General features: G+C 71.9%; 52 protein-coding genes (2 of these 52 running past the window's edge). 19 read left to right on the top strand and 33 right to left on the bottom strand.

All coding sequences use genetic code 11. The features are described from left to right. Nucleotides 1–2861 carry the 3' portion of an AfsR/SARP family transcriptional regulator gene (locus ACFFR3_RS42435; protein WP_364381780.1) on the top strand. It extends 49 nt beyond the left edge of the window, so the window shows 2861 of its 2910 coding nt (coding positions 50–2910); its start codon lies off the left edge, out of view; the stop codon is at nucleotides 2859–2861. Between the two features lie 26 nt (nucleotides 2862–2887). On the opposite strand, the gene ACFFR3_RS42430 is transcribed toward ACFFR3_RS42435, so the two are convergent. After that, entirely contained in the window at nucleotides 2888–3160 is a 273-nt protein-coding gene (locus ACFFR3_RS42430) for a hypothetical protein (RefSeq protein WP_379484980.1), read from the bottom strand. Nucleotides 3161–3188: 28 nt separating this feature from the next. Continuing rightward, on the bottom strand, nucleotides 3189–6557 hold the full coding sequence (locus ACFFR3_RS42425; protein WP_379484979.1) for a LamG-like jellyroll fold domain-containing protein: 3369 nt from the start codon (nucleotides 6555–6557) through the stop codon (nucleotides 3189–3191). Nucleotides 6558–6682: 125 nt separating this feature from the next. Between ACFFR3_RS42425 and ACFFR3_RS42420 the strand changes: the two genes are divergently transcribed. After that, nucleotides 6683–7834: a M20 family metallopeptidase gene (locus ACFFR3_RS42420; RefSeq protein WP_364381771.1), complete on the top strand. Its 1152-nt coding sequence runs from the start codon at nucleotides 6683–6685 to the stop codon at nucleotides 7832–7834. Here ACFFR3_RS42420 and ACFFR3_RS42415 read toward each other — a convergent pair. The 7 genes from ACFFR3_RS42415 to ACFFR3_RS42385 are packed head-to-tail and all read right to left on the bottom strand — an operon-like array spanning nucleotide 7821 to nucleotide 14888. Further along, nucleotides 7821–8825: an ABC transporter ATP-binding protein gene (locus ACFFR3_RS42415; protein WP_364381768.1), complete on the bottom strand. Its 1005-nt coding sequence runs from the start codon at nucleotides 8823–8825 to the stop codon at nucleotides 7821–7823. The genes ACFFR3_RS42420 and ACFFR3_RS42415 overlap by 14 nt on opposite strands. After that, nucleotides 8822–9805 (bottom strand): ABC transporter ATP-binding protein, encoded by a 984-nt coding sequence (locus tag ACFFR3_RS42410; protein WP_345404915.1) that lies wholly within the window; start codon nucleotides 9803–9805, stop codon nucleotides 8822–8824. Before ACFFR3_RS42410 ends, ACFFR3_RS42415 begins: the two co-directional genes overlap by 4 nt. Further along, on the bottom strand, nucleotides 9802–10632 hold the full coding sequence (locus ACFFR3_RS42405; RefSeq protein ID WP_345404912.1) for an ABC transporter permease: 831 nt from the start codon (nucleotides 10630–10632) through the stop codon (nucleotides 9802–9804). The genes ACFFR3_RS42410 and ACFFR3_RS42405 overlap by 4 nt, the downstream gene beginning before the upstream one ends. Beyond that, nucleotides 10629–11609 (bottom strand): ABC transporter permease, encoded by a 981-nt coding sequence (locus tag ACFFR3_RS42400; RefSeq protein WP_345404909.1) that lies wholly within the window; start codon nucleotides 11607–11609, stop codon nucleotides 10629–10631. Before ACFFR3_RS42400 ends, ACFFR3_RS42405 begins: the two co-directional genes overlap by 4 nt. Further along, entirely contained in the window at nucleotides 11606–13225 is a 1620-nt protein-coding gene (locus ACFFR3_RS42395; protein WP_364381763.1) for an ABC transporter substrate-binding protein, read from the bottom strand. Before ACFFR3_RS42395 ends, ACFFR3_RS42400 begins: the two co-directional genes overlap by 4 nt. A gap of 26 nt (nucleotides 13226–13251) precedes the next feature. Beyond that, a complete protein-coding gene (locus tag ACFFR3_RS42390) occupies nucleotides 13252–13956 on the bottom strand; it encodes a PIG-L deacetylase family protein (protein ID WP_364381760.1) in 705 nt (234 codons plus the stop codon). Then, the gene (locus tag ACFFR3_RS42385; protein ID WP_364381757.1) at nucleotides 13953–14888 is read right to left on the bottom strand and encodes a GNAT family N-acetyltransferase; all 936 of its coding nucleotides are present in this window, start codon (nucleotides 14886–14888) and stop codon (nucleotides 13953–13955) included. The genes ACFFR3_RS42390 and ACFFR3_RS42385 overlap by 4 nt, the downstream gene beginning before the upstream one ends. 297 nt (nucleotides 14889–15185) lie before the next feature. On the opposite strand from ACFFR3_RS42385, the gene ACFFR3_RS42380 reads away from it, so the two are divergent. Then, a complete protein-coding gene (locus tag ACFFR3_RS42380) occupies nucleotides 15186–17693 on the top strand; it encodes an ATP-dependent Clp protease ATP-binding subunit (RefSeq protein ID WP_379484978.1) in 2508 nt (835 codons plus the stop codon). Between the two features lie 69 nt (nucleotides 17694–17762). Here the strand turns inward: ACFFR3_RS42380 and ACFFR3_RS42375 are convergent, their stop codons facing one another. The 5 genes from ACFFR3_RS42375 to ACFFR3_RS42355 form a co-directional block, all read right to left on the bottom strand. Next, entirely contained in the window at nucleotides 17763–18377 is a 615-nt protein-coding gene (locus ACFFR3_RS42375; protein ID WP_379484977.1) for a hypothetical protein, read from the bottom strand. A 69-nt stretch (nucleotides 18378–18446) separates the two neighbouring features. Then, nucleotides 18447–19673: a NucA/NucB deoxyribonuclease domain-containing protein gene (locus ACFFR3_RS42370; protein ID WP_379484976.1), complete on the bottom strand. Its 1227-nt coding sequence runs from the start codon at nucleotides 19671–19673 to the stop codon at nucleotides 18447–18449. Between the two features lie 298 nt (nucleotides 19674–19971). Next, the gene (locus ACFFR3_RS42365) at nucleotides 19972–20538 is read right to left on the bottom strand and encodes a dihydrofolate reductase family protein (protein ID WP_345404885.1); all 567 of its coding nucleotides are present in this window, start codon (nucleotides 20536–20538) and stop codon (nucleotides 19972–19974) included. Between the two features lie 69 nt (nucleotides 20539–20607). Then, entirely contained in the window at nucleotides 20608–21399 is a 792-nt protein-coding gene (locus ACFFR3_RS42360) for a hypothetical protein (protein WP_379484975.1), read from the bottom strand. A 202-nt stretch (nucleotides 21400–21601) separates the two neighbouring features. Continuing rightward, a complete protein-coding gene (locus ACFFR3_RS42355) occupies nucleotides 21602–23065 on the bottom strand; it encodes a sialidase family protein (protein ID WP_379484974.1) in 1464 nt (487 codons plus the stop codon). 217 nt (nucleotides 23066–23282) lie between these two features. On the opposite strand from ACFFR3_RS42355, the gene ACFFR3_RS42350 reads away from it, so the two are divergent. Together ACFFR3_RS42350 and ACFFR3_RS42345 are read left to right on the top strand one after the other, a co-directional pair. Then, complete coding sequence (locus tag ACFFR3_RS42350; RefSeq protein WP_345404876.1) at nucleotides 23283–23870, top strand: TetR/AcrR family transcriptional regulator; 588 nt, start codon at nucleotides 23283–23285, stop codon at nucleotides 23868–23870. Continuing rightward, a complete protein-coding gene (locus ACFFR3_RS42345; RefSeq protein WP_345404873.1) occupies nucleotides 23860–24543 on the top strand; it encodes a nitroreductase in 684 nt (227 codons plus the stop codon). The genes ACFFR3_RS42350 and ACFFR3_RS42345 overlap by 11 nt, the downstream gene beginning before the upstream one ends. Nucleotides 24544–24565: 22 nt before the next feature. Here the strand turns inward: ACFFR3_RS42345 and ACFFR3_RS42340 are convergent, their stop codons facing one another. The 8 genes from ACFFR3_RS42340 to ACFFR3_RS42305 form a co-directional block, all read right to left on the bottom strand. Continuing rightward, nucleotides 24566–25768, bottom strand: a complete 1203-nt coding sequence (locus ACFFR3_RS42340) for a low temperature requirement protein A (RefSeq protein WP_379484973.1) — start codon at nucleotides 25766–25768, stop codon at nucleotides 24566–24568. A gap of 11 nt (nucleotides 25769–25779) precedes the next feature. Further along, nucleotides 25780–26121, bottom strand: a complete 342-nt coding sequence (locus ACFFR3_RS42335) for a hypothetical protein (protein ID WP_345404867.1) — start codon at nucleotides 26119–26121, stop codon at nucleotides 25780–25782. A 55-nt stretch (nucleotides 26122–26176) separates the two neighbouring features. After that, nucleotides 26177–26578, bottom strand: a complete 402-nt coding sequence (locus tag ACFFR3_RS42330) for an NUDIX hydrolase (protein ID WP_345404864.1) — start codon at nucleotides 26576–26578, stop codon at nucleotides 26177–26179. 62 nt (nucleotides 26579–26640) lie between these two features. Beyond that, nucleotides 26641–26793 (bottom strand): hypothetical protein, encoded by a 153-nt coding sequence (locus ACFFR3_RS42325; RefSeq protein WP_345404861.1) that lies wholly within the window; start codon nucleotides 26791–26793, stop codon nucleotides 26641–26643. A gap of 15 nt (nucleotides 26794–26808) precedes the next feature. Beyond that, the gene (locus ACFFR3_RS42320; protein ID WP_345409815.1) at nucleotides 26809–28107 is read right to left on the bottom strand and encodes an MFS transporter; all 1299 of its coding nucleotides are present in this window, start codon (nucleotides 28105–28107) and stop codon (nucleotides 26809–26811) included. Nucleotides 28108–28249: 142 nt separating this feature from the next. After that, the gene (locus ACFFR3_RS42315) at nucleotides 28250–28750 is read right to left on the bottom strand and encodes a serine/threonine-protein kinase (protein WP_364381729.1); all 501 of its coding nucleotides are present in this window, start codon (nucleotides 28748–28750) and stop codon (nucleotides 28250–28252) included. Nucleotides 28751–28793: 43 nt separating this feature from the next. After that, entirely contained in the window at nucleotides 28794–29480 is a 687-nt protein-coding gene (locus ACFFR3_RS42310) for a response regulator (RefSeq protein ID WP_379484972.1), read from the bottom strand. Then, complete coding sequence (locus ACFFR3_RS42305) at nucleotides 29477–30724, bottom strand: sensor histidine kinase (protein WP_379484971.1); 1248 nt, start codon at nucleotides 30722–30724, stop codon at nucleotides 29477–29479. Before ACFFR3_RS42305 ends, ACFFR3_RS42310 begins: the two co-directional genes overlap by 4 nt. Before the next feature lie 297 nt (nucleotides 30725–31021). Here ACFFR3_RS42305 and ACFFR3_RS42300 point away from each other — a divergent pair, with 297 nt between their 5' ends. After that, nucleotides 31022–31936, top strand: a complete 915-nt coding sequence (locus ACFFR3_RS42300) for a hypothetical protein (RefSeq protein ID WP_379484970.1) — start codon at nucleotides 31022–31024, stop codon at nucleotides 31934–31936. Here the strand turns inward: ACFFR3_RS42300 and ACFFR3_RS42295 are convergent, their stop codons facing one another. Then, nucleotides 31937–32440 carry a MarR family winged helix-turn-helix transcriptional regulator gene (locus ACFFR3_RS42295; RefSeq protein WP_345404838.1) on the bottom strand — a complete coding sequence of 168 codons (504 nt, stop codon included), beginning with the start codon at nucleotides 32438–32440 and terminating at the stop codon, nucleotides 31937–31939. It lies immediately after the preceding gene. 54 nt (nucleotides 32441–32494) lie between these two features. Here ACFFR3_RS42295 and ACFFR3_RS42290 point away from each other — a divergent pair, with 54 nt between their 5' ends. Together ACFFR3_RS42290 and ACFFR3_RS42285 are read left to right on the top strand one after the other, a co-directional pair. Beyond that, complete coding sequence (locus ACFFR3_RS42290) at nucleotides 32495–33214, top strand: SDR family NAD(P)-dependent oxidoreductase (protein ID WP_345404835.1); 720 nt, start codon at nucleotides 32495–32497, stop codon at nucleotides 33212–33214. A gap of 45 nt (nucleotides 33215–33259) precedes the next feature. Continuing rightward, nucleotides 33260–34171: an SDR family oxidoreductase gene (locus ACFFR3_RS42285; RefSeq protein ID WP_345404832.1), complete on the top strand. Its 912-nt coding sequence runs from the start codon at nucleotides 33260–33262 to the stop codon at nucleotides 34169–34171. Nucleotides 34172–34628: 457 nt separating this feature from the next. Here ACFFR3_RS42285 and ACFFR3_RS42280 read toward each other — a convergent pair whose 3' ends face one another. The 9 genes from ACFFR3_RS42280 to ACFFR3_RS42240 all read right to left on the bottom strand — a co-directional run bounded on the left by ACFFR3_RS42280 (nucleotide 34629) and on the right by ACFFR3_RS42240 (nucleotide 43641). After that, nucleotides 34629–34961, bottom strand: a complete 333-nt coding sequence (locus tag ACFFR3_RS42280) for a hypothetical protein (RefSeq protein ID WP_345404830.1) — start codon at nucleotides 34959–34961, stop codon at nucleotides 34629–34631. Nucleotides 34962–34982: 21 nt separating this feature from the next. Next, complete coding sequence (locus tag ACFFR3_RS42275) at nucleotides 34983–35432, bottom strand: VOC family protein (RefSeq protein WP_379484969.1); 450 nt, start codon at nucleotides 35430–35432, stop codon at nucleotides 34983–34985. Between the two features lie 35 nt (nucleotides 35433–35467). After that, the gene (locus tag ACFFR3_RS42270; protein ID WP_379484968.1) at nucleotides 35468–36418 is read right to left on the bottom strand and encodes an NADP-dependent oxidoreductase; all 951 of its coding nucleotides are present in this window, start codon (nucleotides 36416–36418) and stop codon (nucleotides 35468–35470) included. Nucleotides 36419–36502: 84 nt separating this feature from the next. After that, nucleotides 36503–37891, bottom strand: a complete 1389-nt coding sequence (locus ACFFR3_RS42265) for an alpha/beta fold hydrolase (RefSeq protein ID WP_379484967.1) — start codon at nucleotides 37889–37891, stop codon at nucleotides 36503–36505. Continuing rightward, nucleotides 37888–38802, bottom strand: coding sequence for a poly(ethylene terephthalate) hydrolase family protein (locus ACFFR3_RS42260; RefSeq protein WP_379484966.1), 915 nt, complete (start codon nucleotides 38800–38802; stop codon nucleotides 37888–37890). Before ACFFR3_RS42260 ends, ACFFR3_RS42265 begins: the two co-directional genes overlap by 4 nt. Before the next feature lie 105 nt (nucleotides 38803–38907). After that, the gene (locus ACFFR3_RS42255) at nucleotides 38908–40122 is read right to left on the bottom strand and encodes a cytochrome P450 (RefSeq protein ID WP_379484965.1); all 1215 of its coding nucleotides are present in this window, start codon (nucleotides 40120–40122) and stop codon (nucleotides 38908–38910) included. A gap of 37 nt (nucleotides 40123–40159) precedes the next feature. Continuing rightward, on the bottom strand, nucleotides 40160–41833 hold the full coding sequence (gene phnE / locus ACFFR3_RS42250; RefSeq protein ID WP_379484964.1) for a phosphonate ABC transporter, permease protein PhnE: 1674 nt from the start codon (nucleotides 41831–41833) through the stop codon (nucleotides 40160–40162). Next, nucleotides 41826–42638 carry a phosphonate ABC transporter ATP-binding protein gene (locus tag ACFFR3_RS42245; protein ID WP_364381478.1) on the bottom strand — a complete coding sequence of 271 codons (813 nt, stop codon included), beginning with the start codon at nucleotides 42636–42638 and terminating at the stop codon, nucleotides 41826–41828. Before ACFFR3_RS42245 ends, phnE begins: the two co-directional genes overlap by 8 nt. A gap of 10 nt (nucleotides 42639–42648) precedes the next feature. Beyond that, nucleotides 42649–43641, bottom strand: a complete 993-nt coding sequence (locus ACFFR3_RS42240) for a phosphate/phosphite/phosphonate ABC transporter substrate-binding protein (protein WP_345404813.1) — start codon at nucleotides 43639–43641, stop codon at nucleotides 42649–42651. A gap of 215 nt (nucleotides 43642–43856) precedes the next feature. Here ACFFR3_RS42240 and ACFFR3_RS42235 point away from each other — a divergent pair, with 215 nt between their 5' ends. From ACFFR3_RS42235 to ACFFR3_RS42190, 10 genes are all read left to right on the top strand, one after another. Then, nucleotides 43857–45194: an alpha/beta fold hydrolase gene (locus tag ACFFR3_RS42235; RefSeq protein ID WP_379484963.1), complete on the top strand. Its 1338-nt coding sequence runs from the start codon at nucleotides 43857–43859 to the stop codon at nucleotides 45192–45194. Between the two features lie 136 nt (nucleotides 45195–45330). Beyond that, nucleotides 45331–46335 carry a PaaX family transcriptional regulator gene (locus ACFFR3_RS42230; RefSeq protein WP_379484962.1) on the top strand — a complete coding sequence of 335 codons (1005 nt, stop codon included), beginning with the start codon at nucleotides 45331–45333 and terminating at the stop codon, nucleotides 46333–46335. 66 nt (nucleotides 46336–46401) lie between these two features. After that, on the top strand, nucleotides 46402–47325 hold the full coding sequence (locus ACFFR3_RS42225) for a PaaX family transcriptional regulator (protein WP_345404801.1): 924 nt from the start codon (nucleotides 46402–46404) through the stop codon (nucleotides 47323–47325). Between the two features lie 110 nt (nucleotides 47326–47435). Further along, nucleotides 47436–48329, top strand: coding sequence for a transporter substrate-binding domain-containing protein (locus ACFFR3_RS42220; protein ID WP_345404798.1), 894 nt, complete (start codon nucleotides 47436–47438; stop codon nucleotides 48327–48329). Nucleotides 48330–48352: 23 nt separating this feature from the next. Beyond that, entirely contained in the window at nucleotides 48353–49201 is an 849-nt protein-coding gene (locus ACFFR3_RS42215; RefSeq protein WP_379484961.1) for an amino acid ABC transporter permease, read from the top strand. Next, the gene (locus ACFFR3_RS42210; protein WP_364381491.1) at nucleotides 49198–50004 is read left to right on the top strand and encodes an amino acid ABC transporter ATP-binding protein; all 807 of its coding nucleotides are present in this window, start codon (nucleotides 49198–49200) and stop codon (nucleotides 50002–50004) included. Before ACFFR3_RS42215 ends, ACFFR3_RS42210 begins: the two co-directional genes overlap by 4 nt. Continuing rightward, a complete protein-coding gene (locus ACFFR3_RS42205; protein WP_379484960.1) occupies nucleotides 50001–51122 on the top strand; it encodes a CapA family protein in 1122 nt (373 codons plus the stop codon). Before ACFFR3_RS42210 ends, ACFFR3_RS42205 begins: the two co-directional genes overlap by 4 nt. Then, nucleotides 51115–52353 (top strand): CaiB/BaiF CoA transferase family protein, encoded by a 1239-nt coding sequence (locus ACFFR3_RS42200; RefSeq protein WP_345404792.1) that lies wholly within the window; start codon nucleotides 51115–51117, stop codon nucleotides 52351–52353. The genes ACFFR3_RS42205 and ACFFR3_RS42200 overlap by 8 nt, the downstream gene beginning before the upstream one ends. 1 nt (nucleotide 52354) lies before the next feature. Further along, nucleotides 52355–53419: a 2-hydroxyacyl-CoA dehydratase gene (locus ACFFR3_RS42195; protein WP_379484959.1), complete on the top strand. Its 1065-nt coding sequence runs from the start codon at nucleotides 52355–52357 to the stop codon at nucleotides 53417–53419. Further along, on the top strand, nucleotides 53407–54729 hold the full coding sequence (locus ACFFR3_RS42190; protein ID WP_345404786.1) for a 2-hydroxyacyl-CoA dehydratase: 1323 nt from the start codon (nucleotides 53407–53409) through the stop codon (nucleotides 54727–54729). The genes ACFFR3_RS42195 and ACFFR3_RS42190 overlap by 13 nt, the downstream gene beginning before the upstream one ends. Here the strand turns inward: ACFFR3_RS42190 and ACFFR3_RS42185 are convergent. Next, nucleotides 54639–55514 carry a PaaX family transcriptional regulator gene (locus tag ACFFR3_RS42185; RefSeq protein ID WP_345404783.1) on the bottom strand — a complete coding sequence of 292 codons (876 nt, stop codon included), beginning with the start codon at nucleotides 55512–55514 and terminating at the stop codon, nucleotides 54639–54641. The genes ACFFR3_RS42190 and ACFFR3_RS42185 overlap by 91 nt on opposite strands. A 105-nt stretch (nucleotides 55515–55619) precedes the next feature. On the opposite strand from ACFFR3_RS42185, the gene ACFFR3_RS42180 reads away from it, so the two are divergent. Beyond that, nucleotides 55620–56101 carry the 5' portion of an SDR family oxidoreductase gene (locus ACFFR3_RS42180; RefSeq protein WP_345404781.1) on the top strand. It continues 445 nt past the right edge of the window, so the window shows 482 of its 927 coding nt (coding positions 1–482); the start codon lies at nucleotides 55620–55622; its stop codon lies beyond the right edge, outside the window.

The raw sequence follows: 56101 nt of genomic DNA, 5'->3' as shown, positions 1-56101 counted from the left end.
CGGTGCCCGTCGCGTCCCGGCGCCAGGAGCAACTGCTGGCGCTGCTCGTCTGCCGCGCGGGACGCGCGGTCACGACCGAGACCCTGATCGATGAGTTATGGCCGGAACGGGCGGGACCGGCCACCGGCAAGAACCTGCAGGTGCTCGTGCACCGGTTACGCAGGACGCTCGGGGACCCCGGCCGTGTCGTGCTCGACCGCTCCGGCTACCGGCTGCGTGCGCAGGTCCAGGAGGTGGACGCCTGGCACTTCACCGACCTCGCCGAGCACGGGCAGTCCGCGCTGCGGCGGCACGACGCCGCCGGCGCGGCCGACCTGCTCGGGCGGGCGCTCGCGCTGTGGCGCGGGCCGGCGTTCTCCGGGCTCACCGAGGTGGGCGCGCTCGCCGACGCCGCGGCGCTCCTCGAACGGCAGCGCCGGCAGGCGCTCACCGCGCGCATGGACGCGGAGATGGCGCTCGGCCGGCACGCCGAGATCGTGCCCGAGGCGGCGGCGCTGCTCGCCGAGGACCCGCTCGACGAACCCGTGGCCGCCCGTCTCATGACGGCGCTGCACCACTCGGGGCAGCGCAAGGAGGCGCTGGAGGTGTACCGGCGCACCAGGGCGGTGCTGGTCCGCGAGCTCGGTGTCGAGCCGGGCCCACAACTCCGCGGCCTCGAACAGGCCATCCTGCGCGGCGACGCCGAGATCGGCCCGCCACGCCGCCCGGCCGAGGCGCCGGGCCTGCTCCCGCCCGCGGTGCCTGACCTGACCGGGCGGGAGGCGGAGCTGGACCGGCTGAGCGAGATCCTGGCCGGGCGGCGCGCCGGGCCGCCCGTGCCCTGCGTCATCTCCGGCATGCCGGGTGTCGGCAAGAGCGCGCTGGCCGTCAGGGCCGCCCACGACCACCTGGCGTCCTTCCCCGACGGCCAGCTCTACATCAACCTGCGCGGGGCGGGCGCGCGGCCGGTGCCGCCGCACGACGCGCTCGCCAGGTTCCTGCGCGCCCTGGGCGTGAGCGGCGCCTCGATCCCGGAGAGCACGGACGAGCGGGCCGAGGTCTACCGGGCGCGGCTGTCGGGAAAGCGCGTGCTGGTGGTCCTCGACGACGCCGCCGACGAAGGGCAGGTGGAGCCGCTGATCCCGGCCGGCGCCGGGTGCGCCGTGCTGATCACGAGCAGGGCGGCACTGACCGCGCTGCCGGGGGCGTACCGGCTCGCCCTGGGGGTGCTGGGCGAGGACGAGGCCGTCCGGCTGCTCAGCACGATCACCGGCCGTCCCTTCGCGGACGCCGACGCGGACGGCGCCGACCGGCTCGCTGCGCTGTGCGGGCGGCTGCCGCTGGCCCTGCGCATCGCCGGCGCCCGGCTGGCGGCCCGCCCCCACTGGTCGATCGGCCGGCTCGTGGAACGGCTCGCCATCGAGCATCACCGACTGGACGAGCTCACCCACGGGCCGCTGTCGGTGCGGGCGAGCCTGGCGCTCGGCTACTCCGGCCTGGACGAGCCGGGCCGGACGCTCCTTCGCCGGCTGGCGCTGCTGGACACGCCGGTCTTCGCGTGCTGGAGCGCGGCGGCCCTGCTCGGCGTCGACGTCAGGGCCGCCGGGGGGATCCTGGAACGCCTGCTCGACGCCCAGCTCGTGGAGTACGCGGGCGTCGACGGCATCGGCGAGCCCCGCTACCGCCTGCACGACCTCGTCCGCCTGCACGCCAAAGAACGGCTGGCGGCCGACGAGCCGGAAGGCGAGGGCGACGCGGCGACGATCCGGCTGCTCGGCTCCTACCTGGCACTGGCGGAGCAGGCGCACCGGAGGCAGTACGGCGGCGACTACACCGTGCTGCACGGCGACGCGCCGCGCTGGGATCTGGACGCGGCGACCCTCGACCGGCTGCTGGCCGACCCCGCGGGCTGGCTGCGCAGCGAACGGCTCGGGCTGCTCGCGGCCGTCGACCAGGCCGCCCGGCTGGACCTCAGCGAGACCTGCTGGGACCTGGCGCTGACCGCGGTCACCCTCTTCGAGGCGCAGTGCCACTTCGAGGATTGGGAACGCACCTCGGAGACCGCGCTGGCGGTGGCCATGCACGCGGGCGACGTGCGGGGCGAGGCCGCGATGCGTCATTCGCTGGGTTCCCTCGATCTCTTCCGCCAGCGTTACGCCGCCGCCAAGCCGCATCTGGACGCCGCCGTCGACCTCTTCGCGGCGGTGGGCGACCGGCACGGGCAGGCGCTGGCCCTGCGCAACGCGGCGCTGATCGACCGGATGAGCGGGGCTCCCGATACGGCGCTGGGCCGCTACCGGCGGGCGCTGGCGATGCTGCGCGAGGTGGGTGACCGGCACGCCGAGGCGCACGTGCTCGGCAGCATCGCGCAGATCCACATCGATCAGGGGCGGACCGCCACGGCGGCGCCACTGCTCGCCCAGGCGCTGGCGATGTACCGGGAACTGCGCGACCAGCGCGGAGCGGCGCAGATCCTCAACCGCACGGGGGCGATGCACCTCGGCGAAGGGCACGCCGCGGCGGCCGAGGCCGCCTACCGGGAGGTCACCGCGACGGCCCGCGCCAACGGCGACCTCATCGGCGAGGCCCACGGCCTGCTCGGCAGCGGCGAGGCCAAGCTGATGGCCGGCGACCTGCCGGCGGCGGGTGACCTGCTGGACGCGGCGCTCGCGCTGGCCACCGAGGTCGGCGAGCCGTACGTGACGGCCCGCGCCCGCCTGGCGGCAGGGCTGCTCGCCACCGAGCGGGCCGAGCACGAGCGCGCCCTCGGCCTGCTCGCGGCGGCGCGGGCCGAGTTCGCCGCCTTGGACATGCCGGTGTGGCGGGACCGGGCAGGAAAGGCGCTCCAGGCGCTCGGCGAGCGGCAGGCGGATCCGCACTGAGCACGGTTTCGTGGCCGCCCGGGCTCCTATGCGCGGCCCCAGCCGTCGAGCGGCCTGGTCCAGTGGCTGTCGGTGCAGCCAGGGCCCCCGTCGTCGTCGCCCGTGCCACCGTCGCCCGTGCCACCGTCACTCGTGCCACCGTCGCCCGTGCCACCGTCGCCCTCCTCCCCGGCGTCGCCCCCGCCTCCCGGCTCGTCGGGGCACTCGTTGCCGGGTGGCGGTGGCGGAATGGCGGCCGCGCTCGTGGCTCCGCCGATCACCAGGGCCAGTGCGAGTAAGAGGGCTTTGAGTGCGTTCATGTTCTTCTCCGGTTCGGCTCGAACGGTTTCATTGCTCCGCGAGGTCGGCGATCTCGTCCTCGGTCAGGACCCCCGAGTAGGCGCGTACGTCGTCGAGATCCATCCTGATCGAGTCCACTCCGCCCTGCCCGCCCATGATCAGCTGCTGCCCGACGTACGGGGCGCTCCGGTTGGTCGCCGTGTTCTGCAGGACTCCGTCCACATAGAGCCGCAGCTCGCAGGTCCCATAGTCGTACGTCGCCGCCAGGTGGGTCCAGGCGCCGGCCTCCGCCGGGGCGTCCGACCGCACGGTCACCGCGGACGCGCCTCCGTCGGAGGTCCGCATCGTCACGGCCCAGCGGTCGGACCCTTGGTCGTAGACGAGCTTGAAGGCGCCGTGGTCCAGCACCCGGTGGGAGGAATGCTTGGTGCCGACGATGCGGGCCCAGGCGGCGACCGTGTAGCTGCGGTCCGTGCGCAGGATGGGCCCGGCCGTCTGGACGAAGCCGCTCGGCACGGCCGCGACGCCGGCCGTACCGGCGGGAGCGGAGACGTTGGGCAGGCCGGTGCCCACCGCGCCGCCCAGCCAGCCCTCGTAGCGCATCACCGCGCCGTTGAACTCGGCGTGGCGGCCACGCCCTGAGGAGTCGAGCGCGGTGGTGCCGCTCGGCTCGTCGAACCTCCAGTGTCCCTCCGCCACGACCGGCCGGCTCGCGAGCGTCGCGGCCTCGGCGGGATAGACCACCCGGTCGTAGACGCGCACGTCGTCCACCTCGCCCCACCACGGGACGTCGGGGTTCTTGCCCCTGCCGATGTTGAGCACGCCCGTCGCGTTCCAGGGGGCGGAGTGCGTGCTGGTGATCGCCTGCGGGCGGCCGTCCACGTACAGGCCGATCGTGCCGGTGGCCGCGTCGAAGGTGCCCACGAGGCGGGTCCAGTTGTTCATCGCCGGGGGCCCGTCGGAACGGGCCATGTGGTACGTGACCGGCTCGGCGGTGTCGGCGGAGGCCATGACCATCGCCCACCGGTCGAACGTCGCGTTGTACATCAGGTGGAAGCCGTCGCGGTGAGCGCCGTCCACGCTCAGCACGATCCGGTTGTTCGTCTTGTCCGTGAGCCGCACCCACGCCGCGACGCTGAAGTTGCGGTCGGTCCGGATCAGCCCCGTGCCCTGAGAGTGGAAGCGGCCTCCCTTGGCCATCCGCACCCCGCCCTTGTCCCAGCCCCTGGTCCAGACCGGCCCGTCGGCGGGCACCGGGGCCGCGACCCGAGTGGCGTGGTGGCCGTTGCCGGAGGAGTCGGCGGCGGCGTCGCCGGTGGTCTCGTCCAGCCTCCAGTGGATCATCGGGGCTTTCGCCGAGCGCACGCTGAACTCGTAGCGCCGGTACGGGCCGAGGTGGCCGGCCTTGTCGCGGCTCCACACGTAGAGGGTGTTGAGCAGGTTCCGCGACGGTGTCGCCTTGATCACCGCGGTGCCGCCGGCGGACACCGGCACGACGGTCGCGGTGCCCGGCTCGTCGTCGTTCAGCGCGTACAGGAAGGCGCCCACGTCGGTGTCGGCCGGGTCCGCGCGGAAGATGAAGGTGCCCATGACGCCGACACCTCCGGCGGGAACGGGGTCGCCGCCCTCAGGCGTCTCCGGGTAGTCGGCGGAGGTGACGGAGGGCGACTTCGACGGTCTGCTCGTGTCCACGATCAGGTCGCACCAGGGCGACCAGTCGCTCGTGCCACTGGTGGCGGTGCCGTCCTGGCCGCGTACCCGCCAGGAGACCCTGGCGCCGTCCGCGAACGCGCCGGCGGGGATCGGGGCGGTCACGGGCGTGCCGCTGGCGACGTAGGCGGTGTAGCGCTCGCCGACCTTGGCGCCGCCGGTGTGCCACTCGAAGTGCGCCCGGACCGTCTGACCCTTGGAGCCGTCGGCGTCGTTGACGCGTGCCCGCAGCGTGGGCGCCGGCGTGGTGACGTACGGCGCCGCCGTGCCCGTGGCGCACGGCACCCCCTGCGCCGAGCCCACCATGGCGGAGCGCTGGTCGGGCACGTTCGGCTTGGTGTTGTAGGTGATCTCCAGCACCGGGTTGTTGCGGAACTTCTTCCAGCCGAACGTGTCGCTCTCGCTGGAGGCGCGCAGGCCCAGGGTGAGGTCCGCCCACTTGCCGGCGGCCGCCGTGGTCACGATCGAGGTGGCGTTGAAGTCGACCCCGCCGTCGTTGCAGCTGGAGTTGTAGCCCTTGGCGACGGTGACGGTGGCGACCCGTGTCCTCCAGCTCGGCTGGGCGTTCCACGTGGTGCCCGTCCCTATGGTGCCGGTGTGCCACAACTCCACCGGCCGCGCCGAGCAGGACCAGGAGTACACCTCGTACGTACGGAACGTCGCCCTGATGATGTGCTTGCCGTTGACCGGGGCGGTGTTCATCCGGAAGAAGGACCGGTAGGTGTCCTGGGTGGGTCCTGAGGGCACGTTCGGGTCGTTGTAGTAGCCGACCCTGGCCACGTCTTTGCTGCCGTAGTACCGGGTGCTGCTGAAGTGCCGGGAGACGAAGGCGAAGGCGGCCCGGCCGGCGCCGTGCATCGGCGGGTCGATGTACACGGGATAGGTCAGGCCGGGGGCGCTCAGGAAGTCGCGGTCGGGGGTGAGCACGAGAGTGCTCCCCTCCATGCGCGCGGCGACCGCGGCCGTCGCGTCGCCGGTGCGCGGCCCGACGAGGCGGTCGCCGATCTCGGTCGCCGAGCCTGACGAGTCCCACATCTGCGGCGCGTTCCCGTGCATGGCGACCTGGCCCGTGTCGTCGAGCACGGTGAGGTTTCCCGTCTTGTCGATGTGCAGCGAGCCGCCGGTCACCTGGGTGCCGAGGCGGATGTCGGCCAGGTCCTCCTGGACCGGGCGGCGCAGCACGAGAACCTGGGAGAAGCCGTCGGGTCCCGCCGTGAGCGTCAGGTCGACGCCGGGCAGCACCTCGGGGTAGGTCGCGACCGCGCCGCTCAGCGTGGGCACGGGCAGTGGCGCCGGCCACGTGTACGCGATCGACACACCGCCCTTGGCCGCCCGCACCAGCGGCCCGGAGCCGCCTCCCGAGAAGGCCAGGTCGATGTCGGCGACGGCGGGCGCCACCGTGCCGTCGGGCCGCCGCTCCAGGGCCGGGTCGATGTCCACCCATGCGGAGCCCTTCAGCGCGGACGTCGGCAGCGCCGAGACGACCATGCGCTGGTTGCCGTCCGGCTCGGCGAAGATCCGCGTCGTGGACGTCCGGCTGGACATGATCTCCACCGGCTGCCCGAGCTCCTTGGCCCTGCTCATGGCGGAGGACTCGTCGTCGGGTGGCGGCAGGCGTAAGGCGGCCGCCGCGTCTCCCCCGCTGATACTCTCCGCCGCCGGCAGGCCCACGACGAGCCCGACGATCAGCGCAACGACCATGACCATCACTCGAAGCATCCTGTCCACCCCTGACCCGCCCGTCCGTCCCGGCCGTGCCAACGTAGGAAGGGCCGGTTACACGCCGGTTTCACGGCCGGGCCCCCTCCGGCCGGGAGCGTAGGATCGCGGCTGTGATCGTCGATGCCGATGAGGTCGTGGGGCTCGCGCAGCGGTTGGTGCGGGTTGAGTCGTGTAATCCGCCCGGTGACGAGGCTCGGGTCGCGCGCGTGCTGGTCGAGGTCGCCGGGGCGGCGGGGCTGGAGGTGCGGGCGGACGAGGTGGCGCCCGACCGGACCAACGTGACCGTCCGGTTGGCGGGGGCCGGGGAGGATGCGCGGGCTTTCGTCTACTGCGGGCACCTCGACACCGTGACGGTCGGGTCGGCTGCCTGGACGCGGGATCCGTTCGGTGCGGAGATCGCGGACGGGATGTTGTGGGGGCGCGGGGCCGTGGACATGAAGGGCGGGCTGGCGGCGATGCTCTCCGCGATGGTCGCCATCAAGCGGTCCGGTCGCCGGCTGCCGGGTGATGTGGTGCTGCATGCGCTGGTCGGTGAGGAGGTCGACTGCGCGGGGGCGCGGCGGCTGCTGGCGTCCGGGGGCATGACCGGGGCGGGGTGGATGGTGGTCGGTGAGCCGACCGGGATGCGGGTGGTGGTCGCGCACAAGGGGTGTGTGCGGTTGCGGGTGGTCGTTCGCGGGACGGGAGCGCATGCGTCGCGTCCCGACCTCGGGGTGAACGCGATTCTCAACATGGCGCGGGTGTTGCCTGAGCTGGCGGCGGTCGATGTGTCGGGGCCGTCGCATCCGTTGCTCAGCGGGGCCACGTCCACGCCGACCGTGATCAGCGGGGGTAGCGCGCTGAACGTGGTGCCCGACGCCTGCGCGGTGGACTTCGACATCCGTACGGTGCCGGGGCAACACGCCGGCGAGCCGGCGGCGCGCTTCCAGGCCGTGCTGGATGAGGCGGCGCGGCGCGACCCGGCGTTCCGTGCCACGGTCGAGGTGACCTATGACCGTTCCCCGGTCTCCACGCCTGTCGATGATCCGCTGGCCGGAGCGGTGCAGGGGGCGGCGGAGGAGGTGCTGGGGCGCCGGCCCGAGGTGGGTGGCGCCGCCTACTTCACCGACGCGTCGGTGTTGCAGCCGCCGACCGGCGTCCCGACGGTGATCTTCGGGCCCGGCGACGTCTCCCTGATGCACCAGACGGACGAGCGGATCGGCGTCGGCGAGCTCGCCGACGCCGCCCGCGTCTACGCCGCCCTGCCGTTCACGGTGTGGTGACCGTCGCTTCGGCCTGCCAGCAGTGCGTCCAGCGGCCCTCGCCCAGCTCGGTACGTCCCGGCACCTCGGTCGAGCAGACCGGCAGCGCCACCGGGCAGCGGGGGTGGAACCGGCAGCCGCTCGGCGGGGCGATGAGGCTGGGCGGCTCGCCGTGCCGCTTGCCCGCGGGGGCCGCCATCCGGTCGGGGTCGGGGGCCGAGTCCAGCAGCAGCTGCGTGTACGGATGCCGCGGCGACTGCGTCAGCTCCTCGCTGGGCCCGCTCTCGATGAGCCGCCCCGCGTACATGACCGTGATGTCCTCGGCGAAGTAGCGGGCGCTGGCGATGTCGTGCGTGATGTAGAGCAGCGCGAGATCGTTGTCCCTGGCCAGCCCCTCCAGCAGCCGCAGGACGCCGAGCCTGATGGAGACGTCCAGCATGGACACGGGCTCGTCGGCGATGAGCGCGACGGGACGGACGGCGAGCGCCCGCGCGATCGCCACCCGCTGCCGCTGCCCGCCGGACAGCTCGTGCGGCATCTTGTCCATGAACTGCTCGACCGGCGTGAGGCTGACGCGTTCGAGCAGCTCGGCGACCTGCTCGCGCTCCTCGGCGTCGGTGCGGGCATGGCCGTGCAGTCGCAGCGGCCTGGCCAGGTGGTAGCGGACGCGGTGGAAGGGGTTCAGGGAGGCGAAGGGGTCCTGGAAGATGAGCTGGACCTGGCGCCGGTACTCCTTGAAGGCGGCGCCGCGGTGGGCGCGTACCGGCTCGCCGCGCAGCAGCACCTCGCCCGACGTGGCCGGATAGACCTGAGCGAGCAGCCGCGCGACCGTGCTCTTGCCGCAGCCGCTCTCCCCGACCAGCGCCGTCACCGAGCCGGCGCGCAGCGCGATCGAGACGTCCTCGACGGCCCGCACCGGCGGGCGCTTGCCGAAGCGGCCGCGCGGGCCGCGGGCGGCGGTGAAGTGCTTGGTGAGGTTACGTCCCTCCAGGACGATCATGTCCGTGTTCATGACAGGCCCCTCCCGTCGTTGAGCAGGCACGCGACCTCGCCGTCCGTCCCGGCACGAAGCACGGGAAGAGTCTGCGAGCACTCCTCGAACGCCTTGCCGCACCGGGGGTGGAAAGCGCAGCCGGGCGGCGGGCTGCGCAGGTCGGGCGGGGTGCCGGGGATGCCGAGCAGCTCCTCGCGCGGCCCGCGCAGGCGGGGGAAGGAGCGCAGCAGGCCCAGCGTGTACGGATGACGCGGCGACCGGTGCAGCGCCTTGGCCGTCCCGGTCTCCACGACCCGGCCCGCGTACATGATGGCGATCCTGTCGGAGATCTCCATGAGCAGCGACAGGTCGTGGGTGATGAAGACGACCGCGAAGCCGTACTCCTCGCGCAATGCCTTGATCTCGGCGAGGATGTCGCGCTGCACGACCACGTCGAGCGCGGTCGTCGGCTCGTCCATGATGATGATCTCGGGGTTGAGCGCGAGCGCGATGGCGATGGCGGCGCGCTGGCGCATGCCGCCGGACAGCTCGTGCGGGTAGGAGCGGCGGCGGTCGGCGCTGATGCCGACGCGCTGCAACAGCTCCACGGCCCGCTCGGTGCGGTCGGAGCGGGACATGCGGGGCGCGTGGATGCGCAGCACGTCGTCGATCTGGGCGCCCACGGTGCTGACCGGGTTGAGGGAGTTCATGGCGCTCTGGAAGACGACGGCCAGCTCCTTCCAGCGGAAGGCGCGCAGCTCGTTCCTGCCGAGGGCGAGCACGTCCACGGCGGTGCCGTCCTTGCGGCGGTAGACGACCGACCCCGAGGTGACGGTGGCGGGCGGGCGCAGCAGCCGCGCCACCGCGTTGGCCAGCGTGGACTTGCCGCTGCCGCTCTCGCCCGCCAGGCCGAGGATCTCGCCGCGGCGCAGGTCGAGCGAGACGCCCGACACCGCGTGCACGGCTCCGGTGCCGGACAGGTAGTCCACGCCGAGGTCGCGGACTTCCAGGACGTTCATGCGCGTGCCTTCCTGGGGACCTTGATCGTGCGCAGCCGCGGGTTGGCGATCTCGTCGATGCCGAAGTTCACCAGGGCGAGGCCCGTGCCGATGAGCGCGATGCACAGGCCGGGCGGGATGAACCACCACCAGGCCCCGATGAGCAGCGCCTGCCCGTTCTGCGCGAAGTACAGCATGCTGCCCCAGCTCACGGTGGACAGGTCGGCCAGGCCCAGGAACGACAGCCCGGCCTCGGCCAGGATCGCGGCGACCACGGTGGCCAGGAAGCTGGTGGCGATGACGGGCAGCAGGACCGGCAGGATCTCGAAGAAGACGATCCGCAGCGGTCCTTCGCCGCTCGCCCTGGCGGCCTGGACGAAGTCGCGGCGGCGTACCGACAGGGTCTGGGCGCGCAGGACGCGCGCGCCCCACGCCCAGCCGGTCACCGCGATCACCACGGCGACCGAGGCGACGCCGCGCTGCGGCAGGTAGCCGGCCAGCACGATGATGAGCGGGAGCGCGGGCAGCACGAGGAAGATGTTGGTGAGCACCGACAGCGCCTCGTCCACGGCGCCGCCGACGTACCCGCCGACCAGGCCGACCGCGACGGCGAGCACGGTCGCGATGAGCGCCGACAGCACGCCGACGCCGAGCGAGACGCGGGCGCCGTAGACGAGCTGGACGAGGATGTCCTGCCCGGTCTGGGTGGTGCCGAGCCAGTGCTCGGCCGACGGGCCCTGCAGCCCGGCGTCGCTGGTGGCGGCGGGATCGGCGCCGATGAGCAGCGGCCCGAGGACGGCCACCAGCGCGAAGAAGACGAGGATCCCGGCCCCGATCTTGATCTTCATTCCGACTCCTGCCTGGTCCGGGGGTCGAGCACCACGTACGCGAGGTCGGCCAGGAAGTTCGCGACGAGCACGGCCAGCGAGATGACCAGGAAGATGCCCTGCATGAGCGGGAAGTCCTCGTTCTCCACGCCCTTGAGCAGCATCGAGCCGATGCCGGGATAGGAGAAGACGATCTCGGTCAGCACCGAGCCGCCCACCACGAAGCCGAGTGACAACGCGAAGCTGGTGATGTTGGGCAGGATCGCGTTGCGGGCGGCGTAGGCCCACATGACCCGGCGCGAGGTCAGGCCCTTGGCCTCGGCCATCACCACGTAGTCCTCGCCGAGCGTGGTCACCATGACGTTGCGCATGCCGAGGATGCGGTCGGCCATGGAGGCGATCACGATGGTGATCGCGGGCAGCGCGGCGTGGTAGAGCACGCTCTGGATGAACTCGCCGTCCCAGCCGGGCGTCACCTCCAGCCCGTACGCGCGGCTGACCGGGAACCACTGCAGCGTCACGCCGAAGACGAACACCAGCGCCAGCGCGACCCAGAAGTACGGCACCGCGTGCATGAACGTGGCGGCCGGCAGCACGCCGTCGAGCCAGGTGCCACGCTTCCACGCCATGATCACGCCGAGCGCGGTGCCGATGAGGTAGCTGATCAGCGTGGCGACGCCGACGAGGCCGATGGTCCACGGCAGGCTGTCGGCGATGACCGTGGAGACCTCGGTGGGGAAGAACGTGATCGACCGGCCCAGCTCGCCGTGGGCGAGGTTGACCAGGTAGTCCACGTACTGCTGCCACAGGCCGGCGTCGCTGATGCCGAACGCCTTGCGCATCGCGTCGATGGCGGCCGGCTCCACGTTCCCCTTCATGCGGGCGACCAGCAGCTCGACCGGATCCCCCGGCATGAGCCGGGGGATCAGGAAGTTGAGCGTGATGGCGGCCCAGGCCGTCAGGAGGTAGAAGCCGAGCCGCCTGGCCAGGAACCTCACGTGCCGGCCGGCTTCAGTCTCAGCAGCACCACGGCCGCGTCGGGCGAGGTGTAGGGCGACGGCATCGCGTACGGGTCCTGCTCGGACGGCCAGCCGACGTACTTGTCGGTGCGGTACTGCGCCCAGGACGGGCTGTAGAACAGCGGCAGCGCGGGCAGCTTCTCCACCATGATCTTGCCCAGGCCCTGGGTGGCGGCCTGCTGCTCGGCGAGGTCCTCGGTGGCGGCGTACTCGGCGATGAGCTTGTCGGTCGTCTCGTCCTTCCAGCGCTGGTAGTTGCCGGTGGCCGGCTCGCCGACGGGCGTGGCCAGTTTGCCGTAGAGCAGCGTGCGGAGCTGGAAGTACGGGGTGGGCCCGGCCTGGGTGCCCCTGATCGACAGGTCGTAGTCGCCCTTGCCGACCTTGGAGACCCAGTCCTGGAAAGCCACTCCCCTGGTCTCGACGGTGATGCCGATCTTGGCGAGGTCCTCGCGGATGAGCTGTGCGGCGTTCACCCAGTCGGTGTACGGCGACGGCACCAGCAGCTGGAACTTCAGCTGCGCCGGGTCGATGCCCTTGAGCAGCTCCTTGGCCTTGGCGATGTCCACCTTGAAGGCGGCGTCGCGGTACTCCTCCGGCACGTACGCCTCGCCGCCCGGCATCGTCACGCCGGTCGGGTGGGCGACCGTGGTGTAGCCCCGCTCGGCCACCTTGACGATCTTGTCCCGGTCGATGGCGAGGCTGATGGCCTGGCGCACCTCGGGCTTGCCCAGCACCGGGTGGGTGAGGTTGGGCAGCAGGTTGACCAGGCCCTCAGGCGGGAAGAAGTACTTGTTCTGCTCCGGCTTGCCCTGCACGTAGATCTTGTCGATGTCGGGCACGAACGCGCCCGCCCAGTCGACCTCGCCCTGCTGCAGCGCGGTCTGCAGGGCGTTGGCGGTGTACGCGGGGAAGCGCAGCACCGGCACCTCGGGCTTGCCGGGCTGCCAGTAGGACGGGTTCTTGACCAGCTCGTACAGCTGGGAGGAGAACTTCGACAGCGTGTAGGGCCCGGTGCCGACCGGCTTGGGGTTGGTGAAGGTGGCCGGGTCGTTCTCCTTCTCCCAGATGTGCTTGGGCACGATGGGCGAGGCGCCGGCGATGTCGTACAGCTTGGCGTAGGAGGTGGCGCCGAAGTCGATGCGCACCTTGTCGGGCGCGAGCACCTCGGTGCCGGCGATGTCCAGCGCGCTCCTGTTGAGCGAGGCGTGCTTCTTCAGCATGTCGAAGGTGAACGCCACGTCGTCGGCGGTGAACGGCTGCCCGTCGGACCACTTCACGCCCTGCCGCAGCGTGAAGGTGACCGCCTTGCCCTTCTTCGACCACTCGTGCTCCAGCGCCAGCCAGGGCGTGACCTCGCCCGGCTTGAGCTTGTTGAAGTACATGAGGGTCTCGTGGATCATCCCGCTGGTCCCGAAGTTCACGCCTTCGAGGTGGTACGGGTTGAAGTCCTCCTGGAACGTGCCCGCGTCCACGGCGTGGATCACCAGCGGCGGCGCGTCCCCGCTCTTGGCCGTGCCGCCACCGCCGCCCCCGCCGCCGGAGCAGCCCGCCAGGGCCAGCGCCAGCGCGGCCGCCATCGCCACTGCCCTGCTCACTGGCCTCATCACCGGTCGTCTCATGCCTACGCCCCCTTGCCGAAGTACTTCGTGCGCAGCTGACGCGAGCCCTTCGGCGCCGCGAACGCCTGGGCCCGCTTGAACCCGGCCGGCGCGCCGCGCACGATGGTCAGCGCGCGGTAGTAGTCGACGTACGGGAAGCCGTAGGTCTCGCCCCTGGCGTAGGCGTAGCCGGTGATGGCCTGCGACCAGATCTCGTACGCCTCCTCGCTCAGGTCGACGAACGTGTCGGGCGCGAAGCCTTCGGCGTCCTCCCAGTTGTCGGCGTAGTAGAGCTCGTTCGCCCAGTAGGCCTCGCGCTCGCGCTCCAGCGTCTTCAGGCCGCCGTAGAAGCGGGCGTCCTCGACGATGCGGTGGGTGCGGGCGTGGTCCTTGTGGATCGACGCGCTCCAGTGCGTGAGGATGACGTCGGGCTTCAGCTCCCTGATCATGTCGCCGACGCGCATCTTGGTGTCGTCGTCCTCGGGCAGCAGGCCGTCCTCGTAGTCGAGGAAGCGCACGCCGGCGCCGATCTTCTCGGCGAACGTCTCGGCCTCCTCGCGCTTCTGCTTGGCGTAGTCGGGCACCGTCATGCGGGGGTGGCCGCGCTCGCCGAGCGTCAGGTGCAGCAGCGTCGCGCGGTCGCCGCGCAGCACGTGCTGGGCGAGCACCGCGCCCGCGGTCAGGTCCATGTCGCCCGCGTGGGCCCCGATGGCGAGTACGTGTGTCATGCGGATCGCCTCATCACGTGGAACTTTCTGGTGATCTCGTAGCCGGCCTTGGTGTAGAGGTGGCCTGCCGGGCTGGTCGCGCCGGTCCACAGGAACCAGGACGAGTGCAGCCCTTCCGCGCGCATCCTGGTCATGGTCAGGTGGAGGAGGATCTTGCCGAGACCGGTGCCGCGCAGGCCGGGGTCGACGCCGAAGGGGCCGAACCGCTCGGGGATGCCGCGGTAGGCGGCGTACAGGGCGAAGCCCACGATGTGATCTTTTCTCGCGATCACGATGCGCGCGGGGTCGCGGTGCTGCCTGATCGCCTCGCCCCAGTCGGGGTTGAAGGCGTCGGCGGCGAACCTGATCAGCTCAGGCAGCTCGCCGGTCTCGGGGCTGCGGAAGACGTAGCCCTCGCGCTCGCGCTGCCGGCGCAGGTCGTGCACGTCGGGCGGGGTCTGGTAGCCGACGAGCGTGCGGTCCATGGCGACCGGCGAGTAGAGCGTCTGGAAGCCCAGCTCGCCGAGCAGCCGGAACCCGGCGGGGTACAGCTCGGCGTCCGCGCCCGGCAGCACGTAGTTGGGGGTGTAGGAGGAGAACTCCACCTTGGTGCGGCCGAGGCCCTCCAGGAACGTCACCGCCTCCTGCAGCAGCCGCCGGCCGAGGCCGCCGCCGCGGTGCTCGGGGACGACGAAGAAGAACGGGATCCACCCGATGTCCGGCTCCAGGTCGGTGCCGGGCGCTAACGGGATCAGGCGGCGGACGGCGTACGCGCAGCCCACCACGTCGTCCCCGGTCACGGCCACGCGCAGGCCCTCGGGGTCGAAGTTGGGGTCGAGCAGCACGCAGTCCCTGAACCAGCCGGCCGTGGTGGGGTCGGCCGGCATGCTGCGGTTCCAGGCTTCGACCAGGGGGGTCTCGTCGCCTGGCTGGAAGGGGCGGAGGGTGACCATGGAGGGAGCGGTCCTTTCACCTTTCGGCACTCCCGCCACAGCTTCCCCAGTGTCAACGGCCCAGGTCAAGAAGATTTGGGAAGAAATTTTCTAACAAGTCGTTCATGTGGAAGATTGTTTTCAAGTGCGGTATCTATGGATGTCTGCCACGGGATGCCCGCATACCGGACACACGTTGAGCGACGAGTCGATCTTGGGTACGGTGCTCGCGACGGCCGCTCGAGGCTTTGCCGACCACTGGCAATGCTTGCGGCCCTGCTGGCTAGGTGTCCCCTCGGAGCGTGAGAGGGGACATCCATGTCGGACATACCGTTCAGGTCATTTTTCGGAGAAGACCCGTTCAGAGGGTTCGAGGAACTCACGGGGCGGGTGTTCGGCGCCATGGAGGGCTGGCCGCCGTCCCGGCCGGGCGTCCAGCGCGTGGACGTCGGCCGGCTGCTCAGCGCCTCGGCCAGGGAGGCGCTGCGATCGGCCGTCGAGCGGGCCGGGCAGCGGGGCGCGCCCGACCTCGACGTCCTCGACCTCCTCGGCGCCCTGATCGACACCGACGCGACCCGCTCGCTGCTGACCACCGCGGGAGTGGACGTCGAACGGCTGCGCGACCGGATCGGCGACCTCGCGACACCGGGCGAGGCCACCGAGCCGCCCACCACGCTCTCGCCGGCCGCCAAACGCGCCATCCTGGACGCGCAGCGCGTCTCGCGCGCGCTCGGCTCCTCCTACATCGGGCCGGAGCACCTGCTGCTCGCGCTGGCCGCCAACCCCGACTCCACGGCCGCGCGCGTCCTGAGCGAGCAGGGCGTCTCGGCCAACGAACTGCAGCAGGCCGTGCTGGCCGGCGCGGTGTCCCGTCCCGCCGACGAACCCCGCCACGGCAACGGCGGCACGCCCTCGCTCGACGAGTACGGCCGCGATCTCACCGAGGAGGCCCGCCAGGGCCGCGTGGACCCGGTCGTGGGCCGCGAGGACGAGATCGAGCAGTCCATCGAGGTGCTCTCGCGCCGCACCAAGAACAATCCGTGCCTGATCGGCGAGCCCGGCGTGGGCAAGACCGCGATCGTCGAGGGCATCGCCCAGCGCATCGTGAACGGCAGCGTCCCCGGCCCGCTGAAGGACCGGCGGGTCATCGCGCTCGACCTGACCGGCCTGGTCGCCGGGTCGAAGTACCGGGGCGAGTTCGAGGAGCGCATCAAGAAGGTCATCGACGAGGTGCGCGCGCACGCCGACGAGGTCATCGTGTTCATCGACGAGGTGCACACGCTCGTCGGAGCCGGCTCGGCCGAGGGCGGCATGGACGCCGCCAACATACTCAAGCCCGCCCTGGCGCGCGGCGAGCTGCACGTCATCGCCGCCACCACGATCGACGAGTACCGCAAGAACATCGAGAAGGACGCCGCGCTCGAGCGCCGTTTCCAGCCGATCCTGGTCGCCGAGCCGACCGTGGAGCAGACGGTCGAGATCCTCGCCGGGCTGCGCGACACGTACGAGGCCCACCACCAGGTCCGCATCACCGACGAGGCCCTCGACGCCGCCGCCACCCTCTCGGCCCGCTACATCACCGACCGCTTCCTGCCCGACAAGGCCATCGACCTGATGGACCAGGCCGCCGCCCGCGTCCGGCTGCGGGCGAGCACGCCCGGCAGCGACGTGCGCGAGCTGGAGGAACGCCTGGAGTCGATGCGCCGCGACAAGGACCAGGCGGTCTCCGCCGACGACTTCGACCGGGCCAAGGAGGTGACCGCCCAGATCGCCAAGCTCCGCCCCGAGCTGGAGCGGGCCCGCCGGCACCGCGACAGCGCGCCGCAGGTCATGGTGGAGGACATCGCCGAGGTCGTCTCGCGCCGTACCGGCATCCCCGTCACCCAGCTCACCGAGCAGGAGCGCGACCGGCTCATGCGGCTGGAGGAGCACCTGCACGAGCGGGTCATCGGCCAGGACGAGGCCGTCACCGCCATCGCCGAGGCCGTACGCAGGGCGCGCGCGGGCCTGTCGGACCCGAACCGCCCCATCGGCAGCTTCCTGTTCCTCGGCCCGACGGGCGTCGGCAAGACCGAGCTGGCAAGGACCCTGGCCGCCGCGCTGTTCGGCGGCGAGGACCACATGGTCCGCATCGACATGAGCGAGTTCCAGGAGCGGCACACGGTCTCCCGGCTCATCGGCGCGCCGCCCGGCTACGTCGGCTACGAGGAGGCGGGGCAGCTCACCGAGGCCGTACGCCGCCGCCCGCACTGCGTGATCCTGCTCGACGAGATCGAGAAGGCCCACCCCGACGTGATGAACATCCTGCTGCAGATGCTCGACGACGGCCGCCTCACCGACGGCCAGGGCCGCACCGTCGACTTCACCAACGCCATCGTCATCATGACCAGCAACATCGGCGCCGAGCTCATCCTGGAGGCCACCGGGGACGTCTCCGAGCTGGAGGACCGGCTCATGGACCTGCTGCGCCGCACGATCCGTCCCGAGCTGCTGAACCGCATCGACGAGACGATCATCTTCAAGCGGCTCGAACGCGAGCAGCTCCGCCAGATCATCGACCTGCTGCTGGAGCGCACCCGCGGCCGGCTGCGCGCCCAGGACATCTCGCTGGAAGTGAGCGACGCCGCGAAGGACTGGCTCGCCCAGCGCGGGCACCAGCCGGAGTTCGGCGCCCGCCCGCTGCGCCGCGCCGTCCACCGCGAGCTGGACAACCGGCTGTCGGCCATGCTGCTGACCGGCGAGGTGGCCAAGGGCGGGAAGGTCACGGTGGACGTCGAGGGCGACACGCTCCGGCTCAGGGCCGCCAACCCCGAGCCGGCCGCCTGACCGCCACGCCTCAGCTCTGGTCGTGGGCGAGGGGTGAGGGGTCCCAGGCTTCTCGCCGGCAGCGGTGTCTCACTCCTTGAGCGGCCGGCCGGTGGCCCGGCGGATCGCCTCGTCCAGCCGGTCCCCGGTCCGCCGCCCGCTCTCCTGCCCGCTCTCCTGCCCGCTCTCCTGCCCGCTCTTCTGCCGGGGCGGGCGCCGGGCCGGGGTGGCGCGCAGGGCGGCGCCGCAGCGGTCGGTGGTGCGGATGAGGCTGGCCGGCACCGGTGGGGCCGGCCACACCCACAGGTGGTACGCCTCGCCGGGGTCGTCGTGCACGGCGTCGAAGTGGCGGTCCCGGCCGCGTACGCAGGCTCGGACCCGGTACCAGCCGGGGCCCGCCGCGCTGAGCAGGGGGACGGCGGGCACGGGGCCGTGATCCGGGGAGTCGAGGCGGAGCCGGCCGCGTGGCGCGTGCACGCTCGCCTCGACCACGTCCTCCCAGGACGCGTCGACGTCGCCGGGCGGCTCGGTGAGCGTGAGGGCGACGTGGACGGTGCCGGTGTCGATGCCGGTGTAGAGGAGCGCGCCGGCCGACATCACGATGATCAGCCCGTTGGAGTGGTCGGCCGTCCCGATCGGCAGGTCGCCGTCGTCCAGCAGCCCGAAGGCGTGGTCGCTCACGCGCACCTCGGCTGACGCGTCCATCTCGCCTCCTTCGCGAGCGGGCCCTGCCGCGCCGGGCACGGCAGGGCCCCGTCAGGCTTCAGCAGGATGTCACGTGCCCACGGTGACCCGGAAGGGATCGCCGTCCAGGACGCGCTCGCGGCGGAAGAACTGGGTGTTCAGGCCGCCCTGCGCGTTGTTCTCGGTGGCGGTGATCATGCACACGGACACGCCGGTCGGGCCGGTCTGGCCGGGCAGGCTGAAGTTGCAGCCGTCGAACGTCCGCCGTGTGCCGCCGGAGCTCAGCCCTTCGTACGAGCGGGCGATCGGGTACTCGTCGCAGCTCAGCCCGCTGATCGAGGGGGCATCGCCGCAGGCGAGGCTGCGGTTGGTGTTGATGATCGTCTCGTTGGTGGTACGCGTCAGCGGCGCGTCGAAGGTCGCCCCGGGGAGCCCGGACGCCTGGGCGCGCGAGACGTGCGAGGCCAGTGACGGGTAGAGGCTCTGGCTGTAGACCAGCTCGGAGGCGTACCACGGCACGACGCAGCCGATGGCCGCCCGGCCCGCCGTGGCGTTGTCGCAGCGGATCTCGCTCATGTCGAAGCCGATGCCGGCCGGGGTGTAGGTGCCGTTGGTGAACGTGAGTGACCAGGTGGTGGTGCAGGTGCCGATCGCGCCGGGGGCGGTGGCGGTGGTGCTGAAGTACGACTCGCCCTGGATCCAGGTGCCCAGCGGGGAGATCGGGCGGGACGGGAAGGTGGCGCCGGCGGTGGTGCAGGAGCCGCTCGCGGTGGTCGTGCCCGACAGGCTGGCGGCCAGGGCGTCACCCCAGCCCTGGTAGGCCGACAGCTCGATCTGGTGCGCCCAGTCGGGCAGGTCAGTGGAGCTGTAGCTGTAATTGATGACGTTGAACGACGCCTCGCCGGTCACCGTTCGCACGCCGTTGACGACGCGGTACGTGGTGTAGAGCAGCCCGGTGATCTCGCACGCCGAGGTGCGCAGAGCCCACACGCCGGTGAAGGCGTTCTCGATGCACCAGTCCGGAATCGGCAGGATGTCCTGCACCTGCGCGCGGGGGCGCTGCTGGGTGAAGGGGGTCTTCGGGGTGACGACCTGGAGGCAGGCGGCCGTTTCGCCTTCCTTGGGCGTCGGGCAGGCCGGTGTCTTGTGCTGGACGGCCTTCGTGCCCTTCTTGCGGGCGGGCTGGTCGGAGCCCTCAGTGGGCTCGGATAAGGCGAGCTGCGGGGACGGGGGCGCGGCGGCCGAGGCCGGGGTGGTGACGATGCTCAGCAGGGCGGCTGCGCAGGATAAGACGGCCAGGATGGATCGTGCGCGCATCTGGGTACACACTCCCTGTTTGCGGTAAGTGGCCCACGGGCGGGCGTACTTGGGCGAGTCCCCCGCCCGTGGCTGCTTCGGCGCCCACGATTATGTGTTCGACTTCTGCCGCAAACAACCCCTTGACCGACATGCGCACTGGAAGTAGAGGAAAATCGTAATTTCCCGATATATCGGGGTATTTCAGCAGGTCAGGCTATTGGCTGGGGAGCCGATAGGAGGGTTGCCGCCTGCCCGTAAATAGGGCGTACGAGGAGGTGGGCCGACCTTCCCTCGGACGGCCGGCCGGCCGCGTCGCTCACGCGCGCCGCACGCGGTAGCGGTAGGCGACCGCCTTCGAGGGGAAGGTGCGGGTTTCGAGGAGGTCGAGCTCCACCTGCCGCTTGCCCTGCGGGAAGTACGGGATGCCGCCGCCCACCAGCACCGGGTAGACCACGGCCCGGTATTCGTCGATCAGGTCCGCGGCGGCGGCCTCGGCGGCGAGGGTGGCGCCGCCGATCGCGATCTCCCCCTCCCCCGGCTCGGCGCGCAGCCGCTCGATCTCCTCGGCGAGACTGCCGGAGGCCAGGCGGGCGTTGCCCCGCACCTCCGGCAGCGTGGTGGAGAAGACGACCTTGGGGAGCGGGTTCCAGAGCCCGATCCATTCGCGGGTGTCGTCGTCGATGGACGGCTCCTGGTCGGCGGTCTCCCAGAAGAGCATGGTCTCGTACAGCCGCCGGCCCATCAGGTGGACGCCGACCTGCCGGATCTCGTCGATGTGGTGGCGGAAGATCTCCTGATCGGGCTCGGCCCAGTCGAAGCCGCCGTCGGGCCCGACGATGTAGCCGTCGAGCGAGACGCCCATCGAGTACGTGACGTTGCGCATCCTAGAGTTCCTCCTCGGCACCGTTGTTTCCGGAGTATGACTCCCTGGAGCCGGGGAACTCATCGCGCCTCAGCGCACGGATCTCGTGCGGACGCCGTTGAACTCGAAGTCGTAGACCGTGTGATTGACCTGGAGGCCGTCCACGGCGCCGACGAACGCGTTGTCCCTGCCCTTGGAGATGCCGAGGCTGAGGCTGATCACCGCCTGGGGCAGCTTCTCCTTGAGCTGGCGGAACGAGCACGGTGACGCCTGGGTGCAGGTGATGGTGCCGCCTGTGCTGCCGGTGGCCCACCACTTGCCGTTGTCGGCGGAGGCGTCGTACTGCTGCCAGACGTTGGGGCGGGGCTCCGACGGTGCGGACGGGCTGGTCGAGGTGTTCGGCAGGTAGACGAGGCTCGTGTACTCGGCGGAGCCGACGTTGGGGTCGGCCTCGATGGTGATGTTCGGCAGGCTGACGCCGGTGAGGCTGTCCATGCCGGCGAACACCCAGTACTTGAGCTTCTTGATGGACGACAGCGGCTTGTCCGCGTAGAGCGTCTCGTTGCCCCAGGCGATCTTCTCGGTGCCGCTGCCGACGATGATGCCGAGGCTGCCGCGTCCGTACGGCGGGGGCTGGGTGGCCGCGAACGCCGTGGCCTCGGTGCGTCCGTAGGGGCCTTCGCGCAGGACGGCGCTCGGCGAGCCCAGGGTGTTGCGGCCGATCACGCCCCACCGGCTGGCGGGGATGATGCCGGGAAGCGCCGCTTCACCCGCCGCGCTCCTTTGCGATGGCGTGTCGGCGTACGTGACCAAGGGCGTGGCCAGCGCCAGAGCCGCCGCTGAGATGATCAGGCCGAAACGCCGGCCGCGAAATGTACCCATGAATCCCCCAGAAAACGAAATTGCCTCGAATTCTCGCGCATATCGGACATGCGGTTGTGCGGGTCCGATGCTGGGCGCGGAACCTGTCATTTCCTGGGGAAACGCGGATCAATCACGGCGGCCGGCGAATTGGCGAGGAGCTTAATCGGGTACGCGACGGCGTGGCCCCGGCCATTCACCGGGAACCACGCCTTCGGGCGTTTTATCGGGAGAAGGTGGCGCTGTGCAGGTCCACCGGGTTGGCGGCGTCGCCGGTCGTCACGCCGTACACGGCGGCGAAGGAGGAGCCGGTCGCGACCAGGCCGGTGTAGTCGCCGAGCAGGCGTCCGACGCTGGTCGACGGGAAGGCTCGGGTGTCGAACGGGCCCTCGATGTGCTGCTCGCGCCACGCGCCGGGCTGCGTGCAGCCGCTCGCGCAGGTCACGGCCCACAGGTCGGTGGGCAGGTCGGGGCCGGAGGTGTTGTTGCGGAAGTCGTAGTACGTGACCGCCACGGTGCCGGTCCGCGACACCGCCACCGCGGGAACGGCGGCCGAACCCGTGGGCGTCCTGTCGATGCGCACCGGCTTCGACCACGTACGCCCGCCGTCGGCCGAGCGCGCGTAGGCCACGTGGAAGGCGCCGTCGGCGTCCTGGCTCGGCCAGGTCGCGTGCACGACCTGGGTGCCCGGCTGGGCGGCGAGCAGCGGGAGGGCGGCGTTCCTGATGGGGTCGCCCGAGTCGTCGGGGTCGGGGATGCGGGGGCCGACGGCCATGGGGGCGGGCACGTCCAAGGTCTTGGCCCAGGTCCTGCCGCCGTCAGTGGAGCGGATGACCTGGGTGAAGCCCTCGTCGATGGTCTCGTGGTGCATGCCGATCAGCAGCGTGCCGTCGGGGAGGACGACGAGCTGGGTGCCGATGACGCCGCTGTTCCTCGGCACGTCGAACACCTTGCTGGTCGTCCACGTACGCCCGTCGTCGGTGGATCTGGCCAGGTAGACGGGCTGGATCCAGTTCGGCTCGGCCTCGGTGGACTGGTCGTCGATGCGGTCCCACACGGCGTAGACCACGCCCGGCCGGTAGGGGTCGGCGGTTACCGAGGGCCGGTCGTTGAAGAAGCGCACGGTGTCGTCGCGCTGCAGCGTCACCGGCGGGCCCCAGGTCCTTCCACCGTCGCCGGACCTGGAGACCAGGATCGCGGTCACGTCACCGGCGCGGGACATCGACAGCGACGCGGCGATCGCCGCGCCTGACGGGGTGACGGTGACCCAGTGGTCGGTGGTGACGTCGTAGTCGCCGCCGTTGGCCGCCGTGCCGCCGTTGCAGCGGGAGAAGGCCGGCATGTTCCTGGAGGTCGTCCAGGTCCGGCCGGCGTCGTCGGAGACGGCGGCGAGGGCGCCGTTGCTGCCGTACCGGTTCCAGCGGTCCTGCTGGAAGACCGTGACCAGGCGCTGGGGCCGCCTCGGGTCCGCGGCGAGCGCCGGGAGGACCTCGGTGTTCGGGTTCAGGACGTAGCCGTCCGCCGGGGGGCCGCCGCAGTCGGCGGGCAGCGGGCTGACGCCCGAGACCGGCCGCACGACGGCCGGCTTGGCGCCCGCGTCGTCGGCCGCGGCCGGCTGGGCGAGCGGGGTGGCGGTGGCGAGGAGGACGGCAGTTGCGCTTAACAGTGCCCTGGGGCGTCGGATCACGAGCTGGTTCCTCATTCTCGTTGCGGTTTCCGGCAGGAACCTTACAACGGAAAGATCAACTTTGTGGAGGAATGATCATAATGGCCGCTGACCTGGGCATCAGCGAAATCCATCTCTTGACTGCCCCTCCACGGACCAGTCGGCCCCACCGCGCTTGACGCCGGGAGTACCGATCAGCACGGTGCTCAGTACCGATCGGTACGCATGGAGGAGCACGATGGGGCTGACACCGGCGGGAGAGCGCGTCTGGGACGCCGCCCGCGAGATCTTCTACCAGGAGGGCGTCCGGAGCACCGGCGTCGCCGAGATCGCCGAGCGGTCCGGCGTGGGCAAGCCGAGCATCTACCGGGCCTTCGGCTCGAAGGACGAGCTGGCCGTGGCGTACCTGCGGGAGAAGGGCATCTCGCCGCAGGAGATCATCGAGACGGTCCGCGCGGCCTGCCCCGGCGATCCGCGCGCGCAGCTGCGGCGCGTGGTCGCGGAGATCGCCGAGGCCATCGCCGCACCCGGGCATCGCGGGTGCCCGCTGGCGAACACCGTGGTGGAGTTCCCCGACCGGGCCCATCCGGTGCGCGTGGCCGCCCAGGAGCAGAAGCAGCGCTACCTCGAGCTCTTCACCGAACTCGTCGAGCCGCTGCCCCTGGCCGATCCCGGGCAGGTCGCCTACCTCATCCAGATGCTGGTGGACGGCGCCCACATCACCAGCCAGGTCTTCGACCCCGGCCGCTCGGCCGCCGGCCTGGTGACCGCCGTCGACCGGCTCCTCGACGCCTTTCTCGACCAGGAGGAGAGCGATGTCCACTGACGTTCTGCCGCCCGAGTACGCCGAGCGGTTGATCCGCGATCGGCGTGCGGTGCGCGCCTTCCGTCCCGATCCCGTGCCCGACGCCGTGATGCGGGCCGTATTCTCGCTGGCCGGCGCGGCGCCCTCGAACAGCAACACCCAGCCGTGGAGCGTCGAGGTCGTCAGCGGGGCCGCCCGCGACGCGCTCAGCAAGGCGCTGCTGGCGGCCCACGCCCGTGGCGCGCCGTCCACCGACTTCCCCTACAGCGCCGGCCTCTACACCAGCGTCCACGCGGCCCGCCGCCAGGCGTTCGGCACGACGCTGTACGGCGCCCTCGGCATCGCCAGGGACGACCACGCGGCGCGTGACGCGTACCAGCTCGACAGCCTCCGCTTCTACGGCGCCCCGCACGTCGCGCTGCTCTTCCTCCCGTCGAACGGCGAGGCTCGGATGGCCGCCGACCTGGGCATGTACGGCCAGACTCTGCTGCTCGCCCTTTCTGCGTACGGGATCGCGAGCTGTCCCCAGGGGCTGCTGAGCTTCTACGCCGACACCGTGCGGGAGCAGCTCGGGGTGCGTGATCGCAAGCTGCTGTTCGGGGTCTCCTTCGGGTATCAGGATCCCGACGTGCCGGGCAGCGCCGTCCTGACCGGCCGGGCCTCCCTTGAGGAGACCACCCGCTTCTGGACGTGATCGTCGGGCTCGCCGGCGGCGGCTACGCCAGTGCCCTATCTGCTCTGTCACCGTGAGCCCTCGCGGCGGCAGAGCCCGTCATGACGATCGTGGCAGTGACCAGGAGCACGCAGCTCGCCGCGATCGCCGCGACCACCCCGTGCACGCCGATCCAGGGTGAGGCCGCCGGCAGCGCCGCGACCACGGCGGCGAAGGCCCACAACACCAGGGAAGGCACCACAGGCCGCGCCGCGATCAGTCTGTACACCGCCCCGAGCAGCAGCAGGAACACCCCCACCGGAATCGCCACGGCGTACCCCAAAGTGAGCGGCCCGGCGACGCCATGCCCGCCCTCCTCGGTCGCCGCCTCCAGCCCGGCGCCCAGCGCGGCCAGCGCCGCGAAGATGCCGTAATGCCCGTACCCCCACAGATAGGACCGGTCGCGCCGCCCGCTGAGCCCTTCGCCGGCCTCCACCAGGAAGTACAGCCACCACAACGCGAACAGCACCACGAGCCCCGACACCGCGACCACCACGAACCGGCCGCCGACCTCGCCCGCCTCCATCGCCGCCGCCACCCCTCGGGACACCGCGAGCACGCTCTCACCGAGCAGGATGATCGTGAACAGCCCGTACCGTTCGGCGATGTGATGCGGATGCCAGGTCGTGGGCCGCTCGCGCTCCGCCCACAGGGGCACCGCCAGCTCCAGCAGCGCCAGGACGACGAAGAGCGGCAGCTCGGCGCTCACCGGCGCGAGCACGGAATGGTAGAGCCAGCCCACCGTGACGACGGAGATGCCGGCGGCGTACCGCAGCGCGGTGCGGCGCCGCGCCGGGTCCCCCGAGGCGGCCCGCAACCACAGCAGAACCAGGCCGATCCGCATGATGACGTAGCCGAGGGTGACGAAGCCGTAGTCGGCGTGCTCGGCCGCGACCGGCACCCCGGCGGCCAGCACCAGCACGCCGGCCATCTGCACCATGGTCAGCACCCGGTAGCCGACGTCGTCGGTGTCGTAGGACGAGGCGAACCAGGTGAAGTTCATCCACGCCCACCAGATGGCGAAGAACACCTGCAGGAACGGCGCGATCCCGCCGGCCGCGTGCCCCTCCACGATCGCGTGCGCGAACTGGGCGGTGACGGCCGCGACCGCCACCACGAAGGTGAGGTCGAACAGCAGCTCCAGCGGGCTGGCCACGCGGTGCGGCTCGTCGATGGGCCGCGCCCGCATCCGAACCCTGATCCTCATGCCGTCTCCTGTCACTTCCGGTACGTCTGTTCTGCCTCTTGAGACAGGACGGCGCCCCGGGTTGTGACAGTGCCGGTGATCGGCGACCGGCCGCGACGTTTCGGCCGAGCCCGCCGCCAGTGGCAATGGATCTGGTTCTCTCCGGGGATGCGCAGGACATAGCCCCAGAAACATGAGCTGCGCGCGGAACGGACCTGGCGGTGGACCAGCGAAACGGTCGCGTGACTGCCCTGAGCCCTGAACACCACCGACCCCGCCGAGGTGTGGGTTCTGATGTTCGCCAGGACGTTGCCCGTCGCCACGGCATTCGCCCGGCCGCCGCTGACCACGTCATTGGCACGGCCGCTGCTCACGGTCTCCTTCCATGACGTCCACCGGTTGCAGTAGAGCACCATGGCTGATGCCGCGTCAGAGCAGCCGTCCGTTCCTGTGCAGGTGATCGAAGACCAGGTGATCGACCGGGGACACGCGGTCGCGGTCGGCGTAGGCCAGCCAGACGACCTCTTCGATCTCGCTGCTGGCCGTCGGGATCCCGTGGTGGCCGGCGGTGTAGCAGATCATCCGTACGGCGACGCCGTCGGCGTGGTCGTGGGCCTGGGCCTGGAAGGTCCCCAGGTGGGTGGCGGTGGTGGGGTCGATGGTGACGGCGAGCTCCTCGTCGATCTCGCGTACGAGGGTGTCCATGTCGGTTTCGCCCGGTTCGCGTTTGCCGCCGGGGAGGTAGTAGACGTTCTTGCCTCGTGATCGCGTGCTGAGGATCTTGCCGTCTTCCAGGTGGATCCAAGCGACCTTGTCGAAGGTCCCGCTCATGGTGCGCTCCTCTCAGGGCCGGTCGCCTGCGTGCCGGCGACCGGGTTTCACGAAATCGGAGGTCAGACGCCGGCTGTCAGGGTGACGCCGGTGCCGACGGAACGTTGAGTGGTCACGTCGGTGGCGAGGATGCCCGTGGAGGCGACCGTGAACTGGTTGCTGCCCCGCTGGTACGCAAGGCCGATCCGAGCCCCGGCCGCGGCGCCGAAGATCACAATATGATCACCGCGTCAGGAGATCGGCTCCCGGCTGACGCCCAGGTCGGTGCCCTTCGGCTCCTTGACGGCGGTGACCGCGGCCAGGGAGACGACGCAGAGCACCATGATGTACGCGCCCACGGACAGCGCCGACCCCGTGCCCTGCACCAGCGCCTGCGCGATCGTGGGCGCGAAGGCGCCGCCGAGGATGGCGCCGAGGGCGTACCCGATCGCCGCTCCCGAATAGCGCACCGAGGCGGGGAACATCTCGGCGTACATCGCCGACATCGGGCCATAAGACAGGCCCAGGCCGACGGTCAGGACGATGATCGCCGCGGCGAACAGCCAGATGTCGCGGGTCTCCATCAGCAGGAACAGCGGCAGCATCCAGACGAACACCAGCGCGTACCCGATCTGGAACGTCCTGACGCGGCCGATGCGGTCGGACAGCGCGCCGCCGTACAGGGTGAAGATCAACCACGTGGCCGAGCCGGCGACGGTGGCGAGCAGGACGGACGGGCGGGACAGGCCGAGCGCGGTGGTGCCGTAGCTGATGAAGTAGGCGATGAGCAGGTAGCCCGCGGCGTTGTTGGCGACGAAGATCAGGGCGGTGAGCAGGACGTTCTTGCTGTGGCCGCGGAACAGGTCGCGCAGCGGCGCGGAGGACGTCTTGGTGCGCTGCTGCAGCTCCTTGAAGACGGGGCTCTCCTCGACGGCTCGGCGCACGAGGTAGCCGATGACGATCAGGGTCAGGGAGAGCAGGAACGGCACCCGCCAGCCCCACGCCTGGAACTGCTCGGGGGTGGTGACCGTACTCATGATCCACAGGACGCCGGTCGCCAGGATGAGGCCGATCGGCACGCCGATCTGCGGGAACGTGCCCCACCAGCCGCGGCGCTCGCGCGGCGCGTGCTCCACCGCCAGCAGCGCCGCGCCGCCCCACTCGCCGCCCGCGGAGAAGCCCTGCACGATGCGCAGGAGGATGAGCGCGATCGGCGCCGCGACCCCGATCGACTCGTACGTCGGCAGCAGGCCGATCAGCGTGGTGGCCCCACCCATGAGCAGGAGGGTCATGACGAGCATGCGCTTGCGTCCCAGCCGGTCACCGTAGCGGCCCGCGACGATCGCGCCGAGCGGGCGGAACAGGAAGCTGATGCCGATCGTGGCCAGCGAGATGAGGGTGGCCAGGCCGGGTGCCTGCTCGTTGACCGGGGCCAGGAAGAGCGGCCCGAACACCAGGCCGGCGGCTTGGGCGTAGATGAAGAAGTCGTACCACTCGATGGTGGTGCCGGCCAGGGTGCTGGCGAGGACCTTGCGGTCGTCGCGGGTCATGGAGCGCGGTTGGCTCGTCACGTCGACTCCGTTCGTGCTCGTGGGGGGCTGGTGGGGATGTCATCGGCCACGGTGGTTCACCCCGCCGCGATGGCCGGCGCCCAGCCACGATCACCATTCAAACCCGCGCGTGGTGATTGGTCTAACCGGGGAAGGTCAGTCGTTGCTTCATGTTCCGCACGTCGCAGGTCCGATGGTCGTACGTGCCGTACATCTGCGCGTACTGGGCGGCGATACGGTCGCACTCTCGTACGGCGCCGGCTATGTCCCCGCTGGCGGCGATCAGGCGTACCCGGTGCAGCCGAGCCTCCAGGGTCGCCGGTGCCGTCTCGCCGAATTCGGCGGTCAGCTTCCGCACCTTCTCGTCGCTGGACTGAATGGCGTCGGTGTCGTCCGCGTTGATGATGGCGGCGAGTTGCGCGGCGACGTCTCCGGCGCTGTCCGGCCGATGGCCGGGGGTTTTGGCGAGAAGCTGCATGGTGAGCCCTTCAAGGGCGGGCGATATCCCGTAGACCCGCCTGCTGGGCGGCGTCGGAGGCTTGCGTAAATGCGGCTCTCTGAGCGCGGAAGGGTTCAAGCGACCGAACGGCGGCTCTCCGGTGAGCATCTCATAGAGGACGCAGCCGAAGGAGTACAGGTCCATGCGGAAGTCGCCCGGCTCGTTGCGCGATGAGTTGCCGGTTCGTTCAGGGGTGGGGGTCGGCGGAGGGGCGGATGAGGCCGGTTTCGTAGGCGAGGATCACTGCGTGGACGCGGTCGCGGAGCAGAAGCTTGCTCAGGACGTTGCTGACGTGGGTTTTGACCGTTTGCTCGCCGATCGTGAGGTCGGTGGCGATTTCGGCGTTCGAGCGGCCGCGGGCGATCAGTTCCAGGACTTCGCGTTCTCTGGCGGTGAGCGTGTTCAGTTCGGGGGGTGTGGGGTGGGAGGTCCTAGCGGGTGGGCGGGTGCGGACGAACTCGCCGATCAGGCGCCGGGTGATCGACGGGGCCAGCAATGCCTCGCCGGCGGCCACCACGCGTACGGCGTCCACCAGGCCGGAGCGGCGGACGTCCTTGAGCAGGAAGCCGCTGGCGCCCGCGCGCAGGGCCTCGTAGACGTACTCGTCCAGGTCGAACGTGGTCACCATGAGGACCTTGACCGGGTCGGTCGTTCCGGGGCCGGCCAGGCGGCGGGTGGCTTCGAGGCCGTCCATGCGGGGCATGCGCACGTCCATCAGGACGACGTCGGGCCGCAGCCGGCGGGCGGCCTCGACGGCCTGCGCCCCGTCTGTGGCCTCGGCCACCACTTCCATGTCGGGCTGGGCGTCGAGGATCGCGTGGAAGCCGGCGCGTACCAGCTCCTGGTCGTCGGCCACGACGATCCTGATCGTCATCGCGGGCCGCCGATCGGGAGCCGGGCGATCACGGCGAAGCCGCCGCCCGGGCGGGCGCCGGCGGTCAGCTCGCCGCCGAAGAGGTGGACGCGTTCTCGCATGCCGATCAAACCCTGTCCGGCTGATCCATCCCGGTCCTCGCCGTTGCTGACGCGTCCGTCGCGCTCGGTGCCGCCGTCCGACCCGATGCCGGTGGGGCTGCCTTCGTTGTGGACTTCGATGTGCAGGTCGCGGTCGGTGTGCCGGACGCGTACGCGTACCCGCGCCCCCGCCGCGTGCTTGACCACGTTCGTCAGCGCCTCCTGCACGATCCGGTACGCCGACAGGTCCACCCCCGCGGGCAGCGACCAGGAGCGGCCGTCCATCTGCAGCTCGGCCCGCACCCCGGCGCGGCGTGCCTGGTCGATCAGGTCGGGCACCTGCGCCAGCCCGGGCTGGGGAGCGAACGCGCCCTCCCCCGCAGGTCCCTCCTCGGGCGGGTCCTCGTCGCGGAGCACGCCGAGGAGGCGGCGCATCTCGGTCATGGCCTGCCGCCCGATGCCGGCGATCGTGTCGAACGTCCGCTCGGCCGCCTCCCCGTCCCGTTCGGCGAGCACGGGTCCCGCCTCGGCCTGCACGACCATCATGCTGACGTGGTGGGTGACCACGTCGTGCAGTTCGCGGGCGATGCGGGCGCGTTCGGCGGCGACCGCGCGGCGGGCCTCGAAGTCGCGTTCGCGGGCCAGCAGCTCCGCCCTGGCCTCCAGTTCGGCCGTGTACGCCCGCCGGATCCGCGCGCTGTCCCCCAGCACCCAGGCTCCGGCCAGCAGCAGCGTGGTGAAGGCGACGTCCAGCAGGTCGCTGTCGGTGGCCGGGACCAGCGAGACGACCGCCACGCTAAGCCCGGTGAGCACGCCGACGACGATGGAGACGGTCCTGCCGCACCAGGCCACCATGGTGTAGAGGGCGACGACGCCGCCCAGCGCCACCGGCGTCACCAGGTCGGGGTAGGGCGAGGCCCCGTACACCGCCGACGCCGCCCCCACTCCGAGGTTGATCCAGAGCGGATGGCGGCGCCGCCAGGTCAGCGGCAGCGTGACGAGCAGGACCAGGAGCACGGCGAGCGGGCCCGGGGGCGGCATGTGCTCGATGGGGGCGCGGACGAAGAGCGCGATCAGGGAGATCACCGCGAGGAGGACGGCGAGCGCCCCGTCAGCGGCCACCGGATGCTCCCGGAGCCAGGCCGCCACACGTTTCGTCGGCATACGCCCAAGTATGGGGTGCGGCGCCGCTGTTGACCTCCCTCCAAGGAGGGAGCCTCCCCCGAGGACCGGTGCCCCCACAGCGCGGCGCCGACGTCGACCACCGTCGAGGAGACAGGTGCGTTCGCGCGCCGCTGGCCTCCCTCCGAGGGGGGAGGCTCCCCGGGGCGGGTGAGCGCGTGGTTCGTCGTGGCGGGGGATCCGGTGCGGGCGGCCGGCGTCTACCGTTCGAGGTCATAGGGATCCCGCTGGAACACCGGTTCGCCGTCCTTCATCCGCTGTCACCAGGAGGTCCCCCCCATGTCCACGATTCACCCGCCCCTCCCCCACGCCATGTGGGCGTCGCTGCGCAGCACGTTCTGGGACGACGCGCGCGGCCACCAGCGGCTGGCGTACGTCGTCGGCGCCGCTCTCATCCTCACCGGCCTCGCGCACGGCGTGGTCTGGGCGGTGGTCGGCGGGTCGGCGGAGGGCTCGCTGTCGTGGCGCAAGCCGGTCACGTTCGGCGTCTCGTTCGGCCTGACCACGCTCACGCTCGGCTGGATCGGCGGCCTCCTGCGGGCGCCGACGTGGTCGGGGTGGCTGGTGTCGGTGCTGCTGTGCGGCTCGACCGCGCTGGAGGTGCTGTGGGTGAGCGTGCAGCGGGCGCGGGGCGTACCGTCGCACTTCAACGACATGACGGCGCTGGACGAGGCGCTGTTCACCGGGGGCGGGGTGACGATCGCGGTCACCGTCACCGCGCTCCTCCTGATCACGGTCGCGGCGTTCACGTCGTGCACCGCGGACGCGGCGATGGCGTGGGCGATCCGCGGCGGCATGCTGGCGCTGCTGGCGGCGCAGGTGGTCGGGATGTGGATGATCGTGCACGGGATCGGCCTGCTCGATGCGGGGGTCTCGCCGCTGACGCACTCGATGACCACGTACGGGCAGGCGGGCGCGATGAAGTACGCCCACGCGGTGCCGATGCACGCGATCCAGGTGCTGCCGGGGCTGGCCTGGCTGATGGGGTTCGGCAGGTGGTCCGGCCGGGCGCGGCTGCTGGCGATCAGCGCGGCCATCGCGGGGTACGCGAGCCTGTTCGCCGTCGCGCTCGGCCGTACGGCGCTGGGGCTGGAGCCGTTCGACCTGGTCAGCGCCTCGAAGTTGCTCTATCTCGTCCCCGCGCTGCTGCTGGGCGCGGCCTCGGTCGCGACGGCGGCGGCCCTGCGCCGCTGATCAGAGCCGCTGCCGGACGTCGGCGGTCAGCTTGTCCAGCAGGTGGACGAGCGTGCCGCGCTCCTCCGGGGTCAGGCCCTCGACCAGGGACGCCTCGCGGCCGAGCACCGAGTCCACGGAGCGTTCGATGAGCGCGTGACCCTCGTCGGTCAGCGTGACGAGGACGCTCTTGCGGGCGGTGCCGCCGGGCGCGCGGCGGATGAGTCCCGTCCGCTCGGCCCTGGCCACCCGCTGCGAGATCGCGCCGGCCGTCACGAGCGTGCGGCGGGCGAGCTCGCGGGTGCTGAGCCGGTACGGCGGCCCGGACCGGCGCAGGACGGACAGCAGGTCGAGGGTGGCGGCGTCGATCCCGGCGGCGCGCAGCACGCGGGCCCGGTCGTCGGCGAACATCTTCGCCAGCCGCCAGATCGGCGTGACGATCTCGATGGAGGAGGTCGGCGTGCCGGGACGTTCGCGCTGCCAGGCGGCGGCGATCTCCGCGGGACTGGTGGGGATGTCAGCCATGTCACGACCCTTCGCTATATTTAGGGCTAAACATACCCGGCGTCAGGAGGAAACATGGGCAGGACCGTACTGGTCACCGGGGGAACCAGCGGCATCGGCCGGGCCGTCGCCGCCCGTTTCGCCGCCGACGGCGCCGACGTCGTCATCACCGGCCGCCGGGCCGCCACCGTCGAGCCCGCTGCCAAGGAGCTGGGCGTGCGCGGGCTGGCCTGCGACGCCACCCGTCCCGACCAGGTCGCCGCGCTGGCGGCCGAGCTGGACGGTCCGCTCGGCGTGCTCGTGAACGCCGCGGGCGGCCTGCCCGCCACCGCCCCTGAGGGCACGCCGCCGCTGGAGGCGCTCGCCCTGCAGTGGGAGTCGAGCCTGTCGCTGAACGTGGTCGGCGCCGCCCTCACCACGGCCGCCGTGAGCGACCGGCTGGCGCCCGGCGGCACGGTGGTCAGCATCGGCTCGATCGGCGCGGAACGGCGCGGCGGCTCGTACGGCGCCGCCAAGGCCGCGCTCGCCGCCTGGAACGTCTCGCTGGCCGCCGAGCTGGGCGCCCGCGACGTGACCTGCAACGTCATCTCGTCCGGTTATGTGACGGGCACCGGCTTCTTCGGCGGCGGCATGACCGAGGAACGCCATCGGGCGCTGGTGGAGGAGACGCTGCTGAAGCGGGCCGGCACGCCCGGTGACATCGCGGAGACCGTCTTCTTCCTCGCCTCGCCCGGCGCCCGGCACATCACCGGCCAGACCATCCACGTGAACGGCGGCGCCTTCACGACCCGCTGAAAAACATGACACGCCCTGTCGGGTTTCCTCGTTACGTTCTGCCGTATGAGCAACCTGAAGGGCAAGATCTGCCTGGTCGCGGGCGCGACGCGAGGCGCCGGCCGGGGCGTCGCCGTCGAGCTGGGCGCGGCCGGCGCCACCGTCTACGTGACCGGCCGCAGCACCCGGCACAAGAGATCCGAGTACGACCGCGCGGAGACCATCGAGGAGACCGCCGAGCTGGTCAGCGCGGCCGGCGGCCACGGCATCGCCGTACCGGCCGACCACCTCGACCGCGACCAGGTCAGGTCGCTCGCCGAGCGCATCGGCCGCGACCACGGCCACCTCGACGTCCTCGTCAACGACATCTGGGGCGGCGAGCTCCTCGCCCAGTGGGACAAGCCGCTGTGGGAGCACGACCTGGACGCCGGCCTGCGCCTGCTCCGGCTCGCCATCGACACCCACGTCATCACCAGCCACTTCATGCTGCCCCTGCTGATCAAGCGGCCGGGCGGCCTGGTGGTGGAGATGACCGACGGGACGAAGGAGTACAACGACCACAACTACCGCGTCTCATTCTTCTACGACCAGGCCAAGAGCGCCGTCATCCGGCTCGGGTACGCGCAGGCGCACGAGCTGCGCCCGTACGGGTGCGCGGCCGTGGCGCTGACCCCCGGCTGGCTCAGGTCGGAGATGATGCTGGAGCACTACGGGGTGACGGAGGAGACCTGGCGCGACGCCACCACCCGCGAGCCGCACTTCGCCATCTCGGAGTCACCCCGCTACGTCGGCCGCGCGGTCGCCGCGCTGGCCGCCGACCCGGACCTGATGCGGTGGAGCGGGCAGTCGCTGTCGAGCGGGCGACTGGCCCTGGAGTACGGCTTCACCGACGTGGACGGCTCCCGCCCGGACTGTTGGCGCTACCTGGTGGAGGTCCAGGACCCGGGCAAACCGGCCGACGTCACGGGCTACCGCTGAGCGTCCTGGTACGTCTTGATGCGGTACTCGTGGTCAACCAGGATGGGGTAGCCGTCCGGGCAAAAGGCCTCTGAGATACGGCCGGCCCGCGCCCTGGGCCCGCTGCCGATACCGGTCTTCCCCCGACTTCTGATGCGGATCTCGCGGGCGCCCACGTACCCGACCCCTTCTTGCACCGGGCCCAGGTAGCCGAGATTGGTCCCGGTGCTCGCGCCGGACCCGCTCCCGCAGTCGCTGGGGAGCGGATCCGCGGACGTGACCGCCGGACCGCTCGTGGCCCGCCGCCTCGAACCGGGCCGGCCCGAGGTACGGCGTCGGCGGGCGATGGGGCCGTCAGTCGGATCGAGTGGTCGCTCGCGCCGTCCCAACGCTCCCCCGTTCCGCCGATGGGTCCCTCACCGAGGAGAGAGCGATCACCGAAGGGTGTACGGCCGTTCAGGACCGCGAGATTGCCCGATCACGAAGAGAGCGTATCCAACCAGCGGGCGGCGAAGGCGGCGGACACCGGCTGGAACAGCTCAGGCGCCGACGCCTCGGTGAAGAAGCCCCGCAGACCGTCCTCGATGTCGACGTCGTCCCGCACCTCCAGGGCATCGGCCCACGCGGTGACCGTCTCCGCTTCAACGGCTCCGGCCAGGTACGCCCGCAGCAGCCGGACCACGTCGTCGGCGCGCACCCGCACCAGCGGACGCTCGACGTCCCAGGGGAATGAGCGGAGCACGCCCACGACCTCATCCACCGGCCGGCGCAGCTCCACGAGGTCGGCGAGGAGCCGGCGACGCCTGCTCATGCACGAGCCTCCCCAGCGAAGCTAGACGATGTCGAACTCGTTCCCCTCGGGGTCGAGCATCGCCACCGCATAATGATCCATCCCGGGCTGCGCGAGCACCCGCACGACGGACGCCCCCGCCTCGACGAGCCGCTCCGCCTCGGCATCCACGCGCGCCCTCCGGACCTCCAGCGGCGCCTCCTCCCGCCTGCCGCCCACCTGCACATCCAGGTGGAACCGGTTCTTGACGACCTTGCCCTCGGGCACCTGCTGGAACCAGATCCGCGGCCCGCACCCCTCGGGATCGACGATGCTGTCGGCGCAGTCGCCCTCCCCCAGCTCCTCCTCCGGCACCCCGAGCCTGAGCCAGTGCTCCCGCCACGTGCCGGCCCCACCGGGCGGCGGCTCCACGACATACCGCAACGCCCCCGCCCAGAACCGCACCATCCGCTCAGGCTCTACACAGTCGATGACCAGTTGGTAGGAAACCATGCCGGCCATGCTGCCGGACCTGACCGACAATCCGGTCAGGGGACGGTGAGGACGAGTTTGCCGCGGGTGCGGCCCTGTTCGCCGTGGCGGTGGGCTTCGGCGGCCTGCGCGAGTGGGTAGGTGCGTTCCACCTCGACGAGCAGGTTGCCCTCGTCGATCAGGGTGGCGATCTGGGTGAGGGCGGCGCCGTCGGGTTCGACGAGGATGCCGGTGGCTCGGATGCCTTCCTCGCGGGCGCGGCCGATCAGTTCGGGGGCGACGCCTGAGGGGACCGCCACCAGCAGGCCGCCTGGGCGGAGGGTCTGCAGGGAGCGGGTGCTGGTCCGGTCCACGGCGTCGCCTATCAGGTCCACTACCACGTCCACGTCGCGTACGGCGGTCTCGAAGTTTGTGGTGGTGTAGTCGATCAGTTCGTCGGCGCCCAGGTCCCGGAGCCAGTCGTGTTTCTCCGAACGGGCGGTGCCGATGACGTGCGCGCCCGCGTGCTTGGCCAGCTGCACCGCCAGGTGGCCGACGCCGCCGGCCGCCGCGTGGATGAGCACGCGGTGGCCGGCGCCGATGTGGGCGGTGTCGATCAGGGCCTGCCAGGCGATCAGGGCGGCCAGTGGGATGGCGGCGGCGGTCTCGTGGCTGGTCGTGCGGGGTTTGCGGGCGAAGTGGCGGGAGGGGGCGGTGACGTACTCGGCGTACGCGCCCGCCTGGCGCGGGAACCACGGCATGCCGAACACCTCGTCGCCCGGCTGGAAGAGGGTCACCCCGAAGCCGGTCTCCTCGACCACGCCGGAGACGTCCCAGCCCAGCACGAACGGCGGGTCGCCGAGCACCGCCGCCATGCCGGAGCCCTGGCGGGTCTTCCAGTCGACGGGGTTGACGCCGGCGGCGTGCACCCGTACCAAGATCTCGGTGGGCAGGGGCACCGGTCGCGGCACCTCGGCCAGGCGCAGCACCTCCGGGCCGCCGAAGGTGTCCTGAATGATGGCTTGCATGGGCACGGGTCCTTGCTCGGTCGGTTCGTACGGCACGTGCCCGGAGAAGGGTAGGGGCAAGAGCAAGGACCCGTAAGCAGCTGGTTACGGACGGTTGAAGCGGGGTGGGGTGAAGGGGATGTAGCGGGCGGCGGGGTCCGCGGTGCGGGCGTTCATCGCGGGCGCGGACGTGGCCGGCCACCTTCCCGTGCGCAGGCGGTCGAACATGGTGGTCAGCGCGGCGTGCTGCTCCGCCGGTGTGAAGTCGCAGTGGCCGGCGCTGCGGGTGTACGTCTGGCGCAGCAGGGACGCCGATCCCGCCCGGCGTGCCTTCTCCTCGTACACCTGCTGCTGGGCGACGGTCGAGATCTGGTCGCCGATGTTCGACAGGGTGAGGACGGGGATGCGCAGCTTGCCGTCCAGGACGATGCCGCGGGCGAACCGGTCCACGGCGTCTGGGTCGGCGGCGATGCGAGGTGCCTTGGCCAGGGTCCTCAGGTCGTCCATCAGCTTCAGCCCCGCCTGCTCGTACAGCTTCCCGACGGCGCGCCGCAGGGCGGGGTCGGCCTCGCGAAGCTGCTTGGCGTAGTCCACGCCGGTGTTCCAGGACGGGTTACCGCCCACCACCTGCATGATCTGGCGGCGGCTGCTCATGGCCTGCCCGACGTACGGCAGGGGGCCGCCGGCCAGCGCGAGGTAGGCGCCCTGTTCCAGGCCGGCGGCGTCGCCGGGGGCGGGAGGCGGCGGGGTGGTGCCGTCGGGGTTCCTGCCCCAGGCGGGCAACTGGCCGATCGCGGCGGCGAGCGCTATGCGGGCCCGGCCCTCGGGGGTGCGCTGGGCGGCGGCGAGTGCGTCGATCCACGCCTGGCGGGCCGACTCGACGTCCTCCGGGATGTCGATGACCGGGAGGCCCGGCGCGACCAGGCGTTCCAGCACGAAGACCGTGTCGAGCTTCTGGTTCCACTGGGCGACGGAGCCGCTCAGACCGCCGCACATGGGGACGGCCGCGTCGAACTTCCCGGGGTGAACCTGGGCGACGCCGGCGGAGACGAAGCCGCCCATCGACGTCCCGGAGGCGATGGCTCTGCGAGCCTTGCCGTACGCCTGCTCGAACCGGGCCAGGGCCTCGGCCTGGTTGTCGATGGCGGCGCGGATGTTCCAGCCGGTGATCGCCCGGCTCGTGCCGCCCCTGGCCACGCCGTCGGCCAGCAGGCGCGCGGTGAGCTGCTCGGTGCGGCCGGGGCCGGCGAAGTCGAGGGCGACGACCACGGTGCCGTTCCAGCGGGCCGGGACGACGAACTCGTACGGTGTGCCGTCCTTGAGTGTGCCGCTGATGCAGGTGGGACGGGACGGCGAGTCCGGCAGGCAGGGCGTGCCACCGGGGGCGCCGGCGGCGACGGCCGGGGTGGCACCGCTCTCGGCGATGGCGGGAAGGCCGGCGGCGGTGGTCGTCACCGCGATGGCCAGGGAGACGATGGCGGCGCGGCGGATCACAGCGGCAGTCCCTTCGACTCGACGGTCCAGCCGTCCTCGGTACACAGCCCGCAGTCGGAGCCGATGAAACGCGCCCCGGCGGTGCGGTCTCCGCGCAGGACGTAGTCGAACCAGTCCGCGGCCACCTGCCAGCCCGTCGTCGCCTGGAGGCCCGCGATGAGGCCGACGTGCCCGGCCGGCGCGTGGGCGGCCAGGACGGCGGGGACGTCGAGGAGGGCGTAGTTGTCGATGCTGTTCTGGTACGCCACGTCGTCCGGGCCGCCGTTCACCAGGAGCGTCGGGGTGTGCAGGCCGGCGAGGCGGTCGCGCCCGAAGCCGCCGAAGAAGGGGTCGGGGAGGTATCCGGTGTTGAAGCCGGCGACCGCGTCGATCATCGGGTCGGTTCCTGCGGCGAGTGCCTCGACGCCGCCGCAGCTGTGCCCGAGCACGCCGACGCGGGTCGTGTCGGCGCGTCCGTCGAACTGCTTGCGGGCCTGATTCGACTCGGTGGCCCAGTGGGCGGCGGCGAGCAGCGCCTCCGGGTGCGCGATGGTCTGCTCAGGGGTGCTCGGGACGGGGAAGCCGGCCACGCCGCCGTTGGCCACCACGATGTACCCCTGGGAGGCCAGGCCGGTGAGGAAGGTGATGCCTTCGAGGTTGCTCGCCGCGCAGGCGCCGTTGCCGTAGACGATCACGGGCAGGCTGTCCTTGCGCAGTTTCTTCAGGTCGGCGGGACGGTAGACGGTGTGGCCAGGGAGGCCGTCGGCGGCCTCGCGGACGGTGGGCAGGATGGCCGGAGCCGGGGCCGCCGGTGGTTCGGGCGGTGGCGGGTTCCCGGGGGACGAGGCCGTCGCGGTGCCGGAGCCGGCCAGGACGACCGCTCCCAGGGTCGCCGCCAGCAGGATCCGGGCGGTCTTGAAGGGGGCCGACATGGGTGGTTGCCTCCACAATCGATGGGCGAAGCCGGCAAGAGGGTGCCGGAACGGGGGGTGGGAACGAAGGGCGTGGCGGACGACCGCGGGCCGGCGTGCCGGGGGTCAGGTGCGGGGGACGAGGCGGAGCGGTGCGGACTTGGGGCCGAACTCGAGCCAGTTGAACATCTCGACCTCGCCATCCGGTTCGACCCGGTCGGTGCCCGCGAGCAGCTCTCCGAGCGCGGCGGCCAGCTCCATGCGGGCCATCGCCGCGCCCGGGCAGCGGTGCGGGCCGCGGCCGAAGGCGAGGTGGCGGTTGGGCCGCCGGTCGAGGTCGAGCCGGTCGGCGTCGTCGAAGACCGTCTCGTCCCTGTTCGCCGAGGGGAAGATCATCGCGATCGGCTCTCCTGCGCGCACCGTCCGTCCGCCCAGCTCGACGTCGCGGAGTGCGGTGCGGGCGAACACGCGGTACGGGGCGTACAGCCGCAGGAGCTCCTCCATGGCCGCCGGCAGCAGGGCGGGGTCGGCACGCAGCCGGTCCTGGAGCCCGGGGTCGCGGGACAGGTGGACGGCGGCGCTGCCGAGCACGGCGTGCGGCGCGCCGATGCCGGCCACGACGGTCTGCCGTACGGTGGCCACGACCAGGTCGGGCGGGATCGGCCGCTCGGGGTCACCGGACGCCGCAAGCAGGCTGGACACCAGGTCCTCGTCCGGGTCCTTGGGGTCGGCGCGGCGGTCCGCGACGATGGTCCTGGCGATGGCGTACAGCTCCTCGCTGGCCGTCATGATCCGGGCCCGGTCCATCTCCTGGATGGCGAAGCTGTACTCGACGCCGATGCGGCGGATCTCCAGCACCTGCTCGACCGGCAGGCCGAGGAAGATCGCGAAGCACTGCGCCGCGTACGGCAGCGCGAACTCCTTGGCGTAGTCTCCGCCGCCGCGCGCCAGCAGCGGTTCCAGCAGTTCGCGGGCCGCCTGCGCGAAGGCCGGTTCGAGGCGCCTGAGCACGGCGCGGCGCAGTACCCGGTCCATGGGGGCGCGGTAGATCCCGTGCTCGGGCGGGTCGTAGTGCAGCGGCGGCCGGCGCTGGGTGCGCGGCACGTGCGGGACGACGTTCTGCGTGGCGGTGCTGAACGTCGCGCTGTCGCGGGCCACCCGCACGACGTCCGCGTAGCGGGTGGCCGCCCAGAAGCCGCCGAAGGCGTCGCTCCACGGCACGGGGCAGCGTCGCCGCAGGTCGGCATAGACGCCGTGGGAGCTGTCGAAGGTCTCGGGCGCGGTGGGGTCCCAGTCGGAGGCACGTTCACAGCCCGCGGGGGAGTTCCGGTCCGTGGTCATGATGAGGTCCCTTCGTCATGGGCTCGTCCGGGGACGGTCACAGCAGGTGGCGGCGCGCGGCGCGGGCGAGGGTCTCGATGGCGTACACGACGACGGCGATCGCGATGATGATCGCGGCGGTGGTGTCGTAGCGGAGGGTGGCGATCGACTCCTGCATGAGGTAGCCGACGCCGCCCGCGCCCGCGATGCCGAGCACGACGGACTCGCGCAGCGCCAGGTCGGCGACGAACAGGCCGTTGCCGGTGAAGGCGGGCACGAACTGCGGCCACGTCCCGGCGGTGAACGCCTGCCACCGGCCGGCGCCGACCGAGGTCAGTGCCTCGCGCGGCAGCGGGTCGAGTTGCTCCAGCGAATCGGTGAAGAACTTGGCGGCCAGTGCCGTGCAGGAGATCCACAGGGCAAGGAAGCCGGCGAACGGCCCCAGGCCCAGCGCGGCCACGAAGAGCAGCGCGTACACGAGGTCGGGGATGCCTCTGACCACCACGAGCAGCACCCTGAGCGCGGCGGCCAGGGGGCGCCAGGGGGCGGTGCCCGTGGCGGTCAGCAGGGCCGCCACCAAGCCGCATGCCGCGCCGGCCGCTGCCGCGCCGAGCGCCATGAGCAGGCTCTCCAGGACCGCCATGAGCAGGTCGGCCGAGAAGGCGGGCGGCCACATGCCGGTGAGGACGCTCTGCAGGTTGGGCCAGGCGCTGGACAGCCGCCCGGGGTCGGGGCCGAGGGACCACAGCGACGCGAGGAAGATCACGCCGGTGATGGTCGCGCCGGCCACGCGCAGCACGCGGGCGCGGTCCCAGCCGACGTCGTACGGGGTCCGGCCGGCGGGCAGCGCCGTCCCCTCCGTCTTCCCGCTGGTTCGGCGGCGCAGGGCCACCGACAGCAGTTCGAGCAGCAGGACGAGGGCGACGATCACGCAGATGATGCCGGCCGCGCGGTGGTAGTTGAGGCTGCCGAGCGCGGTCTGCAGCGCCACGCCGATGCCGCCCGCGCCGACGATGCCGAGCACGGCGGAGGCTCTGATGTTGATGTCGAGCCGGTACAGCACGATGGCGACCAGCGCCGGGAACACGCGGGGCAGGACGGTGGCGGCGGCCACCTGCGCCTCGCGGGCGCCGCAGGCGCGGGCCGCCTCGGCGGGTGCGGGGTCGGCCTCCTCGATGGCGTCGGCGAGCAGTTTGGCGATCATGCCGACCGAGTGCACGGCGACGGCGAGCGCGCCCGCCAGGGGGCCGAGTCCGAAGATCCGTACGAACAGGATCGCGAACGCCAGCGTCGGCACGGCCCTGGTCAGCACGATCACCGTCCGAGCGACCGGCCGCAACCACGGGGTTCCTTGGTGGGTACGTGCGGCGATGAACGCCAACGGCACCGACGCCAACGTGGCGAGCCCGGTCCCGGCGACCGCGATGAGCAACGTCTCGACGATCATCGCCGCCACGTCCGCGGCGGCGGGCAGGCTGGGCGGCCACATCCGCCCCAGCAACCGCGCGGTGTCATCAAGCCCGGCGGCGAGCGTGACCGGCGACAACCCGATCCACCAGAACGCCACCCAGGCAACGCCCACCGCCGCGGCGAGCAACCCACCGGCCACGAGCCCCCGGACGCTCACGGGCGGCCGGAGGGGGCCGGGATCCTTGGGGGTGCGAGAAGGTGGGGCGGAGACGGTGCCGGCCTTCGCGCTCGCCTGCCCGGACGGCGCCGATACGTCAGGCATCGGCCTCACCTGTGGGGGTGTAGATCTCGTGGAGGCGGGCTGGGGTGAGGGTGGTGGCGGGTTCGTTCAGGATCAGGTGGCCGTCGCGGAGGGCCACGATCTGGTCGGCGGTGGTGAGGGCGAGTTCTACCTGGTGCAGGCTGCACAGGACGGAGATGCCGTCCTCGGTGCTGATGCGCTTGAGGGTGTCGAGGACGAGGACGCTGGCGGCCGGGTCGAGGGAGGCGACCGGTTCGTCGGCGAGGATCAGTTCGGGGCTCTGCAGCAGGGTGCGGGCCACCGCGACGCGCTGCTGCTGACCGCCGGAGAGCGTGTCGCAGCGCTGGAAGCGCTGGTCGGCCAGGCCGACGCGGTCGAGTTGCTCGACGGCGCGGACGCGCAGGGCACGCGGGTAGCTCATCACCCCGTAGCGGGGCAGGCGCAGCGTGGCGAGGGCGCCCATCAGCACGTTCTCCATGGCGGACAGGCGCCCGACGAGGCCGAACTGCTGGAAGACGAACCCGACCCTGGCCCGCAGGGCGCGCAGGCGGCTGCGGGAGCAGGCGGCCGGGTCCTCCCCCAGCGTGCTGACGGTGCCGCGGTCCGGCAGGTGCATGCCGTTGGCCAGCCGCAGCAGGGTGGACTTTCCGGCTCCCGAGGGGCCGGTCAGCGCGACGAAGCGGCCGCGCGGCACCTCTAGGGAGACGTCGTCGAGGACGGTGACGCCGTTGAAGCTCTTCCCGACGCCCGACAGTCGCAGGACGGGCTCGCCCTCCACCGAGCCGCCACCAGGACTGCTCGCCGAGCCGGTCTCGGGACTGTTCACAGAGAGTTGCTCAGCCACCGGACGTGCACACCTCGGCCTTGGTGATCTCGCAGATGCGGGTGATCGGCTCGTACGTCGCGTCCGTGGCCTTGACGAACGTCCACGCGGTGGAGGTGCCGAGGGTGCAGGCGGAGGCGCCGGCGTGCGGTCCCCAGGTCTTCGGGCCCTTGATCTCGCTGCCCTTGCAGAGCCCGGCCGAGGCGGCGCCGGTGGCGGTGAGGCCGGTGACGGCGGTGGTGATCTTGTCGCGCATGTCCTGCGGCAGCCAGGTGCCGACCACGATCGGCGGGCCGGGGATGAGCGGCGAGGTCCACACCTTGGTCACCTGTCCCGGCTTGAGCTGGCCGCGGGCGGGCAGCAGCTGGTCGATGAAGACGTCGCCGACGAAGGCGATGTCGCAGTCGCCGGCCAGCAGCGAGGCGACGGCGGTGTCGTGGCCGTGGGTGAACACGGTCTTGACGTCCTTGTCCACGTCCACGCCGGCCTCCCGCAGCGAGGCGAGGGGCTGCAGGTATCCGGTGGTGGAGCCCGGGTCGGTGAAGCAGACGTCCTTGCCGGCGACGTCCTTGAGCGAGGCGATGCCGCTCTCGTCGCCGCGGGTCACGCCGTAGGCGTAGGCGCCGGGCTCGCCGTCGGGTGCGGCGATCGGGACGGCGACGGGCTCGACCTTGGCGCGGGTGCGGGCCAGGTAGTAGCTGAAGGCTCCGTAGACGGCGACGTCCACCCGCCTGGCGACCTGCGCCTCGACGACGGCCGCGTTGCTGGTGACGGCCTGGAAGCGCACCGGGATGCCGAGCTCCTTGCCGAGCGCGGAGGTGATCGGGGCGAACGACGCCTCCAGGTTGTCGCTCTGCTCCGACGGGATGGCGGCGAAGACCAGCTCGGTGGGCCGGCCGCCGTCGCCGGACGCGCTGCGGGTGCTTCCGGGGCCGGCGCCGCAGGCGGGCAGGAGTGCGATCGCGGCACATGCCGCGACGGCGCCCAGAGCTGACTTGCGGAACATCGAGGCTCCTCACATGCAGGTGGTCGGGCCAAAGTAAGCAGCACCGGCACCATTGTCAACACTTATGTGACGACCGTAGGATTTGTGTCTAATAACATCGGCGGCTCATTTCGGACGAGCGTCCAGCCATGTGTTGTCTTTCTCGCGTTGGCAGCTTCCCACCCTTGGAGGCGGACATCAATCCCCGTACAGTGATCAAACGGGCATCTCGCACCATGGCCGTGGTTTCGGTCGCGGCGACCGCGCTCGCCCTCACGCCACCGGCGTCGGCCGAGGCGGGTGCGCTCAGCCTCACCGGCGTGCACCCGAGCGGCGCCACGTACGCCATCGAGGTCCCGCGCGGCTGGAACGGCACCGTGCTGACGTTCACCCCCGGCTACGGTCAGGGCGCCGGCCCGGACCACCTGCCGGCCGACCTCGGCGGCGACGCCGCCTCGCGCGCGTGGCTGCTGGCCCACGGCTACGCGCTCGCCGGCTCCCGGCCCTACGGGGACGGCTGGGCCGTCGAGGAGACGCTCAAAGCCTCGGCCGACACCTTGGCGACGTTCGCCGAGAAGGCCGGCGACCCGGCCATCACCCTGGCATGGGGCGCCTCGATGGGCGGCGCCATCGCGGCCGGACTGGCCGAGCTCCGGCCCGACCTGATCGACGGCGCGCTGCCGTACTGCGCCTCGGTCGCCGGGCCCGTGGCGATGCTCAACCAGTCGCTGGACGCGGCGTTCGCGTTCAAGACCCTGCTCGCGCCGGGCGAGGACGCGATCAAGCTCGTCCGCCTGGCCTCGGCGGAGGAGGAGGCGCGCAGCACCACGGCCGCCCGCACCGTCCTGGACGCCGCCCAGCAGAGCGCGGCCGGCCGGGCCCGCATCGCGCTGGCGGCGTCCTTCGCCCAGGTCTCGACCTGGTCGGTGCCCGGCACCGATGAGCCCGCGCCGCGCGACTGGGAGGCGCAGCAGGCCCAGGAGTACGCGGCGTTCATGCCGACCGTCTTCTCCCCCCGCCATCCGCTGGAGCAGCGGGCGGGCGGGAACTTCTCGTGGAACACCGGCGTGGACTACCGCAGGCAGCTGCGCGAGTCGGGACGCCTGCAGCAGGTGCGCGCCCTCTACGACCGCGCGGGCCTGAACCTGGACGCCGACCTCGCGGCCCTGGCCAAGGCGCCCCGCGTGGCCGCCGATCCCCGCGCGGTCTCCTACATGGAGGACTACTTCACCCCGCGCGGCCGGCTCGGCGTCCCCGTCCTGACGATGCACGAGCGCGGCGACAACTACCCCACCGTCACCCAGGCCCGCGCGTACGCCGACGCGGTCCGGCACGCCGGGAAGAACCCGCTGCTGCGGCAGGCGTTCGTGGACCGGCCGGGCCACTGCCGCTACACCGGGGCCGAGTTCGTCGCCGCCGTCCGGACGTTGCACGACCGGGTGGCCACCGGGCGGTGGCCGGACACCGGCGCGCACCGGCTCAACCGGCTGGCCGCCGCGTACCCGGACCTGGGCACGGCGGAGTTCACCGCCTATCATCCGGGCCGTTTCCTGCGCCCGCACGTGCCGCGATGAAGGCCACGATGAAGGCCACGGTGAAGGCTGCGGTGAAGGGGGTGCGCGTGATCGGTGAGGACGTAGGATTCACGCAAGCCGAGCCCGGCGAGCCCGCCCGTGGCCGGGACGGCCGTCCCGGCCGAGGAGCCTGACGATGGGGGGACACCTGGTGGCCGCGTCGCCGGAGCCCGGATCCCTGCCCAGAGCCCGTCAGGGCGCCGAGCCCCAGCGCCTGCTGACCACGCTGCTCGGCGACTACTGGTTCTGGCGGCAGGAGCACATCCCGTCGGCGGCGCTGGTGCGGCTGCTGGAGGAGTTCGGCATCACTCCGGCGGGCGCCCGCGCCGCCCTGCGGCGGGTCACCTCGCGCGGGCTGCTGACCAGCTCGCGCAACGGCCGCACGACCGCGTACGGGCTGCCGCCCAGGGCGCACGACGTGATCGTGGCGCACATGCGGCGGCTGCTGACGTTCGGCGCGGCCACGCCGCTGTGGGACGGGCGGTGGACGGTCGTCACGTTCTCGGTGCCCGAGGACCAGCGCGACGTCCGCCGCCTGCTGCGCGACGGGCTGCGCCTGCTGCACTTCGGCATGGTGTTCGACGCGGTGTGGGTGTCGCCGCACGACCGGGCGGAGGACGCCGTCCCGCTGCTGGGCAGGCTGGGCGTGCGCGGGGCCGCGGTGTTCCGTGCCCGCGAGGTCGCCGGCGGCGAGCTCGAGCCGGTGCTGGAGCGGGCCTTCGACGTGGGCGCGCTGCGCGAGCGCTACGCGCGTTTCATCGAGGCCCACCGGCCGGTCGCCGAGCGGCTGGCCGGCTCGAGCCCGGCGCCCGCCGAGGCGCTGCGGCTGCGTACGGCGATCATGACGGACTGGCGGGTCTTCCCCGCGCTCGACCCCGACCTGCCCGCCGAACTGCTGCCCGCGGGCTGGCCGCGCGACGAGGCCAGGCGGCTGTGCGTGCGGATCTACGACTCCCTGGGCAAGCCGGCGGAGGAGCGGTTCCGCGAGATCCTCGCCGGGTTCGACCCCGCTCTGGCCGGCCTGGCGGCGCATCACACCTTCGCTCAGGTGTCCGCTCTGGAGTCGCCGGCGGCGCACCGCCGCACGACCTTCGACGAGACGACCGACCGGGCTCGCCTCGACCTCCTCACCGACGGCTGACCGCATCACAAAGCATGACAACATGGCAACGACCGCACGCGTAAACGTTGTCAATATACTCGGGATGTGAATGACCGGAAACTGGCCGAAGCTGTAGACGTCGACTTTCCGCGCTACCAGGTGGGCGCGCCCCCGCAGCACCTGATCACCACGTTGCTCGGCGACTACTGGATCAGCCGGCCCGAGCAGCTGCCCTCGGCGGCGCTGGTGCGGCTGACCGAGGAGTTCGGCGTCTCCCCCGTGGCGGCGCGAGCCGCGCTGAGCCGCCTGACCAAGCGGGACCTGCTGGTGTCGTCGAAGTCGGGGCGGCGCACCTACTACCGGCTGACCGACCAGGCCGCCGCGGTGCTGCAGGAGGGCCGGGAGCGGATCATGTCCTTCGGCCTGGAGCAGGGGGCCTGGGACGGCAGGTGGGTGATGGCCGCGTTCTCCATCTCCGAGGAGCAGCGCGACCTGCGCCACACGCTGCGCGCGCGGCTGCGCTGGCTGGGTTTCGCCCCGCTCTACGACGGGCTGTGGGTCTCGCCCAGGGCCGACGCCGACAGCGCGGCGGCGGTGCTGAGCGAGCTGGAGATCCCCATGGCGACGGTCTTCCGCGCCGAGGCGCTCGACCTGCCCGGCATGCGGGCGCCGCAGGAGGCGTGGGACTTCGAGCAGCTGCGCCGCACGTACGAGGGTTTCGCCGCCCAGTACGCGCCCCTCCTCGACCGCGTGCGCAGGGGCACCGTCGGCGCGTCGGAGGCGCTGGTGGCGCGCTCGGGGATCATGGACACCTGGCGGACGTTCCCCAATCACGATCCCGACCTGCCCGCCGAGCTGCTGCCCGCCGACTGGCCGCGCGCGGCGGCGCGCAAGCTCTTCGTCGAGATCTACGACACCCTGGGGCCGCTCGCCGAGTTCCGCGTCAGGCAGATCGTCGCGGAGTTCGACCCGGCGCTGGCCGGCCTGGTCTCCCACCACGGGACCGGCGCCATTCTCACCCCCTCCTGACCGTCCCCGCCGCACAGTGGGCCCTTGACAGGTGTGCACCCTGAGATGTGACACTTGCCCCAACGACCGCAAAACTAACTGCATCATTAGCCGGTCGCGGAAGGACCACCATGAGACTGTCCAGGACCATGCTCGCGGGCGCGGCGGCCGTGACGCTCGCCTCCGCCTCGGCGTGCGGCGGAGGCGGCGGTGAGCCGCAGCGGCCGGCCGGCGCGACGGCTCTGTACGACGCCCTACCCGATGCCGTGAAGGAGGCGGGCGTCATCCGATTTGCCGGTGATTCGCATCCGCCCTACCGGATCGTCGCGAACGACGGCAAGACCGTCACCGGCATCGACAAGGAGCTGCAGGACGCGCTCGGCAAGGTGCTGGGAGTCCGCACCGAGATCTCGATCGTCAACGGGCTTCCCGCGGCGCTGTCCGGCATGCTGGCCTCCCGCTACGACGCCTTCAACGGCCCGGTCAAGGACACCGCCGAACGCGAGAAGCAGTTCGACGCGATCGTGTGGATGGTCACCAGGACCTCCTACCTGATCCCCAAGTCCGGGTCCGCGGCCATCAAGAGCTCGGCCGACCTGTGCGGCAAGCGCGTCGCGGGCACCGCGGGCAGCATCGTGGAGGACCAGGCCAAGCGCCTGACCGACTGGTGCGCCAAGCAGGGCAAGCCGAAGATCGAGTTCATCGGCCTCGCCGACACCAACGGCACCATCCTCGCCGCCAGATCGGGCCGCGCCGACGCCGCCGGCATGACCGAGAGCGCCGCGCTCGACGTGCTGAGCAAGGAGAAGGACGCCTTCACGTACGTCACCCAGACCGACGAGCAGGGCGCCGGCGTGGACCAGCTGGCGATGCTGGTGCCCAAGTCGAGCGGGCTCGGCCCGGTCATGCTCGACGCGTTCAAGGAGATCTTCAAGAACGGCGAGTACAAGAAGATCATGGACAAGTACGGGCTCCAGAGCGTCGCCGTCGAGGAGCCCGCGCTGAACACGGCGGGCGCGCAGTGAGTTTCGCCCCCGCGGAAGCCGGCATGGACGCCCCCATGGACGCCCGCGAGGACATCGCGTCCGCCCGGCCCCGCGTCCGCCCCCTGCGCTGGGTGGCCGGAGCCGTGCTGCTCGTGCTGGCCGCGCAGTTCGCCTGGTTCCTGCTCACCAACCCGCGCTTCGAGTGGGCGGTGGCCGGCGAATACCTCTTCGACCCGAACATCCTGCGCGGCCTCGGCATGTCGCTGCTGCTCACCGTGATCGGCATGACGCTGGGCAGCCTGCTCGGGGTGCTGCTCGCGGCCGGCCGGCTGAGCGGGTTCAAGCCGGTGGCCTGGGCCTGCGGGATCTACGTGGCGATCTTCCGCGGCATCCCGCCGCTGGTGCAGCTGATCTTCTGGTTCAACCTCGGCTACCTGCTGCCGCGCATCTCGCTGGGCATCCCGTTCGGGCCGACGTTCGTCTCGTGGCCGACCAACTCCGTGATCAGCTCGCTGACCGCGGCGATCATCGGGCTCACCCTGCACGAGGCCGCGTACATGGCGGAGATCATCAGGGCGGGCATCCTGGCCGTGGACCACGGGCAGCGTGACGCGGCCCGGGCGATGGGGTTCACCGCCGGGCAGGGGTTCGTCAAGGTCGTGCTGCCCCAGGCGATGCGGGTGATCGTGCCGCCCACCGGCAGCCAGTTCATCAGCCTGCTCAAAGGCACCTCGCTGGTCAGCGTGATCGCGATGGCCGACCTGCTCTACTCCGTGCAGGTGATCTACAACAGGACGTACGAGATCGTGCCGCTGCTGATCGTGGCCTGCGCCTGGTATCTCGCGGTGGTCACCGTGCTCTCGCTCGGCCAGCGACGCCTGGAGCGGCACTTCGGGAAGGGGCAGCGGTGAGCGACACGCCGGTCCTGCACGTCCGTGACGTGCGCAAGCGGTTCGGCGGCCACGCGGCGCTCGACGGGGTGAGCCTCGACGTGCACGAGGGCGAGGTGGTCACCGTCATCGGCCCGTCCGGGTCGGGAAAGTCCACGCTGGTGCGCTGCGTCCACCAGCTGGAGAGCATCGACGGCGGGGCGATGTACCTCGACGGGGAGCTGCTCGGCTACGAGAGGCACCGGGGCCACCTGCGCCCGCTGCCGGACCGCAAGGTGGCCGCCCAGCGCAGCCGCATGGGCATGGTCTTCCAGCAGTTCAACCTGTTCGGCCACTGGAGCGTGCTGCGCAACGTGGTCGAGGCGCAGGTAGCGGTGCACGGCCGCGACCCCGGGCAGGCGCGCGCTGAGGCGCTGCGGCTGCTGGAGCGGGTGGGGCTGGCCGGCAAGGCGGACGCCCATCCCCGGATGCTCTCCGGCGGCCAGCAGCAGCGCGTCGCCATCGCCAGGGCCCTGGCCACGAACCCCCGGATCATGCTGTTCGACGAGCCGACCAGCGCCCTGGACCCCGAGCTGGTGGACGAGGTGCTGAGCGTCGTGCGCGACCTGGCGCGCGGCGGCATGACCATGATCATCGTGACGCACGAGATGAGCTTCGCCCGCGAGGTGGCCGACCGCTGCGTCTTCATGGAGGACGGCCGCGTGGCCGCGACCGGCACGCCGAAGGAGATCTTCGACGCCCCCTCGTCGCCCCGCCTGCGCAGCTTCCTGTCGCGCTTCACCGGCCAGGCCGGAAAGACCCCTGTAGAGGAGAGCACGTCTTGAGTCTCACGGTGATGGCCGTCGGCGACCTGGTCGTCGACGAGCCCGATCCCGCGTCCTTCTTCGTCCCCGCCCGGGAGACGCTGAGCCGGGGCGGCGTGGTGATCGGCCACGTGGAGGTGCCGCACAGCACGTCCACCGCCCAGGTCAGCACCGACGTGCCGGCGCCGCCCGCCGACCCCGCCGCGCTGCGCGCGGTCGCCGAGGCCGGTTTCCACGTGGTGACGCTCGCGGGCAACCACGTCTACGACGTCGGCGACCAGGGCGTGGCCGACACCATCAAGTACGCGACGGAGGCCGGGATGGCCACCGCCGGCGCCGGGATGACGCTGGCCGAGGCCCGCCGTCCCGCGATCGTGACCCGCGACGGGCTGCGGGTCGGCGTGCTGAGCTACAACTGCGTCGGCCCCCGTGAGTCGTGGGCGACCAGCCGCAAGCCGGGCTGCGCGTACGTCAAGGTGCTCACCCACTACGAGCTCGACCACGCCAGCCCCGGCGGCCCGCCCGAGATCTACACCTTCGCCGACCCGGCGGGGCTGGAGCGGATGGCGTCCGACGTCGAGGCCCTGTCGGGCGAGGCCGACGTGGTGCTGGTGTCGCTGCACAAGGGCGTCGGGCACACGCCGGCCGTGCTCGCGATGTACGAGCGGCCGGTCGCGCACGCCGCGATCGACGCGGGCGCGCAGGCGGTGTTCGCGCACCACGCCCACATCATGCGGGGCGTCGAGATGTACCGGGGCAAGCCGATCTATCACGGGCTGGGCAACTTCGTGACCGTCACCCACGCGCTGACACCCGCGTCGGGCGACGAGGGCGAGCGGGCCGAGTGGGCGCGCCGCAGGGTCGAGCTGTACGGCTTCGCCCCCGACCCGGACATGCCGTACTACCCGTTCCATCCGGAGAGCCGCAACACCGCGATCGCGCTGTGCCGCTTCGACAGGGACGGCCTGGTCTCGGCCGGTCTCGTGCCGTGCTGGATCGACGACGCGGGCCGCCCGGTGCCGCTCGGCGACGACGAGGAGGGCCGCGAGGTGGTGGCCTACATCGAGCGCATCACGCGGCAGGCCGGCCTGAAGACGGAGTTCCGCTGGGAGGGTGACGAGGTGGTGCTGCGTGGCTGAGCGCCCGCTGGCCGGCCGTACGGTGATCGACCTGACCACCGCGCTGTCCGGCCCGTACGCGACCCTGCTGCTGGCCGGGCTCGGCGCCCGCGTCATCAAGGTGGAGAACCCGCTGACCGGCGGCGACAGCTCCCGCAACAACGCCCCCTACCTCGGCGCGGCCGGGCTGTCGCTGGCCCGCGGCGCCGAGGACGACATGTCGGTGTCGATGCTCCTGCGCGGCCGCAACAAGCAGAGCGTCACGCTCAACCTCAAGCATCCCCGGGCGCGCGACGTGCTGGGCGGGCTGGTCAAGGTCTCCGACATCATGATCGACAACTACAGCGCGGGCGTGACGGCCCGGCTCGGCATCGATCACGACTGGGCGAGCGCGATCAACCCGCGCATCGTGTGCACGTCGATCAGCGGCTTCGGCGGGCAGGGCGGCCCCGGCTCCGGCAAGGCGATGGACACCATCATCCAGGCGCTGAGCGGCGTGATGATGACCGCGGGCGCGCCCGGCGAGCCGCCGGTCCGCTTCGGGCTGCCGGTGGGCGACCTGGTCGCGCCGCTGTACGCGGTGATCGGCACGCTGGCCGCGGTCCTGCGGGCCGACGCGACGGGCCAGGGCCAGCACGTGGACGTGTCCATGCTCGGGGCGCTCACCTCACTGGTGGCGTGCGAGCCGTTCGACGCCTACGAGAAGCTGGGCCTGCCCATGCGGACGGGGGCGACCGTGCCCAGGCTGGCGCCGTTCGGCACGTTCAGGGCCGCGGACGGCTGGTTCGCCTTGTGCGGGCCCACCGACGCCTTCGCGCGCGGCCTGTTCACCGCGATGGGCCACGACGACCTGGCCGCCGACCCCCGGTTCGCCTCCCGCGACGCGCGGGTGGCCAACGCCGGGGAGCTGCACGAGCTGGTGGGCGCGTGGGCGGCGGACCGTCCGCTCGCCGAGGTGCTCGACCTGCTGGCGCGGCACGGCGTGCCGGCCGCCGAGGTGCGCGAGCCGGGCGACGCCGTACGCGACCCGCTGGTGCTGGAGCGCGAGGAGGTCGTGCCGCTGACGCATCCCCGGCACGGCGACCCCGGCGACCTGTACGGCACGGGCGTGCCGATCCGCTTCTCCGGCTCGGAGGCGGCGCTCGACCGGCCGGCGCCGGGGCTGGGCGAGCACAACGACGAGATCTACGGCGGGCTGCTCGGCTACTCGGCCGGCGAGCTGAAGACGCTGGCCGACGAAGGGGTGATCTGACGTGGGCGGCGCACTGGCGGCGCTTGAGGAGGCGTACGCCCGCCGCAGCCGGCAGGGCCCTTCCGTTGGGTACGTCGGCGCTGACGTGCCGGTCGAGCTGCTGACCGCCGCCGGGCTGCGCGCGATCCGGCTCACCGGCGACCCGGAGTCCGGCTCGGAGCTCGGCGACCGCTACCTGGGACGCGGGGTGGACCCGGCGGCCCGCTCGGTGCTCACCCGGCTGCTCGACGGCGCCTTCGGCGACCTGGACCGGGTGGTGGTCAGCCACGACTGCGAGGCGTCGCTGCGGCTGTTCTACGCGCTGCGCGAGCTGCGCCGCGTGGAGCCGGGCCGGGGGCTGCCCGAGGCGTACCTGGTGGACCTGCTGCACCTGCCGCACCGCACGACCGCCCGCTACAACCGGCGCAGGGTCGGCGAGTTCGCCGCCCGCCTGGAGGCGTGGACCGGCCGCAGGCTCGACCTCGCGGGGGCGGTGGCGGCGCACGACGAGCGGCGCCGGCTGCTGGCCGCCGTCGCCGAGCTGCGCAGGATCGTGCCCGCCCGGCTCACCGGGCGGCAGTTCCTCGCGGCGGCGAACGCCGCCCTGCCGGTGACCGAGCACATCGCGCTGCTGGCCAGGCTGCTGTCGGAGGCGGACCGGCTCGACGAGCACACCGGGCGGCGGGTCTTCCTGAGCGGCAGCGCCCACGACACGCCGCACGTGTACGAGGCCATCGAGGCCGAGGGCCATGTGATCGTCGGTGAGGACCACTCCTTCGGCGACCTCGCCGTCACCGGCCCGGTGGGCACGGCGAGCCTCGACGCGCTGGCCGAGCACTACCATCGCGGCACCCTGACCGCGCACCGGGCCACGCCGGGCGCGCGGGCCGCGTACGCGGCGGTGGCCGTCCGCCGCTGCCGGGCCGAACTGTTCGTCTCCTACTGCCGCGAGTCCGACGAGGCGCCGGCGTGGGACTTCCCCGCGCAGCGCGCGGCCCTGGACATCCCGGCCGTGCTGCTCGAACACCAGGAGTACGGGCGCGCCGACCTGGCCGCCCTGCGGAAGGAACCGGCATGCCCGAAGTGAGCTCGCGCAGCGTGAAGTCCCTCGCCACGGCGGCGGAGGCGGGCAGGCACCAGCGCGAATGGTTCGCCGACCTGCGCCGCCGGGTCGCCGCCGGTGAGCCGTTCGCGCTGCTCAACGCGGACGTCCCGCACGAGATCTTCCGCACGATGGACATCCCCTACGCCGTCGGCCAGTGGTGGGCGTCCCTGGTGACCGCCAAGCAGCGCTCGGGGCACTACCTCGACCTCGTACGGCAGCGCGGCTACCCCGACTACTCCGAGCAGTACAACGCGGTCACCCTCGGCTCCGCGTTCGACCCGGACCCCGACGCGGGCCCGTGGGGCGGCCTGCCGAAACCGGACATCATCGTCGGCGACGCCACCGGCGACGTCACCCGCAAGATCTTCGACGTCTGGGGACACGAGCCGGGCGTCACCTTCTTCCCCCTGGAGAGCGCGGCCGAGAACGAGGTGCCGGTCAACTGGTGGGAGCTGATGCCGCACCGGTGGGAGGAGGCCGTCGGCCCGGCCCGGCTCGACCTGCTCACCGCGGAGCTGGAGAACCTCGTCAGGTTCCTGGAGACGACCACCGGCAGGCGGTTCGACGAGTCTCGCTTCCGCCAGGTGATGGCCCTGGTCAACGAGCAGGAGGAGTGGAACAGGAAGGCCCGCGACCTCATCGCCCGCGCCCGCCCGGCGCCGCTCGGCGTGGTGGACAGCATCCCCAGCGTCATGCTGCCGCAGTGGCACCGCGGCACCGAGTGGGCCCGCGACCTCGCCAAGAGCTTCTACGAGGAGGTGCGCGAGCGCGTGGACGCGGGCGTCGGCGCCTGCGAGAAGGAGCGGGCCAGGCTGATGTGGATCGGCCGCGGCCTCTGGTACGACATGGGCTTCTACCAGCGCTTCCAGGAGGAGTACGGCGCGGTCTTCGTCTGGTCGATGTACCTCGCCATCGCCGCCGACGGCTACATCCGCTACGGCGACGACCCCATGCGGGCGCTGGCGGCGCGCTTCGCCGCGTTCGGCGACCAGCTCTACACGCCGCCGTGGTCGAGCGAGTGGTACGTCAAGGAGGCCCGCCTGCACGGCATCGACGGCGTCGTGCACCTGGTCTCCGACGACCCCAGGGGCAGCTACTTCACGGCCAGGGCGCTGGAGTCGGCCGGGTTCCCGGTGATCGAGGTGCACGCCGACAACGTCGACACCCGCACCTTCGGCGGCGACGTGGCGGAACAGGTCGGTCAGTGGCTGGAGACCGTGGTCCTGCCGCGCTCGGGGTCGTCGGACGTCTCGACGATCTCCGAGGCGAGCTTCGCCGCGGGCGGCTCATAGACGCGGGCCAGCCGGTGGAAGACCTGCTCGGCGCGGATCGCCGGCCAGCCGGGCGGCAGGTGCTCGGCGGGCAGGTGCGGGTCCTGCCGGATGAGCTGCAGCCAGTCGGTGTGCAGGAGGAGCTGGCGGGCGAGGTCGTCGGCCGCCTCGGGCGCCGGGTGAGCGGTGTCCCAGCGGTCGAGGAAGGCGCGGTAGCGGCCGGCGATCTCGTCGATGGCGAACGCCTTGCGCACGATGTCGGCCGACTCCGTGGGGCCGAGCGCCCTGGCCTGCAGCACGGTGACGTGGTCGGAGACCCGCAGGTCGCTCGCCTCCAGGGAGGCGAGGATGCCGTGCACGTCCTTGGTGCCCGGCGCGATCCACAGGCCGCTCTGCAGCAGGCCGAAGCCGGCCCAGATGAGCTGGGAGCGCAGGTCGTGCCGGGTGGAGCTGTCGGGCAGCGAGAACCCGACGAGCGTCCAGGTGCCGTCCCAGGCGCGGTTGACCGCGCCGGTCTCCCAGACGCGCCGGCGCCCGTCCTCCAGCACCTCCTCCGCGCGTTCGGTGAGCCCGAAGTACGTCTTGCGTCCCCGCCGGTGGCGGGCCAGCAGGCCGCGCTTGGCCATGCGGGCCAGCGTGGACCTGACCGCCTCCTCGGAGACGCCGAGCCGGGCGAACACCTCGATGAGGCTGCCGGAGTAGACGGCGACGCCCCGGCCCAGGACGTAGACGCCCAGGAAGCTGAGCAGCAGGGACTGCGGCCGCGCGGCCGCCTGTCGGGAGTCGTTCCCCTCGGTACGCGTCACAGCACGAGCGTAGGCAGGCCGCTAACGTTGGGCAAATCTTTGACGCCCGTCAGAACAGTGACATATATTCGCTTTCGTCCGCCTTATCACTTCAGGGGGAATCCCATGGATCTTTCCGGCAAGGTCGCCGTTGTCACAGGTGCGGGCCGCGGGCTCGGCCGCGCGTACGCCGAGGCACTGGCCGCGGCCGGAGCGGCGGTGATCGTCAACGACGTGGACGCCGAAGCGGCGGCCCAGGTCGTCGCGGGCATCACCGGCAAGGGCGGTCGGGCCCGCGAGGTCGTCGCCCCGGTCGGCTCCGCCAAGGCGGCCGAGCAGCTGGTCGAGACCGCCGTCAGCGAGTTCGGCCGGCTGGACGTGATGGTGACCAACGCCGGCATCCTGCGCGACAAGGTGCTGTGGAAGATGTCGGACGACGACTTCGACGCCGTCATCGACGTGCACCTGCGCGGCACCTTCACCTGCGCGCGGGCCGCCGCCGTCAAGATGCGCGAGCAGGGCGAGGGCGGGCGGCTGATCCTCATCTCCTCGCCCGCCGGACAGCGCGGCAACTTCGGCCAGACCAACTACGCCGCCGCCAAGGCCGG

It is taken from the genome of Nonomuraea salmonea (genome assembly GCF_042428605.1).
Lineage (GTDB): Bacteria > Actinomycetota > Actinomycetes > Streptosporangiales > Streptosporangiaceae > Nonomuraea > Nonomuraea salmonea.
This window is presented reverse-complemented; position numbering and strand designations above follow the sequence as displayed.

Excerpts from the sequence above, each read along its gene's own strand:
- ACFFR3_RS42430 (WP_379484980.1), bottom strand. The coding sequence starts at position 3,160 with ATGAACGCACTCAAAGCCCTCTTACTCGCACTGGCCCTGGTGATCGGC.
- ACFFR3_RS42425 (WP_379484979.1), bottom strand. The coding sequence starts at position 6,557 with ATGGTCATGGTCGTTGCGCTGATCGTCGGGCTCGTCGTGGGCCTGCCG.
- ACFFR3_RS42415 (WP_364381768.1), bottom strand. The coding sequence starts at position 8,825 with ATGAACACGGACATGATCGTCCTGGAGGGACGTAACCTCACCAAGCAC.
- ACFFR3_RS42410 (WP_345404915.1), bottom strand. The coding sequence starts at position 9,805 with ATGAACGTCCTGGAAGTCCGCGACCTCGGCGTGGACTACCTGTCCGGC.
- ACFFR3_RS42405 (WP_345404912.1), bottom strand. The coding sequence starts at position 10,632 with ATGAAGATCAAGATCGGGGCCGGGATCCTCGTCTTCTTCGCGCTGGTG.
- ACFFR3_RS42390 (WP_364381760.1), bottom strand. The coding sequence starts at position 13,956 with ATGACACACGTACTCGCCATCGGGGCCCACGCGGGCGACATGGACCTG.
- ACFFR3_RS42385 (WP_364381757.1), bottom strand. The coding sequence starts at position 14,888 with ATGGTCACCCTCCGCCCCTTCCAGCCAGGCGACGAGACCCCCCTGGTC.
- ACFFR3_RS42380 (WP_379484978.1), top strand. The coding sequence starts at position 15,186 with ATGTCGGACATACCGTTCAGGTCATTTTTCGGAGAAGACCCGTTCAGA.
- ACFFR3_RS42375 (WP_379484977.1), bottom strand. The coding sequence starts at position 18,377 with ATGGACGCGTCAGCCGAGGTGCGCGTGAGCGACCACGCCTTCGGGCTG.
- ACFFR3_RS42370 (WP_379484976.1), bottom strand. The coding sequence starts at position 19,673 with ATGCGCGCACGATCCATCCTGGCCGTCTTATCCTGCGCAGCCGCCCTG.
- ACFFR3_RS42365 (WP_345404885.1), bottom strand. The coding sequence starts at position 20,538 with ATGCGCAACGTCACGTACTCGATGGGCGTCTCGCTCGACGGCTACATC.
- ACFFR3_RS42360 (WP_379484975.1), bottom strand. The coding sequence starts at position 21,399 with ATGGGTACATTTCGCGGCCGGCGTTTCGGCCTGATCATCTCAGCGGCG.
- ACFFR3_RS42350 (WP_345404876.1), top strand. The coding sequence starts at position 23,283 with ATGGGGCTGACACCGGCGGGAGAGCGCGTCTGGGACGCCGCCCGCGAG.
- ACFFR3_RS42345 (WP_345404873.1), top strand. The coding sequence starts at position 23,860 with ATGTCCACTGACGTTCTGCCGCCCGAGTACGCCGAGCGGTTGATCCGC.
- ACFFR3_RS42340 (WP_379484973.1), bottom strand. The coding sequence starts at position 25,768 with ATGAGGATCAGGGTTCGGATGCGGGCGCGGCCCATCGACGAGCCGCAC.
- ACFFR3_RS42330 (WP_345404864.1), bottom strand. The coding sequence starts at position 26,578 with ATGAGCGGGACCTTCGACAAGGTCGCTTGGATCCACCTGGAAGACGGC.
- ACFFR3_RS42320 (WP_345409815.1), bottom strand. The coding sequence starts at position 28,107 with ATGACCCGCGACGACCGCAAGGTCCTCGCCAGCACCCTGGCCGGCACC.
- ACFFR3_RS42315 (WP_364381729.1), bottom strand. The coding sequence starts at position 28,750 with ATGGACCTGTACTCCTTCGGCTGCGTCCTCTATGAGATGCTCACCGGA.
- ACFFR3_RS42310 (WP_379484972.1), bottom strand. The coding sequence starts at position 29,480 with ATGACGATCAGGATCGTCGTGGCCGACGACCAGGAGCTGGTACGCGCC.
- ACFFR3_RS42305 (WP_379484971.1), bottom strand. The coding sequence starts at position 30,724 with ATGCCGACGAAACGTGTGGCGGCCTGGCTCCGGGAGCATCCGGTGGCC.
- ACFFR3_RS42300 (WP_379484970.1), top strand. The coding sequence starts at position 31,022 with ATGTCCACGATTCACCCGCCCCTCCCCCACGCCATGTGGGCGTCGCTG.
- ACFFR3_RS42295 (WP_345404838.1), bottom strand. The coding sequence starts at position 32,440 with ATGGCTGACATCCCCACCAGTCCCGCGGAGATCGCCGCCGCCTGGCAG.
- ACFFR3_RS42290 (WP_345404835.1), top strand. The coding sequence starts at position 32,495 with ATGGGCAGGACCGTACTGGTCACCGGGGGAACCAGCGGCATCGGCCGG.
- ACFFR3_RS42285 (WP_345404832.1), top strand. The coding sequence starts at position 33,260 with ATGAGCAACCTGAAGGGCAAGATCTGCCTGGTCGCGGGCGCGACGCGA.
- ACFFR3_RS42280 (WP_345404830.1), bottom strand. The coding sequence starts at position 34,961 with ATGAGCAGGCGTCGCCGGCTCCTCGCCGACCTCGTGGAGCTGCGCCGG.
- ACFFR3_RS42275 (WP_379484969.1), bottom strand. The coding sequence starts at position 35,432 with ATGGTTTCCTACCAACTGGTCATCGACTGTGTAGAGCCTGAGCGGATG.
- ACFFR3_RS42270 (WP_379484968.1), bottom strand. The coding sequence starts at position 36,418 with ATGCAAGCCATCATTCAGGACACCTTCGGCGGCCCGGAGGTGCTGCGC.
- ACFFR3_RS42260 (WP_379484966.1), bottom strand. The coding sequence starts at position 38,802 with ATGTCGGCCCCCTTCAAGACCGCCCGGATCCTGCTGGCGGCGACCCTG.
- ACFFR3_RS42255 (WP_379484965.1), bottom strand. The coding sequence starts at position 40,122 with ATGACCACGGACCGGAACTCCCCCGCGGGCTGTGAACGTGCCTCCGAC.
- phnE (WP_379484964.1), bottom strand. The coding sequence starts at position 41,833 with ATGCCTGACGTATCGGCGCCGTCCGGGCAGGCGAGCGCGAAGGCCGGC.
- ACFFR3_RS42240 (WP_345404813.1), bottom strand. The coding sequence starts at position 43,641 with ATGTTCCGCAAGTCAGCTCTGGGCGCCGTCGCGGCATGTGCCGCGATC.
- ACFFR3_RS42235 (WP_379484963.1), top strand. The coding sequence starts at position 43,857 with ATGGCCGTGGTTTCGGTCGCGGCGACCGCGCTCGCCCTCACGCCACCG.
- ACFFR3_RS42230 (WP_379484962.1), top strand. The coding sequence starts at position 45,331 with ATGGGGGGACACCTGGTGGCCGCGTCGCCGGAGCCCGGATCCCTGCCC.
- ACFFR3_RS42220 (WP_345404798.1), top strand. The coding sequence starts at position 47,436 with ATGAGACTGTCCAGGACCATGCTCGCGGGCGCGGCGGCCGTGACGCTC.
- ACFFR3_RS42215 (WP_379484961.1), top strand. The coding sequence starts at position 48,353 with ATGGACGCCCCCATGGACGCCCGCGAGGACATCGCGTCCGCCCGGCCC.
- ACFFR3_RS42190 (WP_345404786.1), top strand. The coding sequence starts at position 53,407 with ATGCCCGAAGTGAGCTCGCGCAGCGTGAAGTCCCTCGCCACGGCGGCG.